Annotated in this window: 51 protein-coding genes and 1 pseudogene (1 of these 52 only partly in view); 16 read left to right on the top strand and 36 right to left on the bottom strand. The window is 38.6% G+C overall.

Going from position 1 to position 57,671, the window contains the following annotated elements; translation table 11 throughout:
• Window positions 1-43, bottom strand: the beginning of a protein-coding gene (locus J7E66_RS00550) for a ParM/StbA family protein (RefSeq protein ID WP_214997532.1). Its footprint begins 1,133 nt before the window's first position; the window shows 43 of its 1,176 coding nt (coding positions 1-43); it begins with the start codon at window positions 41-43; its stop codon lies off the left edge, out of view.
• Between the two features lie 1,213 nt (window positions 44-1,256).
• Between J7E66_RS00550 and J7E66_RS00545 the strand changes: the two genes are divergently transcribed.
• The gene (locus J7E66_RS00545) at window positions 1,257-3,671 is read left to right on the top strand and encodes an immune inhibitor A domain-containing protein (RefSeq protein WP_214997531.1); all 2,415 of its coding nucleotides are present in this window, start codon (window positions 1,257-1,259) and stop codon (window positions 3,669-3,671) included.
• Window positions 3,672-3,825: 154 nt separating this feature from the next.
• On the opposite strand, the gene J7E66_RS00540 is transcribed toward J7E66_RS00545, so the two are convergent.
• Window positions 3,826-5,013 (bottom strand): L,D-transpeptidase family protein, encoded by a 1,188-nt coding sequence (locus J7E66_RS00540; RefSeq protein WP_214997530.1) that lies wholly within the window; start codon window positions 5,011-5,013, stop codon window positions 3,826-3,828.
• Between the two features lie 264 nt (window positions 5,014-5,277).
• Between J7E66_RS00540 and rluF the strand changes: the two genes are divergently transcribed.
• Complete coding sequence (rluF, locus tag J7E66_RS00535) at window positions 5,278-5,985, top strand: 23S rRNA pseudouridine(2604) synthase RluF (RefSeq protein WP_214997529.1); 708 nt, start codon at window positions 5,278-5,280, stop codon at window positions 5,983-5,985.
• A gap of 44 nt (window positions 5,986-6,029) precedes the next feature.
• On the top strand, window positions 6,030-6,569 hold the full coding sequence (locus tag J7E66_RS00530) for a helix-turn-helix domain-containing protein (RefSeq protein WP_214997528.1): 540 nt from the start codon (window positions 6,030-6,032) through the stop codon (window positions 6,567-6,569).
• Window positions 6,570-6,660: 91 nt separating this feature from the next.
• Here J7E66_RS00530 and J7E66_RS00525 read toward each other — a convergent pair whose 3' ends face one another.
• Entirely contained in the window at window positions 6,661-8,208 is a 1,548-nt protein-coding gene (locus J7E66_RS00525; RefSeq protein ID WP_214997527.1) for a flavin monoamine oxidase family protein, read from the bottom strand.
• Between the two features lie 328 nt (window positions 8,209-8,536).
• On the opposite strand from J7E66_RS00525, the gene J7E66_RS00520 reads away from it, so the two are divergent.
• Complete coding sequence (locus tag J7E66_RS00520; protein WP_214997545.1) at window positions 8,537-9,454, top strand: aldo/keto reductase; 918 nt, start codon at window positions 8,537-8,539, stop codon at window positions 9,452-9,454.
• A gap of 365 nt (window positions 9,455-9,819) precedes the next feature.
• Window positions 9,820-10,599, top strand: a complete 780-nt coding sequence (locus J7E66_RS00515) for a LysM peptidoglycan-binding and 3D domain-containing protein (protein WP_214997526.1) — start codon at window positions 9,820-9,822, stop codon at window positions 10,597-10,599.
• 98 nt (window positions 10,600-10,697) lie between these two features.
• On the opposite strand, the gene J7E66_RS00510 is transcribed toward J7E66_RS00515, so the two are convergent.
• The 10 genes and pseudogenes from J7E66_RS00510 to citC form a co-directional block, all read right to left on the bottom strand.
• Window positions 10,698-11,471 carry an IclR family transcriptional regulator gene (locus J7E66_RS00510; protein WP_214997525.1) on the bottom strand — a complete coding sequence of 258 codons (774 nt, stop codon included), beginning with the start codon at window positions 11,469-11,471 and terminating at the stop codon, window positions 10,698-10,700.
• A 174-nt stretch (window positions 11,472-11,645) separates the two neighbouring features.
• Window positions 11,646-12,824 (bottom strand): amidohydrolase, encoded by a 1,179-nt coding sequence (locus J7E66_RS00505; RefSeq protein WP_214997544.1) that lies wholly within the window; start codon window positions 12,822-12,824, stop codon window positions 11,646-11,648.
• Window positions 12,825-13,103: 279 nt separating this feature from the next.
• Window positions 13,104-13,458 (bottom strand): annotated as a pseudogene (locus J7E66_RS00500) (MFS transporter); the annotation flags it as partial.
• Between the two features lie 188 nt (window positions 13,459-13,646).
• On the bottom strand, window positions 13,647-14,036 hold the full coding sequence (locus J7E66_RS00495) for a zinc-binding metallopeptidase family protein (RefSeq protein WP_214997524.1): 390 nt from the start codon (window positions 14,034-14,036) through the stop codon (window positions 13,647-13,649).
• A gap of 17 nt (window positions 14,037-14,053) precedes the next feature.
• Entirely contained in the window at window positions 14,054-14,917 is an 864-nt protein-coding gene (gene citG / locus J7E66_RS00490) for a triphosphoribosyl-dephospho-CoA synthase CitG (RefSeq protein WP_214997523.1), read from the bottom strand.
• Window positions 14,918-15,044: 127 nt separating this feature from the next.
• Window positions 15,045-15,563 carry a citrate lyase holo-[acyl-carrier protein] synthase gene (gene citX, locus J7E66_RS00485; protein ID WP_214997522.1) on the bottom strand — a complete coding sequence of 173 codons (519 nt, stop codon included), beginning with the start codon at window positions 15,561-15,563 and terminating at the stop codon, window positions 15,045-15,047.
• Window positions 15,560-17,116 carry a citrate lyase subunit alpha gene (gene citF / locus J7E66_RS00480; protein WP_214997521.1) on the bottom strand — a complete coding sequence of 519 codons (1,557 nt, stop codon included), beginning with the start codon at window positions 17,114-17,116 and terminating at the stop codon, window positions 15,560-15,562. Before citF ends, citX begins: the two co-directional genes overlap by 4 nt.
• Window positions 17,109-18,011 carry a citrate (pro-3S)-lyase subunit beta gene (gene citE / locus J7E66_RS00475; RefSeq protein WP_214997520.1) on the bottom strand — a complete coding sequence of 301 codons (903 nt, stop codon included), beginning with the start codon at window positions 18,009-18,011 and terminating at the stop codon, window positions 17,109-17,111. Before citE ends, citF begins: the two co-directional genes overlap by 8 nt.
• A complete protein-coding gene (citD, locus tag J7E66_RS00470) occupies window positions 18,012-18,326 on the bottom strand; it encodes a citrate lyase acyl carrier protein (RefSeq protein WP_214997519.1) in 315 nt (104 codons plus the stop codon).
• A 29-nt stretch (window positions 18,327-18,355) separates the two neighbouring features.
• Window positions 18,356-19,411: a [citrate (pro-3S)-lyase] ligase gene (citC, locus tag J7E66_RS00465; protein WP_251032675.1), complete on the bottom strand. Its 1,056-nt coding sequence runs from the start codon at window positions 19,409-19,411 to the stop codon at window positions 18,356-18,358.
• A gap of 294 nt (window positions 19,412-19,705) precedes the next feature.
• On the opposite strand from citC, the gene J7E66_RS00460 reads away from it, so the two are divergent.
• From J7E66_RS00460 to J7E66_RS00440, 5 genes are all read left to right on the top strand, one after another.
• The gene (locus tag J7E66_RS00460) at window positions 19,706-21,283 is read left to right on the top strand and encodes an ATP-binding protein (protein WP_214997517.1); all 1,578 of its coding nucleotides are present in this window, start codon (window positions 19,706-19,708) and stop codon (window positions 21,281-21,283) included.
• Window positions 21,284-21,303: 20 nt separating this feature from the next.
• On the top strand, window positions 21,304-22,008 hold the full coding sequence (locus tag J7E66_RS00455) for a response regulator (protein ID WP_214997516.1): 705 nt from the start codon (window positions 21,304-21,306) through the stop codon (window positions 22,006-22,008).
• A 387-nt stretch (window positions 22,009-22,395) separates the two neighbouring features.
• Complete coding sequence (locus tag J7E66_RS00450; RefSeq protein WP_214997515.1) at window positions 22,396-23,751, top strand: 2-hydroxycarboxylate transporter family protein; 1,356 nt, start codon at window positions 22,396-22,398, stop codon at window positions 23,749-23,751.
• A gap of 119 nt (window positions 23,752-23,870) precedes the next feature.
• Complete coding sequence (locus J7E66_RS00445) at window positions 23,871-24,029, top strand: RNA-binding protein (protein ID WP_214997514.1); 159 nt, start codon at window positions 23,871-23,873, stop codon at window positions 24,027-24,029.
• A gap of 43 nt (window positions 24,030-24,072) precedes the next feature.
• On the top strand, window positions 24,073-24,876 hold the full coding sequence (locus tag J7E66_RS00440) for a fumarylacetoacetate hydrolase family protein (RefSeq protein ID WP_214997513.1): 804 nt from the start codon (window positions 24,073-24,075) through the stop codon (window positions 24,874-24,876).
• A 167-nt stretch (window positions 24,877-25,043) separates the two neighbouring features.
• On the opposite strand, the gene J7E66_RS00435 is transcribed toward J7E66_RS00440, so the two are convergent.
• The 3 genes from J7E66_RS00435 to J7E66_RS00425 form a co-directional block, all read right to left on the bottom strand.
• Window positions 25,044-26,642 carry a glucose PTS transporter subunit IIA gene (locus J7E66_RS00435; protein WP_214997512.1) on the bottom strand — a complete coding sequence of 533 codons (1,599 nt, stop codon included), beginning with the start codon at window positions 26,640-26,642 and terminating at the stop codon, window positions 25,044-25,046.
• 248 nt (window positions 26,643-26,890) lie between these two features.
• Window positions 26,891-28,369 carry a tagaturonate reductase gene (locus tag J7E66_RS00430; RefSeq protein WP_214997511.1) on the bottom strand — a complete coding sequence of 493 codons (1,479 nt, stop codon included), beginning with the start codon at window positions 28,367-28,369 and terminating at the stop codon, window positions 26,891-26,893.
• A gap of 161 nt (window positions 28,370-28,530) precedes the next feature.
• Window positions 28,531-29,415 (bottom strand): AraC family transcriptional regulator, encoded by an 885-nt coding sequence (locus J7E66_RS00425; RefSeq protein ID WP_214997510.1) that lies wholly within the window; start codon window positions 29,413-29,415, stop codon window positions 28,531-28,533.
• A gap of 197 nt (window positions 29,416-29,612) precedes the next feature.
• On the opposite strand from J7E66_RS00425, the gene J7E66_RS00420 reads away from it, so the two are divergent.
• The 3 genes from J7E66_RS00420 to J7E66_RS00410 all read left to right on the top strand — a co-directional run bounded on the left by J7E66_RS00420 (window position 29,613) and on the right by J7E66_RS00410 (window position 33,624).
• The gene (locus tag J7E66_RS00420; RefSeq protein ID WP_214997509.1) at window positions 29,613-31,118 is read left to right on the top strand and encodes a UxaA family hydrolase; all 1,506 of its coding nucleotides are present in this window, start codon (window positions 29,613-29,615) and stop codon (window positions 31,116-31,118) included.
• A gap of 74 nt (window positions 31,119-31,192) precedes the next feature.
• Window positions 31,193-32,206, top strand: coding sequence for a zinc-binding alcohol dehydrogenase family protein (locus J7E66_RS00415; protein WP_214997508.1), 1,014 nt, complete (start codon window positions 31,193-31,195; stop codon window positions 32,204-32,206).
• 152 nt (window positions 32,207-32,358) lie between these two features.
• Window positions 32,359-33,624, top strand: coding sequence for an MFS transporter (locus J7E66_RS00410; RefSeq protein ID WP_214997543.1), 1,266 nt, complete (start codon window positions 32,359-32,361; stop codon window positions 33,622-33,624).
• 90 nt (window positions 33,625-33,714) lie between these two features.
• Here J7E66_RS00410 and J7E66_RS00405 read toward each other — a convergent pair whose 3' ends face one another.
• From J7E66_RS00405 to J7E66_RS00335, 15 genes are all read right to left on the bottom strand, one after another.
• Window positions 33,715-34,419 carry a GntR family transcriptional regulator gene (locus J7E66_RS00405; protein WP_214997507.1) on the bottom strand — a complete coding sequence of 235 codons (705 nt, stop codon included), beginning with the start codon at window positions 34,417-34,419 and terminating at the stop codon, window positions 33,715-33,717.
• A gap of 231 nt (window positions 34,420-34,650) precedes the next feature.
• Window positions 34,651-35,664, bottom strand: a complete 1,014-nt coding sequence (locus J7E66_RS00400) for a sugar kinase (protein ID WP_214997506.1) — start codon at window positions 35,662-35,664, stop codon at window positions 34,651-34,653.
• Complete coding sequence (locus J7E66_RS00395; protein WP_214997505.1) at window positions 35,664-36,314, bottom strand: bifunctional 4-hydroxy-2-oxoglutarate aldolase/2-dehydro-3-deoxy-phosphogluconate aldolase; 651 nt, start codon at window positions 36,312-36,314, stop codon at window positions 35,664-35,666. Before J7E66_RS00395 ends, J7E66_RS00400 begins: the two co-directional genes overlap by 1 nt.
• Window positions 36,315-36,432: 118 nt before the next feature.
• The gene (locus J7E66_RS00390; RefSeq protein ID WP_214997504.1) at window positions 36,433-38,043 is read right to left on the bottom strand and encodes a mannitol dehydrogenase family protein; all 1,611 of its coding nucleotides are present in this window, start codon (window positions 38,041-38,043) and stop codon (window positions 36,433-36,435) included.
• A complete protein-coding gene (uxuA, locus tag J7E66_RS00385) occupies window positions 38,009-39,121 on the bottom strand; it encodes a mannonate dehydratase (protein WP_214997503.1) in 1,113 nt (370 codons plus the stop codon). The genes J7E66_RS00390 and uxuA overlap by 35 nt, the downstream gene beginning before the upstream one ends.
• 21 nt (window positions 39,122-39,142) lie before the next feature.
• Window positions 39,143-40,165: a zinc-binding alcohol dehydrogenase family protein gene (locus J7E66_RS00380; protein ID WP_214997502.1), complete on the bottom strand. Its 1,023-nt coding sequence runs from the start codon at window positions 40,163-40,165 to the stop codon at window positions 39,143-39,145.
• A 166-nt stretch (window positions 40,166-40,331) separates the two neighbouring features.
• The gene (locus tag J7E66_RS00375) at window positions 40,332-41,594 is read right to left on the bottom strand and encodes an MFS transporter (protein ID WP_214997501.1); all 1,263 of its coding nucleotides are present in this window, start codon (window positions 41,592-41,594) and stop codon (window positions 40,332-40,334) included.
• Between the two features lie 463 nt (window positions 41,595-42,057).
• Window positions 42,058-42,375 carry a MaoC/PaaZ C-terminal domain-containing protein gene (locus J7E66_RS00370; RefSeq protein WP_214997500.1) on the bottom strand — a complete coding sequence of 106 codons (318 nt, stop codon included), beginning with the start codon at window positions 42,373-42,375 and terminating at the stop codon, window positions 42,058-42,060.
• 12 nt (window positions 42,376-42,387) lie between these two features.
• Complete coding sequence (locus J7E66_RS00365) at window positions 42,388-43,482, bottom strand: acetyl-CoA C-acyltransferase (RefSeq protein WP_214997542.1); 1,095 nt, start codon at window positions 43,480-43,482, stop codon at window positions 42,388-42,390.
• Window positions 43,478-44,944 carry an AMP-binding protein gene (locus J7E66_RS00360; protein ID WP_214997499.1) on the bottom strand — a complete coding sequence of 489 codons (1,467 nt, stop codon included), beginning with the start codon at window positions 44,942-44,944 and terminating at the stop codon, window positions 43,478-43,480. The genes J7E66_RS00365 and J7E66_RS00360 overlap by 5 nt, the downstream gene beginning before the upstream one ends.
• Window positions 44,945-44,993: 49 nt before the next feature.
• Window positions 44,994-45,572: a biotin transporter BioY gene (locus J7E66_RS00355; RefSeq protein WP_214997498.1), complete on the bottom strand. Its 579-nt coding sequence runs from the start codon at window positions 45,570-45,572 to the stop codon at window positions 44,994-44,996.
• 264 nt (window positions 45,573-45,836) lie between these two features.
• Window positions 45,837-46,970 (bottom strand): glycerate kinase, encoded by a 1,134-nt coding sequence (locus J7E66_RS00350; protein WP_214997497.1) that lies wholly within the window; start codon window positions 46,968-46,970, stop codon window positions 45,837-45,839.
• A 27-nt stretch (window positions 46,971-46,997) separates the two neighbouring features.
• Entirely contained in the window at window positions 46,998-48,272 is a 1,275-nt protein-coding gene (locus J7E66_RS00345; protein ID WP_214997496.1) for a GntP family permease, read from the bottom strand.
• Window positions 48,273-48,391: 119 nt separating this feature from the next.
• Window positions 48,392-49,513, bottom strand: a complete 1,122-nt coding sequence (locus tag J7E66_RS00340; RefSeq protein ID WP_214997495.1) for a sugar diacid recognition domain-containing protein — start codon at window positions 49,511-49,513, stop codon at window positions 48,392-48,394.
• 323 nt (window positions 49,514-49,836) lie between these two features.
• Window positions 49,837-50,805, bottom strand: coding sequence for an SIS domain-containing protein (locus J7E66_RS00335; protein WP_214997494.1), 969 nt, complete (start codon window positions 50,803-50,805; stop codon window positions 49,837-49,839).
• 225 nt (window positions 50,806-51,030) lie between these two features.
• Between J7E66_RS00335 and J7E66_RS00330 the strand changes: the two genes are divergently transcribed.
• Window positions 51,031-51,759, top strand: coding sequence for a UTRA domain-containing protein (locus J7E66_RS00330; RefSeq protein ID WP_214997493.1), 729 nt, complete (start codon window positions 51,031-51,033; stop codon window positions 51,757-51,759).
• Window positions 51,760-52,012: 253 nt separating this feature from the next.
• Here J7E66_RS00330 and J7E66_RS00325 read toward each other — a convergent pair whose 3' ends face one another.
• The 5 genes from J7E66_RS00325 to J7E66_RS00305 all read right to left on the bottom strand — a co-directional run bounded on the left by J7E66_RS00325 (window position 52,013) and on the right by J7E66_RS00305 (window position 56,480).
• Complete coding sequence (locus J7E66_RS00325) at window positions 52,013-52,855, bottom strand: fructoselysine 6-kinase (RefSeq protein WP_214997492.1); 843 nt, start codon at window positions 52,853-52,855, stop codon at window positions 52,013-52,015.
• Between the two features lie 13 nt (window positions 52,856-52,868).
• Window positions 52,869-53,591 (bottom strand): amino acid ABC transporter ATP-binding protein, encoded by a 723-nt coding sequence (locus tag J7E66_RS00320; RefSeq protein WP_214997491.1) that lies wholly within the window; start codon window positions 53,589-53,591, stop codon window positions 52,869-52,871.
• Window positions 53,578-54,240: an amino acid ABC transporter permease gene (locus tag J7E66_RS00315; protein WP_168241379.1), complete on the bottom strand. Its 663-nt coding sequence runs from the start codon at window positions 54,238-54,240 to the stop codon at window positions 53,578-53,580. The genes J7E66_RS00320 and J7E66_RS00315 overlap by 14 nt, the downstream gene beginning before the upstream one ends.
• A gap of 111 nt (window positions 54,241-54,351) precedes the next feature.
• A complete protein-coding gene (locus J7E66_RS00310) occupies window positions 54,352-55,161 on the bottom strand; it encodes a transporter substrate-binding domain-containing protein (RefSeq protein ID WP_214997490.1) in 810 nt (269 codons plus the stop codon).
• A gap of 356 nt (window positions 55,162-55,517) precedes the next feature.
• Window positions 55,518-56,480 (bottom strand): helix-turn-helix transcriptional regulator, encoded by a 963-nt coding sequence (locus J7E66_RS00305; protein WP_214997489.1) that lies wholly within the window; start codon window positions 56,478-56,480, stop codon window positions 55,518-55,520.
• Window positions 56,481-56,590: 110 nt separating this feature from the next.
• On the opposite strand from J7E66_RS00305, the gene J7E66_RS00300 reads away from it, so the two are divergent.
• Together J7E66_RS00300 and J7E66_RS00295 are read left to right on the top strand one after the other, a co-directional pair.
• Window positions 56,591-57,070, top strand: a complete 480-nt coding sequence (locus J7E66_RS00300) for a GyrI-like domain-containing protein (RefSeq protein ID WP_214997488.1) — start codon at window positions 56,591-56,593, stop codon at window positions 57,068-57,070.
• 24 nt (window positions 57,071-57,094) lie between these two features.
• Window positions 57,095-57,562, top strand: coding sequence for a phage tail protein (locus J7E66_RS00295; protein WP_214997487.1), 468 nt, complete (start codon window positions 57,095-57,097; stop codon window positions 57,560-57,562).
• Window positions 57,563-57,671: the final 109 nt, after the last annotated feature.

The raw sequence follows: 57,671 nt of genomic DNA, 5'->3' as shown, positions 1-57,671 counted from the left end.
AGTCATTCCCAACATCAATAGCTGCAACTCTGGATTTAGTCATAAACATCATTCCTCTTCAATTTATAGATTTATTTTTAAAAGTAATTATGTAATTCTAGTTACACCTTTAAGAGTATATAAGATTGATAGATTCTTCAATGATTTATAAGTAAAAAAAATATAACTGTAAAAATGTAAACAACATGTAAACTTCAGAAAGATGTAAACATTATTGTATACAACGATAACAAATTTGTATACATCCCGCAATTCCAAAATGTACACGATTTTGTATACATGTAAACACTTTCGTAAACACAAAGTATACAAATTGTAAACAAGTACGCATAAACTGTAAACATGTATACGAAAATGTGTACAATCATACAAATAACGTAAACATGTATGCAAAATTGTATACTTGCCAATGACACCCTGTCCGATCCACCCTATTTTAATCATTACTTTCCTTAGCAAAAAAAGCACACCATATAAGGAGCACTTTAACTATTAATTTATCATGAGGGAGAAGAAGGACACAGGTCCCCTACTCTTCAAACATCGAATTGGCAACCATATCTTTTCCTACATATAAAGAACTACCATTTCTCCTTGTAATTTTACCAAACCGTCACTACTTCATTTTTACTATTAAGTTTTTATTCCTCTAACAAATTGGAACTATTTGAATCAACAGCCTCATCTTTATCGAGATAATCCCACTGACTGTTGCTGACAAGATCTTGATGATTATTATTCATGTTATATCATCGAGAACGCATCATCTGCCTTCAGAGCTTATCTAGCCAGTCTTCATGAGACGAGGAGTATCCAGACAACAACATTCCCCACCGTCCGCTAGCCAGCCTGTTTTCAGGTATTCCTGTTATCAAGTTTTTGTAAACAACGATTACAAACATGTATACACTGCGCCATTACGCGATGTGTACGAAAATGTATACATGTTTACACCTTTGTAAACACGAAGTATACAAAACGTAAACATGTATACGAAAATGTAAACTTTTCGATTTACCCCCACAGTCCGCTCTCACATAAATTTTATGTTCCCCTCCCCTCTTCTAAAATCGTTAACTATTAAACTATTAAACCAGCCTTCTTGTAAATATTTAATCTATAAATTTGTTATTAATTAGCGAAGAATTGAAGATTATCACTATTTTTGTCGTAATGTAATTTTAATATTCACAACATTTAGTCACTATTGTATGATTAAAAATGCACTATAGACACATTAATTAGGGGGAATACGTTTGGTAAAGAAAAATCGAGCACTGAAGGTTTTTTCTAGTATTACCGCAAGTACGATTGTTGCTTCCAGCTTGTTTGTTGGAACGCTGGGAGGCTCTACCTTAGCACCAAAGTCCGCAGCAGCAGCCACAAAAGTACCCACATCATTTGACGCAGGGATTGCAAATGATGAAAAATTAATTGAAATGTTGAAGCGCGAAGGAAAACTAGCAAAGAATGCAAGTCCGGCAGAATCTGAAAAGGCGTTAAAAACCTACTTAAAAGGAAAGAGTAAACCTACTAAGACAAAGGACCAATTACCAAAAGGAATTGGAAATTTTAAAGAAAGTGAACCATTGGTATCAAATGGACTTAAGAACGGAAAGGGCAACAAATTAGGACAAGCAACGAAGAATACTGTCGATTCTGTTCAAAAAGAGCCGTATACCGATGGTGTTCGTAAGGACAAAGTCCTTGTTCTTAAAATTAAATTCCCTGATTTTGCAAATAACTCAATAAAAAAAGAAGAATCAGACATGTTCTATGAAGATTATACGGATCAACACTTCCAAAATATGATTTTCGGTGAAAATGGGTATATAGGGCCTGATGGAAAAAATTATATCTCAATGAAACAATACTACGAACAGCAATCTGGAGGCAGCTACTCTGTTGATGGTGCTGTTGCAGGTTGGTATACAGCAGATCATCCTGCTGCTTATTACGGCGGTAACGTACCTACCCCTGATGGTAGTGATGCTCGTGCTAGGACATTAGTATACGAGGCCCTAAAAAAAGCAGCAGCAGATCCTAACATTAATTTAGGCGATTACGATAAGTGGGATCGTGATGATTTAGATGGAGATGGTATCCACGCTGAGTCAGATGGAGTCATTGACCACTTAATGGTTATCCACTCAGGTGTTGGAGAAGAAGCAGGCGGTGGCAGTCTAGGCAGCGATGCGATTTGGTCACACCGTTGGGACCTTGGGGGATATACTATTGTCCCTGGAGAAAAGTCCGAAAGTGACAATTTTAGTCTAGAAGGTTTTGGAGACCATCTCTTAGTAGCATTAGATTACACCATCGAACCTGAAGACGGCGCGGCTGGTGTCTTCTCCCACGAATTTGGTCATGACTTAGGCCTTCCTGATGAATATGATACTCAATATACAGGTGCAGGAGAGCCAGTTGAGTACTGGTCACTTATGTCAAGCGGAAGCTGGGGAGGCGCTATTCCTGGTACAGAACCACCGGGAATTAGTCCATACTCAAGACAGATGCTGCAAAATTTACATGGAGGGAATTGGTTATTAGGAGACACTCTTAAGTCGAATGACGTCACAAAGGCAGGTACTACTGTACTTCTTGATGAAGCAGTTACAAAAGGTACGAATAATGATGCTGTAAGAGTTGAACTTCCTGATAAAGTAAATACCCTGAATAGTCCAAAAGACGGATCGTTCGAGTACTATGGTGGTAAGGGTGATGAAGCTGACCATCGTATGGCAGCAACAGTTGATTTAACTAATGCTACTGATGCAACTCTTGATTTCGATGCTTGGTTTAACATTGAAAAAAATTGGGATTACGCCATGGTTCAAGTGTCAACTGATAATGGGGATACTTGGAAGTCATTATCAAGTTCAAAAACTAGCTCTACCTTAGATCCTCAGGGTGACACTACAATAAAAGCAAATCTTCCTGGTTACACAGGTTCAAGTAATGGCTGGATACATGAAACCATTGATTTAAGTGAATATACTGGTCAAAAAATACAACTTCAATTCCGTTCAATGACTGATGCTGCTGTAAATTTAGATGGCTTCTTTACGGATAATGTCAAAGTTACCGCTGATGGAAATGAAGTATTCTTTGATGGTGCTGAAGGGGCTTCAAAATTTACATTGGACGGCTTTGAAAAGCATGATGGTAAATACACAACTAAACACTATTACCTACTAGAATGGAGAACCCATAACGGTGTTGACCAAGGCCTAGCTCATATCCGTCGTGGAGCAAGCTTAATGTCCTATGATCCAGGACTAGTTGTCTGGTATGTGGATGAGTCCTATGGGGAAGACAACTGGACTGGAATTCACCCTGGAAATGGCTTCCTAGGAGTCGTAGACGCCGACCAGCATACAACCTATTGGAGTGATAAAGCCGTTGCGGCTACTCGCTACCAAGTCCATGATGCGGCATTTGGGCTTAGCAAAACAGATAAAATGTTCTTAGACTATTCTAATATCCCAGGACTTGGTGTCACAATGAAAGATAACTTCTCTCAACGTAACCCATTATTTGATGACAGCGCAAACTACAGTAACGCTGGACTCGTTGATGCTGGCCGTAAGGTGCCAAATTACGGATTAAAATTCCGTGTGGTTGGGGAAAGTCCTGATGATACAGTAGGTAAAGTCTTAATCTTCAAATAAACTAATAAAAAACCTACCTTCAGAAGCTTCTAAGGGTAGGTTTTTGCTTGTCTATGTCCACTAAATATTCAGGCTTTACTTCAAAAAAAAGCACCTGCAAGAGGCACTTTAAGGTATCTATTAATCTATGAGGCATTATATCCTGCCAACCTATTTACCCTTCACTCATCGCGCTAGCAACCATGTCAGCACCTACATACAGGTAATACCATTTCTCCTTATAATTCAACCAGCCAGTCACTACCGATTCTTGACTGCTAAGTTTGTATTTTTCCTCTAATAAATTGGACCGATCTGCCGTTACTTCTTCATTTTTGCCGAGGTAATCCCACTGACTATTGTTGGCAAGAGCCTGAGTATTTTTCAAGACACCACTACCATTGAGATAGAACCAGCGGCCTTCCGAATTGACCCAGCCAGTTTTCATCAATCCTGAATTATCGAGATAGTACCATTCACCAGCATCTGCTAGCCAGCCAGTTTTCATAGCTCCACTGCTATCAAGATAGTACCGATTCTCAGCGATAGATAACCAACCGGTTTTCATTACACCTTTGTTATCAAGATAATATTCCTTCCCACCGTCTGCCACCCAGCCCGTTCTCATCGCACCTGTTTGATCGAGATAATACTTATTTCCATCATCGTCCAGCCATCCCGTTTTCATTTCACCTTTGTTATCAAGATAATATTTCTTATCACCCTGGGTTATCCAACCGGTTTTCATTACACCAGCTTCATCAAAGAAATACCTTTTTCCTTCTATCGACTGCCAGCCCGTTTTTACTTGGCCATCCACATAATAATACTTGTTGCCGCTAAGTTCCACCCAGCCACTGCCATAACCGTTGGCCTTTGCAATCGAATCAAAGCTGCTATTTGAATGGGTGATGACTACCAATGTGTACTTATTGACATGGCTATAAAGCCAACGTACTTCCGAATTGTGCATCCGTACACAACCTGAACTTGCATAAGTACCAATCGAATTTTCATTTGCATTCCCATGAATAGCATAGGTGGTACCATAGGTGCCCCGTGCTTCTAATCCCAGCCAACGATTACCTAGCGGGTTGCGAGAATCTCCACCCGGAATTTTCAATTTATAATAGGGGCGATTAACGATCTTAGTTACAATTCTAAAAGTTCCTTCCGGTGTAAGAGATCTTGATCTTCCAGTAGCAACGCTGAATGTTCTAACTAATTTACCACTATCATAGAATGCAAGGGTATTTGTCTTTTTGTTAATAATAATTAACTGTGACCCACTGCTTGCATCTGCTTGGCCTGTAAATAAGAATACACTGAACAGCAAAACAAAAATAATAGATAGTTTTTTCATCGTAATCTCCCCAATTATGTAGTTATTACTAAAAGTAACATATGTAATCAGAATATTTTGTCAAAAATTGGAGATAAAATGGTGATAATTTCCTGCCTATTTAGAAATTTAGTTTGTAAATTTTTACTTTTTCGACATATTTCTGCCTCACCAAAAGATTATGTTCTATAAAAAACATAAAACGGTGTCAGGCACCGAGGACTTGAAAAAAAGGCAGCAGTTGGGTATGGTAAACTTACAATTCTCCACTTAAGGGTGTGTATCATGCGTATTAATAAATTTATTAGCGAGTCTGGCAAGGCATCTAGAAGAGGAGCAGATAAGTTAATTAGTGAAGGAAGAGTTACGATTAATGGGAAAGTTGCGGTGATCGGGAGCCAGGTTGAGCCCGGCGATGATGTCCATATTAGCGGCAGCCCAATTAAAGTGGCTAAAAACTATGTCTATATCGCTTTAAATAAACCCGTTGGGATTACCAGCACTACAGAAAGGCATATAAAGGGTAACATCATTGATTTGGTCAATCATCCCTTACGGATTTTCCATATTGGCCGCTTAGATAAAGAATCAGATGGGTTAATTCTCTTAACGAACGATGGAGATATCGTTAACGAGATTTTGCGTGCCGAAAATAAGCACGAAAAAGAATATATCGTGACAGTCGACAAACCGATCACACCTGAATTTTTAAAGAGAATGGCAGCGGGTGTGGAGATTCTAGATACAAAGACATTACCTTGTAAAGTAACGCAATTGTCTAAATATGTATTTCAAATCATCTTAACACAGGGTTTAAATCGGCAAATCCGCCGAATGTGTTCTGCCCTTGGCTATGGAGTTGTCAGGTTGCAGCGGACGCGAATCATGAATATTCATTTAGGCAATCTACCGATCGGACAGTGGCGCGACCTATCTAAGAAAGAACGCAATCAATTGTTTGCAGACTTAAACTATCAGCCGAAAGAATGGTAAAATAGAATTATGTTTTTTATTTGGAAACCTTTGAGGTGGATCATTTGGATATTGGATCAAAAATCCGTGCAATACGAAATAGAAAAAAAATCACCATTGCGCAAATGTGTGAGGGGACTGGACTTTCAAAGGGATTTATCTCAAATGTCGAGAACAATAACACCTCACCATCGATTAGTACTTTGCAAACCATTGCAACCTTTCTTGGTATCCCTTTACCTTATTTATTATTAGAAAAGAAGCAGCATATGCGCGTCGTTCGAAAGGCTGAAAGGACTCACTCCACCTTTAACAATTTGAAGGTTGAGCATCTAACCTCCAAAGGCGGATTAAGAATGATGCTGGTCGAATTCCCTGCTGGTGCTTCCATGGGTGAATTAAATGCCCATGAAGGAGAAGAATGCCATTTGGTGTTGGAGGGAAAAGTCCTGGCCGAACAAGGCGAAGACTCGATGGTCATTGACGAAGGCGATTCCTTCAGTTGGAACGCTAGTGTCCCGCATTTCGTAAAAAATATTGGTGATGGTAAAGCAGTTGTGTTAATTTCCATCTATTCTGATAGCGAATTAAATGACATTTTCTAAACACGGTTAGCTTTCCCTTAGAAATTCACAATAAAAAAGGCTGACAAAGATGAACAACAGATTCCATATTTCTCAGCCTTTTTTATTTTCCCTAATCTACTTTCATATCATTGATTACTTCATGTGCTGCCCTCTCACCAGTCTCGACCGCCCCATTTAAATAACCAGGAAACTTAATCGAAGTGTGCTCACCGGCAAAGAGGATATTACCTTCCCGCTCTCCCAAAATACCAGCAAATTTCGTATATTGGCCAACTTTCCAATAGGAATAAGCCCCTTTACTCCATTGGTTACTTAGCCAATGGTCTACGGTTGCTATACCATTCCATTTATTATTACTTCCAGGCAATACAGGATCAAGCTTGTCCAAAAATTCTTTCGTCTTCTCTTCTAATTCTTGATCTGTGTAAGCAAGCAGTTGCGCCGCTGTTTCACCTCCTAGGAAGTTAACAAGAATTCCTGAATTACCTGGTTGAGATCGAGAGGATTCAAAGGTCTGTTGATAGCCTGTATCCGCAAATGTTTCACCATTATTTCCAAGCACAGTCCAGAACCGATTAACAAATTGTACATGAAGTTTTGTGTTTACCCCCATTCCGAGCTCTTCAATTGCTGTTTCTTTTAACGGACGAAATCTTGCATTCTGATAATCTATCGTTCTTAAAATACTAAAGGGGAGAGCAAGAATAACTTTATCGGCTATGACCTTCCATTCCTTTTCTTTATTTCGAAAAACGAGCGTTATTTCATTTTGATTGGACTGTTCAATCTTAATCAATTGGGCATTAAATACGATTTGACCATGAAGTTTTTTTGCTAATAAAGCAGGGAGCTGGTCATTCCCACCCCTTATATGAAAGCATTCATCTGAATCACCATACATTCGAAAGGGCTCTTTTTGTGCAAATCCTAACATATAAAGTAGATTTAAAGCACTTTGCTGGTGAGCATCAGCTCCATTTTCAATGGAATAGGCAAGGGCAAGTAATTTACCAAATCTTGAATGGATGCCTTCTTGTACGGTTTCATTGATATAATCGACTATAGACATATGATCGAGTTCAAATCCTCGCTCAGTATAACTATTATAAAGGGTCGTTTCACCCACTGCTTTCAGATCCTTTTGTAGTTTAGGGAGGATTTTTATAAAATCATTAGTTACTTCATCAAAGGAATAAGGGCGTTGATCAAAAAAATAAAATGGTTTGGTGTCAACCGGTTCTGCCATGATTAAATTATCTAATTCTAATCCCAACTCTTTGGCGAGTTCTTGAATTTCGATATGGCAGGTATCTATTAATTCCCCGCCACGCTCGACAATTTGCTTGTCGTTGAAGTACCCTCTTCTTGTCCAACAACGTCCCCCAACCCGATCGGTCGCTTCATAAATAGTTGATGTGATCCCAGCCTGTTTAAGTCGATAAGCACTCGTGAGACCTGCCAATCCCGCTCCAACAATGACGATCCTAGGAGCAGCCTTTCCACCCTCATTCGGAAACTTTTGTGGCGTGAGTAGTGCCTTTTGTAAATGATTATTATCTAGTGTAATAGCTTGTCCTGTACATAATGGTTTCTTCATTTCAGTACCTGCCAACAAAAAAGATTTCTGCAGGATACTTGCCAATGGCGTTCGTGCCAAGAAAAACCAGCCCCTTTATGCAAAAATAAAACCATGCTAAATGATCGATTAACTATCGTGTAATAGTAATTACAAATAAAATATGCATGGTCTGTTGATTTGCTTGAGGCAAGAAGCCTGTTTCCAGATTTATTTTTTATCGCTGCTTCGATATGGCTGTTGCCGCTGCTGTTTAAAAATTGCCTATTACTAAACGCATGTGTCAAAATAGGGAAGAATAGGTAAAAATAGTTTCACTCATTCTGGTAATGATGTTGGAAGAAATAGTCGAAGCCTAATTACATACCGACATCATTCGCCAAGTTCTACAAATTGGAGGAAACAAATGATGAGAACCATTAAATTAGGAAGCAGTTCACTAGAGGTGCCTGTCGTAGCTGTTGGCTGCATGCGTATTAACTCGTTAGAAAAGCCTGAGGCTGAGCGCTTTGTCCAAACCGCACTAGAAGAAGGGGCTAATTTCTTCGACCATGCGGACATCTATGGCAGCGGAACATGCGAAGAAATTTTTGCAGATGCCATCCACATGAACGCGGAAATTCGTGAAAAAATCATCCTGCAATCCAAATGCGGCATTCGCAAGGGAATGTTTGATTTTTCGAAGGAATATATTTTAGAATCAGTTGACGGAATATTGAAACGGCTGAACACCGAATTTCTTGACGTTCTCCTTCTGCATCGCCCGGATGCACTGGTCGAACCTGAAGAGGTGGCAGAGGCCTTTGATAGCCTTGATAAATCGGGGAAAGTGCGCCATTTTGGTGTCTCCAATCAGAATCCGATGCAGATCCAACTGCTCCAGAAATTTGTGAAGCAGCCACTTGTGGCTAACCAATTGCAATTAAGTATTACCAACGCCAATATGATTTCTAATGGAATCAATGTAAACATGGAAAATGATTCTGCAATTAACCGGGACGGCAGCATCCTCGATTTTTGCAGACTAAATGATATTACCATTCAACCTTGGTCTCCATTCCAATATGGATTCTTTGAAGGAGTATTCCTTGGAAACGACAAATTCCCAGAATTGAATCAGCAGATCGATGAAATTGCCGCCAAATATGAAGTGAGCAACACGACTATCGCTACCGCCTGGCTCTTACGTCATCCCGCCCACATGCAGCCTGTGATCGGAACGATGAATATCGACAGGTTAAAGGACTGCTGTAAGGCAAGCGAAGTTCAGTTAACACGTGAAGAATGGTACCGTATCTATCGTGCAGCAGGCAATATTCTCCCGTAAATAAACACTCCAAAAAACAAGGCACAGCGAATGCTGTGCCTTGTTTAGATGGGAAATTAGTTTTTAAGGTAAAAAATAAATGGTATTTAAGGAAAATAATAGGATGATATAAACTTCAAATTCATTTTATGTCACACTATTGTAAAAATAGAAGTAACGCGCCCAGATAGGACTACTACTGGGTCTTTTGCATTTTAGGAGCCTTGAAGGGTGGTATTTTCAAATTATTAGATGAATTTAGAAATATTATCGCAATAATATTGCCACGGATGTAAACGATTTAACATCTCCCTGTTCTTTGTGTCAGAAAATTCTATGTTACGATGATAAAAACTTAGCAACCAAAGAACATGGAGGGTAAAAGAATGCTTAAAAGAATTATATCAATAATAGCAGTTGCTGTACTCTCAGTAACTGTAAGTGCTAATGTACAAGCTGCAACAGTAACAGTACAAAAAGGGGATACCCTTTGGGATCTATCACGCGCTAATAATACATCTTTAGAAAATATACAAAAGTTGAATCATCTTACGACGGACCTTATTCACCCTGGAGATGTACTAACCATTGCACCAGAAAAACATTATGCTGTTAAACAAGGTGACACTTTATGGGACATTGCCATGGATTATCAGGTAACTGTTTCGCAACTTAAAGAATGGAACAAATTAACTACCGATCTCATCCATCCTGGATTAAATCTATTAATCTATGAAGGTTTAAATACGACTAATACTATTGTAACAGAAAAACAAACGAAGCCTGCTGCACCTACAGCATCAGCAAAGCCTGCAGCGCAAGCACCAAGGGAAAGTGAACCCGCGGTAGAAGCTGCATCAACTACTAATACAAGTTCAAGGGAAATTACAGTGAAAGCTACAGCCTATACAGCTTCGTGTGAGGGATGTTCTGGTACCACGGCAACTGGAATTAACCTTAAAGCAAATCCAAATGCAAAAGTCATCGCAGTTGACCCCTCGGTTATACCGCTTGGCAGTAAAGTTTATGTAGAAGGCTTTGGTGAAGCAACCGCTGCAGATACTGGCGGGGCTATTAAAGGCAATCGAATTGATGTCTTTATTCCTTCTGAACAAGATGCCATCAATTTTGGGGTAAAACAATTAAAGGTAACCATTTTAAACTAACATACCCGTATGTTAGCCAAAAGATTCAAAGGACCCGAAATATCATTTCGCGGTCCTTTTTCATTTTAACCATAACGAAGATCAATGATGTCCAACCTTCAATATTTGCTATTAAAGTGCTGGTTAATTGTTTGACATGTATGAAGGAGGGCAGCCGCGAGCTTCTCTTCATTGCCATAAAAACGAATGGAGGGGAGTGGAATCGAGATAGCGCTTAAATTTCCCATTCGATCAAAAATAACTGCGCCCACTGCACAAATTCCTTGAATGTGCTCTTCCCTGGCAAAAGCTACTCCCTCTTTACGAACCACTTCTAATTCCTTTAGCAGTTCATACCGGCTTGTAATTGTCTGATCATTGAACTGTTGCATATCCACCGGTAACAATTTCTCAACCTCAGCTATAGGTAAGGAGGCCAGTATCGCCTTTCCGTTTGCCGTGCAATGTAATGGAAAAGACGCACCAGGTTGTGAAGTTGCTTGCAATGGATGCGGTGCGATTATTTGATCCACAAAAAGCACCTTACTGATATCTAAAACGGACAGGTCTACCGTTTCATTAACTTGACGTGATAGTTCTATTAAAAATGGCCTGACTTCTTCTCTTAAATCACTCTGGACCGCAGCCGCTAGCAATGCAATCTCTGGCCCAAGACAGAAACCTTCATTAGCGGAAGCTGCTGCAACTAACCTCTCCTGTTCAAGAGCAGTCACAATTCTTTGAACCGTCGATCTGGCCAGACCTACTTCTTTAGCAATTTTCGATAAGCTTAATCCTTTTGGATGGTCTCTAAGAGCCCTTAGTATTTTAGCCGCACGAGAGATCACTTGAATATTGGATGTTTTCGTTTGATCCTGTTTATCGTTGTTCAAAAATATGAACTCCTTCCTCCAATCTATTCATTCTATTATAACTGAAATTGGTCAAATGGCATCCAGTTTCTACAAAGGTGGTACTAATATAGTGTCACTGTCCATGCAAAAAAACCTATCACATACTGAATCTAATGGCGGATGTCATAGGTTTTTTTAAATTTTTTAATCTAATTAATAATAACTGCAAACCACTTGTCCAACAGCTTTAGCAGCTACTAGGAGTGCATCTTCATCGATATCAAATTTTGGATGATGATTGAAATAAGGATTTTCTACTCCTTTTGGTGTACATGCGATGTAAAAGAAACAGGCAGGGAATTTTTCAGCATAATAAGCAAAGTCTTCGGATGGAGACATGGCTGGAAATTCTTTTACTTCTTTTATATCTTTATCATTCATGCTTCGTAAACTTTCTTCAACCATTGCCGTAAGCTCAGGGTTGTTGTATAAAGGTGGATAATCTGGAGCATAAGTAAGCTCGCATGTTACACCAAATTCTTCTTCAATTCCTTTTACAATCCGTTTAACTTCTTTCTCAATCGTTTCTTTTGTTTCTACAGTCATATACCGAATATCACCTTCAAGTTCGACGCTGTCCTTGATCACGTTGAATGTACCTTTTCCATCAAAAGATCCGATTGTGATCACACCGACATCGAATGGACTTAATCTGCGGCTAACAATGGTTTGAGCAGCTGTAACAAAATGTGCAGCAGCAACAATGGCATCGTTAGCTAAATGAGGAGAGGAACCATGTCCACCTCTTCCTTGAACTTTCAATTTCATGTAAGCTCGTCCATTGAAGGAATACCCCGCATGATATCCTACTGTTCCCGCAGGTCCCATCGGTAACAAATGAATGCCATAAATGGCATCTAAGTCGTCAATCAAGCCAGATTCGACAATACTTTTTGCCCCACCTGGCGGAACTTCTTCTGCATGTTGGTGAATAATTTTGATGGTACCTGGGATGGAGTCTTTTAATTGAATTAAGCAATCAGCTAAAACTAGCAGGTAAGCTGTATGTCCATCATGTCCACACGCATGCATAACGCCTTCATTCTTTGATTTAAACGGTACATCCGTTTCTTCTGCAATTGGAAGTGCATCAAAGTCAGCGCGAAGACCAATGGTGTTTCCAGGTTTTCCACCTTTAATCGTTACAATCATACCATAACCATTTCCAACATTCGTTTGGATGTCAACATCTTTCCCTTTATAAAAATCTGCAATATACTGAGCCGTTTTCTCCTCTTTAAAAGAGATCTCCGGATTTTCATGTAAGTGGCGGCGGATTTCGATTATTTCTTCCTTACGTGATTCTAACATGCTTATTAATTCACTTTTCATCATTTTCGTCTCCCCTTTTGATGGCAAAGAATGAAAGGAATCTCCATTCTATTTTTTCAATTAGTGACTTTCTGACGGTGCTGGTGCTGGTGTTGGTGTTGGTGTTGGTGTGCGTCTTGATTTTGTCGATGAAGCCTCTGAAGGTTTTCCTGCACTATTAGGAACCATAATCATAATAGAAAGAACAGAAAGTACCCCAAAAATCACGTTTACAATGATCCCAATGGATGCAGCTGTCGCTACACTTCCAGTTGCTGCAACTGAACTATAAACCGTTGCGGAAATGGCTACGTTTAATGCGATCATGGTGACGATAAAGATCGCTAAACCACTAAAATCGAATTTAAAAGCACCGGTTCCTTCTGCTTTACTTTCAGGTGTATCTTTAATCAGCCACATAGCGAGAAGAGCAAATACAAGAGAGAAGATAAAGATCCATCTCCATCCCATATAAGTTGCAATGGCACCCACCTGCAAACGAACATACCCCTGAACCTCCTCAAGATCCAATGGACCAGTAACTAAGGGCACGTTGTCTGTCTTTTCCATCAAAGTAAGCTTTCACTAAGGCAATCGTTGATGGCATAATACAAGCTGCGGAAAGTCCTTGAATGATACGTCCGATAAAGAGAATGCCCAAAAAAGGCCCAAGTTAACACTTTCATTGATAATTTTCATAAATCTTTTCTTAAGATTTAAAAAGAGGAATGATTAACGACCGACCTAACCATTCCATAACATGTTTAAAGCACGGAACGGAACAAAAACAGATAATTAAAAATCCAGATTATAATCCAAAAAAAAAAGAGAGCAGGCCTTATTTTAAGCCTGGTCTCTTTTTTGGGGCCTGAGGAGCTGCCCTTTTCCCCATGCGAATTTATTGTTCTGACAAGTGGTTGGAAGTAGCTCAACTGTCGCTTCCTTTTCCTTTGAATCAAATAAACCAACTGGTTTTAGTGTATTTACTAATTCTTTACCGAATGATTGCTCCTCAGCTGTAAATCCCTGATGTTCCACGTGTAACATATTCTCAAACATCAAATCATTTAACATTTGATTAGGCAGCGTTTCATATGGACTCGCTAATATCTCCCAATTCACCGTTGTTTCTGTCATCATTGCCGCACCTTGTGCGATTTTTTGTAATTGAATTTGCATTTCCTTGACAAGGTCTTTTGTTGCTCCCCGCAAATAGTTGGCCCCAACGTTCATTCGTTCTACTTTCCTTCCTACTTTGAGAGAAGATCAAACAGAATGGTTACTGCCAGAAGATCAGCTGATCCTCCAGGACTGATATTTTTTCGAATGAATTCCCTGTCCATTTCATAGACCATTTGCATGCCTTCTTGTGTGAGCACTCCACCTGAATCCAGTACCCGCCCTGCATAAAGATGAACAAAGCCCAGCATTTCTAAATCATGTCTTGCGACAATATTGGTATCTTCGTTTACAGCCATTAGATGCAGAAGAGTTTGAACCAAGATATCATTAAGATGTAAAGTCTTTAAAGAATTTAACTTACTTAACACAGGAAGAGAATAATTCCGTACCGTTTGAAAACCGCTTTCAACTTCTCCACGAATACCTTTAAGACCATATTTCTGATAAAGTTTTTCCCCATAGGTCAGGTTTTCAGTCTTGTTTACGTAAGTCAGTTCCCTCAAACATATCCCTTGTGTCATGAGAGAAACTTTTGTACAGATTGTTTCTGTATCCACATTTTTGCTTTCACTTTCCATCATGCAGCAAGATGCTGCGGCACAAATGATTCCTAAAGAAAAGATCAGACCTTTATGGGTATTGACGTTGTTTGTTGCCTTAAACATTGCCTTTTCAGCCTTCATCCCAAGACTTCTTAAGGCTTTAAACAGTTCCTGTGGATTTCTTCCTGCGTATTCTACTCCCGCAGAGACACAATCATTGAAGTAATTACTAAGTGCCGCACTGCTGGCCATAAACGTAAAGAAGTCCATATCCTTATGTGCTCCCTGGTTAAATCTGTCTACAAGCCCCGGTTTAGGACTAGCAGAAACCTCATAAAGCAAAGCAAGCAGCGCTTTTTGTGAAATAGTTTGAATCCACTGTTCTGCCATGTTCAACGTCTCTCTTTCTATTCATTCAAATTCACAAAAAAAAGAATGACCAAACTCGGATAAAATACCTTTAATTTACACAGAAAGCTAATCGTAGTTTGGCCTATGATTAACTTAAGATACAAGTTTATAAATAAGAATCTACCATACTTTGGATCTTTTGCGTTACCGCCTCTATTGTATGCTTTCTGCTCCGGCCGCAGCTATGAGCATCCTCGTCACAGAGCAGGCATTTCCGTTTTAAATGACCAAAGTCCTCCCTGGAAATGGGCACTCCATCCGATCCGATTACATCTAGATCAAACAACCGCCCCAGCGGATGCTCGTTCTCAATCTCAAGCATATAAACTTTTAACGTCCGTTCATCTGTTTTTACAACAAAATAGGCCTCATATCCCGTAATGGGCCTGTTGGTTTCAAAATATTCCAGATAGATGGCAGCCTTTTTTAATTTTTTAACTAATGCATTGCATCCCTCTAGAAATATAATGCTGCTCTCAGGTGTTTTCTTGACTGGACCTGGTATATTGACTGTGAGGGATACTAAAGGGAGCCTGTATTTCTCTATTAATTCCTTCTGATGGGCAGCTCTATATTCGCGAGCCTCTAATATTTGCTCAAGTGTAATTTCTTTGCCTCTAGTCATTTCCTAGAATCCTTCTTCACTTGATGAATGACATCTATGATAGAACCATCCCTATACTTAACCACACCGACAATTTTGTCTTCAACCTTGATAGGTTCAGGTCTTCCAACAATTTGATTGGCCTTTGCCTTGAGCTCTTCAATGGAAACAACAGGCAGGTTTGCTTTTTTAAGGTTATTATACAAATCCTGTCTGAGAGGATTAACTGCAATCCCTTGTTCTGTAACCAGCACATCGATCGAACATCCTGGGGTTACGACCGTGTGCACCCTGTCAAGAATGGATGGCATTCTGCCCCTGATCAGCGGCGCAACAATAATTGAGCAGGCTGCTCCTGCAGCTGAATCACAGTGCCCGCCTGATGCTCCGCGTATCACTCCGTCAGATCCTGTGATAACATTCACATTAAAATCAAGGTCGATTTCTAATGCACTTAAAACGGTTACATCTAGTTGGTTAACCGCACTTCCTTGGTTATCAGGACTCGCATAATACTCTGCATCAATTTGCTGGTGGAAGCGGTTATTTTTAAGCGAAGCAACGGCTTTCAAATCAAAGCCTTGTACATCCAATAGTTTTTTTATCAACCCTTCCTCATGAAGGTCAACCATTTGTCCGGTAATTCCGCCCAATGCAAAGCTTGCTTTGATATTTCTCTCAATCATCTTTTCTCTTAGAAATCTTGTAGCAGCCAGAGAAGCTCCACCAGATCCGGTTTGCAGCGAAAATCCATTCTCGAAATAGCCTGAAGCGACAATCACATCAGCAGCATTCTGAGCGATCAACAGATCCTTAGGGTTTTTGGTAAAGCGGGTTGCCCCCGACATAATTCCTTTCGGGTCACCGATGGAATCTACTACAACGATATAATCCACCTGTGATTCTGGAATACCAAATGGTGTATTTGGATATTCAACCAAATTATCAGTTATTAAAACTACTTGTTTAGCAAACTGGGCATCAACCTTTGCATATCCCAAAGAGCCGCATTCAGATACGGCTGAATTATCCCTAGAATATCCATTAGCATTACCAGCAGGATCGCATGATGGGACGCCTAAAAAGGCAACATCAATCGGTAATTCTCCTGAGGCAATCGCTCTTGCCCTGCCGCCATGGGAATTGATTACAACTGGAATGTTCATTAAGCCGTGCGAAATCGCCTCAGCCAACTCACCTCTTAGTCCACTGGTCTCAATCCTCCGGATCACTCCATTTTTAATATGGTTAATTAACGATGCATGGATATCTGTAAGAGAACTTGGTGCGATGGTAAGGTCCTTAATTCCCATTCTTGCAATAGTATGGAGCACCATATTTACGATATAATCTCCATTTCGGAAGTGGTGATGAAAGGAGATCGTCATTCCATCTTTTAAGCCCGTTTCTCTGATTGATGCTTCCAGGGAGTCAAGGATTTTATTGCGATCTGAATTTCTAAATCGTTCTTTGGATAGCTGAGTATTTTTTACCAATCCATTAGAATTGAACAGTGGTAGAATTCCGAGTCCAAAAATCTCTTCTGGTATATTACGACCAATTGAATTATACATATTCTAACATCTCCTCAACGCTGACTCTATTAACTGCCTTAGCTAGTTCAAGTACTCTGTACGCTCTTTCGACTATTGGCTTATCAATCATTTTACCGTTTAAGCTGATAACACCCGACCCCTTTGTCTCCGCTTCTTTCGCTGCCTCAATCACAGCAATGGATTTCCTAATTTCTGCTTCAGTTGGCGAATAGATATCATGCACCATATTAATTTGGCGCGGGTTAATAAGCGATTTTCCGTCAAATCCCAACTGTTTAACAAGTTTGACCTCTTGGATAAAACCTTCCTCATCATCCACATCAGAAAAAACAGTATCGAGGGCATCTATACCGGCAGCCCTTGCAGCAAAGAGGACTTGGCTTCGTGCAGCCAGCAATTCAATTCCCTCTTTCGATCTTGTCGTTTTTAAATCTGTTACAAAATCCTCCGCACCAATTGCGATCCCAATTAATCGCTTACTAGCTGTTGCAATTTGATAGGCGTTAATAACCCCTAGCGCACTTTCAATAGCTGCCATTAGCTTGATGGTTCCATATTCCATTCCAGCTTCTCTCTCGATTTGCGTAATTAATTGATCCGCTTCCACTAAATCTTCCGGTTTTTCAGTTTTAGGAAGACGGATGGCATCAGGTTTTGCTCTGACAATCGCTTCAAAGTCGTCTCTGCCATAAGGAGTGTCTAAGCCATTAACGCGTACAAGGATTTCCGTCCTTCCATAATCCATTGTTTTGAGTGCTTGATAGACTAATAATCTTGCTGAATCTTTTTCATTGACAGAAACAGAATCTTCTAGGTCAAACATGATGGAGTCTGCTCCATAGATATTTGCATCCCTGATCATACCTGGATTGTTACCCGGCACATATAACATACTTCTTCTTAGTCTGCCCATTTATTTCACCCCCCATGGAAAACAATCATGATGGGTAGCCCTGCTTACTGCCGTCCTTACTCTGGCACGAATCGTACAATCTAAAGCCCCTTTATCTTTCGCAACGACAACCGCATCCTCCACCCCAAGTTCTTGCAGTGTTTCTAAAATAACTTTTTTGATTTGCTTGCCAAATTGGTTTTCGACAGTGCTTTTCAGTTCCAGTATAATTCCCTTGTCTTCGTTTTTCTCAATGTGGATAGTGATATCGCTTGACTCAAGTGTTCCTGCCATGGCTACTTCCTTAATCTCTACTCTTTCTATTAAACTCAACATTTTTATCAACCTCCTATTAATATCTTTTTTCAAACTGCCTGGTGCTTTTGGAAAATCCCTGCAGCCTCAGGCGCTAATAGAAATCTATACGTTGTTTCAGGTACCAGATGTTTCACTTCAGAAAGTCTTCCTTCACAGATTAACTTCCGCACTCTAGAGGCACTGATTGGATGTCCATCGTTTTGAAGCCTCGGGAGCACCTGAACCTCTATGCCGTGTGCAGGGAGAATCTCTTGCATGAGGTCGTTATAGACTGCTGTAACTTTGCAGCATGGTTCCTGACCAACAAATCGTTTTTCAATTCCAAGTGATGGAGCAATATAACGTGTAAATAGTTCCAAGTCTAGCTTTGCATGGGTTTCCACTATATCCTGAAATTCTTTCATAAAGTATGATGGGAAAGTGGCATCGGATATTATATAGTCCTTTCCTTGATGAAGAACGACATTATGCAAATGTTGGACTCCTTCTTTAACGAGCCTGTATCGGATGGCAGCAGGAAAAACTGATTTGTCCTCCTCGAGAACAAAGACATGGAGCAGTTGACATTTGGATGCTGCGTACTCGATTAGATATTGATGGCCCAATGTAAAAGGATTACAATTAACGACAACAGCCCCGATACCTTTTTTATCCCCATTTTTAGGTATAAAATCTCTTTTTTCCTTGATTATTTGATTCAGATAGTTTTTAACCCCATACGGCCTATTTTCCATAAGGATCACCTTTGATGAAACCTCGGCAATTGGGTAAAAGCCCAAGTCTATAAATATATTCTTGTTTTCTGGCTTGGTATAGATAAAGAGGTGTGTCCTTCCCCTCGAGCAGGCTTCCTCGATAAGATGCGTGACAATAGCAGAAGAAAGGCCCATGCTCTGATATTGTTCATCAACGGCAATGCATTTTAAGACCCTTCCACCCAGTGATCCTGTCGCTGCGATTTTCCCTCTATCAATTAAGGCAATTGAATATTCAACCTCACGATCGAGGGCTAAATTCTGCCTATTTAAGAACTCCTCTAGTTGAAGCCTTTCTGTATGTAGTTGAAGATTTATGGTTTGTTTACTAAAATTGTCATACCACATTTTCCAATTCTCCATTATTATTATTATTAATATTGCTCAATTCCAGAGTACTCGACAAATATTACTCAGTACCGACGAATTGCAAGCCTTTTCTTTCATATTTATTTACGATTGAAATGATATGTTCAATACATACCTCCTTCAACAAATGTTCAAATCTTCCTCTATGCTTTTCGTTAATACTAACTCATAATATTTAAGAGATATAGATTTGATAAATAAGCGCCAATAAGATTATTTAGGTGAATTAAGAACATTTTGTTCATAACAAAAAAACATCAGAAGGGGATAAGAATGCGGTTACAAACGAAGTTATCTTTATTAATTTTATCTTTACTATTACCAATTATCCTTGTGTTTAGCTTTTATTTTCATTCGTTAATTTCCAAGTCATTAACCAAACAACTGGGAGATCGAGTCTTGTCAATTGCTGAAACGGTGGCTTCTTTTCCTGAAGTTAGGGAAGCGTTTTCCGAAAAAAATCCTTCGGATATTATTCAACCGATAGCAGAAAAAGTCCGAAAGCAAACGGGTGCCGATTTTGTGGTTGTTGGTAACCGTGATAAAATCCGCTATTCACATCCGGTTCCTGAAAGGATTGGGCAAAACATGGTGGGAAGGGATAATGACAATGCACTAAAAGGGAAGTATGTAATTTCACAGGAAAAAGGTTCATTAGGTCCATCTTTGAGAGGAATCGTCCCTATCTACAGCCAACAGGGGGAAATTCTCGGGATAGTCGCAGTGGGCTTTTCAATGAAAGATATTGAAGATATTACAAATAATTACCGTAATAAAATTATTTTGATCTCTGTCGGTGTTATTTTGGTTGGTATTATTGGTGCACTACTTATTGCACGCGGCATGAAGCGATCGATTCTTGGACTCGAACCGGACGAAATCACCCATTTATACCAAGAAAATAAAGCTGTTTTGGAATCAGTCAAAGAAGGGATTGTCGCAGTAAATTTAGATGGAACCATTACAATGGTTAATCAGAAGGCCATCCACATGCTCCAATGGCCAAATGAAAAAAAGGTTTTGGGAGAAAACATCCTAGAAATTTCACCTTACTCTCCTTTATTAGAAATCATCGAAAATGGAAAAGCCGTGTTTGATAAGGAATTTTTTCTAAATGATGAATTCTTCATCGCAAATTATCTTCCAATAAGGGATGAAAAAGGGAATATAACTGGCTGGGTGTCAAGTTTCCGCAGTAAATCAGAGCTATATCGTCTTACTCAAGAACTGTCGCAAATTAAACAATATTCCGAAGCCTTACGCGCCCAAACACATGAGTATTCAAACAAACTTTATATGATTTCAGGTCTAATACAACTTCAATCCTACCAAGAAGCCATTGATTTCATTGCCCGTGAATTTGATGTTCATCAAAACTTAGTAAACTTTATTAGACAAGAAATTCCTGATGTCATGATTGGCGGGTTGCTTATTGGCAAGTTAAATCAAGCGAATGAATTAAAAATACATCTCGATATTGATCGGGAAAGTAGTTTCAAAGAAATTCCGGAATCGATTGAACGTGAGAGCTTGACAACCATTATAGGGAATCTCATTGATAATGCAATGGAGGCAGTAATGAAACCTGAAGTGAAAGCAAAAAACATTAAAATTTACTTTTCTGATTTTGGAAAGGATTTACTATTGGAAGTGGAAGATTCGGGGGTTGGTATTGCACCGGAAATTCAAGATAAAATCTTCGAAAGAGGTTTTTCAACTAAAAAGGTGAAAAATCACGGGGTTGGTCTCTTTTTAGTTCAAAAAATCATTCAGAAATTAAATGGATATATTTCCTATATACCTGACCCTGAGGGTGGGTCTGTTTTTACCGTTATTATTCCAAAATCTTAGTATATTTAGGAGGATCCCAGATGGCTTACCAATATCCAAGTGAGGAAATTTCCGTATTAATAATAGAAGATGACGTGCGAATTGCAGAAATTAACCGCCGGCTGGTGGAAAAAGCACCTGGCTATCAAGTCATTGGTATAGCTACAGACGGACAGGAGGCAAAAGAGCAGTTAGCCATTCTCCGTCCCGACTTAGTGCTGTTAGATATTTATTTCCCCGATATGAACGGATTGGAGTTTCTGGAAGTTATACGCCAGCAATTTCAAGAAACAGATGTTATTATGATCACTGCCTCCCGAGAAATTAGTTCTGTCAAAGAAGCTCTTCGCAGTGGAGTTTTTGATTTTATTGTTAAGCCTTTAGTCTTTGAACGGTTGAAAAATTCCCTTGAGAAATATCAAGAGTTTCGCAATAAATTAAAAAAGATTCAAAGCGAAAATCAAAATGTAAACCAAGAAGAAATTGACGAATTAATGAATAGACAAAATGAACAGCTCCATTCGTATCTCCCAAAAGGAATTGATAAAATTACATTACAAAAAGTAACAGAAGTTTTAAATCAATCTGAAGAAGGTCTGAATGCAGAAAGGCTTGCCAAGAAAATTGGGATTAGCCGGCCTACCGCCCGTCGATATTTAGAATACCTGGTGGCAAAGGATCAAATCGGAGCGGATTTATCTTACGGGGATGTTGGACGTCCTGAAAGAATTTATACAAAAAAATAGAATGCGTGATTAAAAGAATGGTTGATGAACCATTCTTTTATTTTTTTTACGCACTTGTTCTCTCTGTTATTCATCATGAACAAAAGGTACAAAATACACCATAATAATCTTTTTAACTCTTATTTTTATAATATTCACTTTTTAAACTTAAATTGCTATTTTATACCTAGCTTAATAATTTTATAAAAAGAAAGGAGAATAAAAAGTGAGATTTTTTAAAACACTCAATGTAAACGATTTCAAATTATTCGGTCCTAAAAAGTCGTTTATTCATTTGTTTGTGCTGATTATTGCATCATCTCACTCTCTTTTTATCAGTCGTGTCTATTAACTAGGATCAACTATTTTACTATTTTTATTCTTAATCAATTCTTGGGAGGAACATCTATGGGACTTAGAAAAGAAGTACCAGTATATGAAGAGGTAATGCCACAGGTCTCTTCAAAATTAGGATTTATAAATTATAACGTTTATGGTTTGCCTTTATGGGGTTGGCTCGCGGGTGCAGTAATCTTAGCATTTAGTTTAATGACTAAATCCCTTCCTGTAAACTTTGCAACGGATATCCTTGTTCTATTTGTTGTTGGGTTCTTCTTTGGAAAGGTTGGCGACACCTTACCAATTTGGAAGGACTATCTTGGCGGCGGCTCTTTGCTTGCTTTCTTGGGCGCTTCCTATTTGGTCTCTATAGGAGTCATTACGACAGATGTATCTGATGGGGTAAAGTCTCTTTTCGATGAAATGGGTATGCTGGACTTCTTTATTTCTGTTATTATTACAAGCTCCATTCTTTCTATTAAGAGAAACTTTTTAGGTAAAGCAATCGGTGGATTTATCCCAATGGTTCTCATTGGTACATTTTCTGCCTTTATCTTGGCCATTGTTGGTGGATTAATTGTTGGTGTAGATTATAAGGAAGTCATCATGAACTATGCTTTACCAATTATGGGCGGAGGAAATGGTGCTGGTGCCATTCCCATGAGCCAAATTTGGGGAGAAGTTACTGGAAAGGATCCTAAAATCTGGTACTCTTCTGCTATTACAATCTTAACGATTAGTAACATTTTCGCGATTATGGTAGGAGCTCTACTAAATGGCATTGGAAAGAAAGTACCAAAGTGGACAGGAAATGGTGAATTAATTAAAGGCCAAGTTACGAAACAGGAAGCAAAAGAAAAAAATACTGCTACAATGGAGGACGCTGCTTTTGGGCTATTTATTGCCGTTGCCTTCTATGCACTTTCAAATTTCGTGGGAGTAGGATTACTTCCAAAAATCGGTGCTTTCTCGATTCACCCCTATGCATACATGGTCATTCTATTAATCATTGCTAACGCATTAAATATCATTCCAGAACGTGCAAAAAATGGGTTGAAAAAGGTGAATGAATTTATGATGGGTAAACTATTATTCGTCTTTTTAGCAGGTGTTGGGATCACTTATACCGATTTTAGCGCACTAGTCCATGCACTATCCCTTCAAACGGCTGTTATCTCTTTATTTACAGTTTCTGGAGCTGTAGCTGGATGTTGGTTGTTTGCGAAAGTGGTTGGATTCTATGAAATTGAGTCAGCAATCGCCGGAGGTCTATGTCACGTTAACCGCGGGGGATCAGGTGACCTTGAAATATTAGGCGCATCTAATAGAATGATCTTAATGTCCTATGCTCAGTTAGCTACCCGTCTGGGCGGAGCGATCATCCTTGTGCTTGCAAGCTTTTTCTTTGGCTTGTGGGCTAAATAAACAGGACTAAATAGCGGACAAGGCTGGGAATTTACACCCTTCACGGCCTTGTTTTTTATCATTAAAGCTAGATTTCTCGGTATAATACCAAAAGCTGATAAAAAGGAGAGGTACTTTATATGTGGGTTATCACTGTCTTTTCAGATGGAATATACTCGAAAATATATGAATATGATACGGAAAAAGAAGCTATAGAGGCTTTTAATGCTATTCATGGCTATAAGATCCTAACTGAGATGGTTTACCTTGAACCTTGTTCATCATTAGTAGCGATTTAAAACTTTATTGAAAGAACTACAATTTATAGATGAGGTGTAAGAAATGGCATTGCAATTGCTGCAACGAACACAAACAATCGTTCGTTATCAGAATCGTAACGGTAGAATATATTACGGAATTGTTGAGGATGACGAAATTTTACAATTGTCAAGTACTTTTACTGAGATTGTAGATAATGAACTAAAATTTGATGGTGTAAGAGTTAACTATGATGATGTGAAAATACTAGAGCCTGTAAAACCTTCAAAAGTGGTTAATTTCGGCTGGACATATGCTGCACACGCAAAAGAGACAGGTGGACAGGCCAATCTCAAAGAACCCTTTTTATTTTTAAAACCTAGAACTTCCTTGATTCCAGACCGGGGAGAAATCATTCTTCCGCCAAGTCATTTAACCCAGCAGGTGGAGATGGAGGGAGAAGTGGCACTAGTTATTGGGAAACGAGGAAAAAACATTAAAGAAGAAGAAGCTTTGGATTATGTATTTGGCTGTACGATATTTAACGATGTAACAGCAAGAGATCTTACTAAAAAAGATCCACAGTTTACACGCGGCAAAGGCTTTGACACTTTTGGTCCGTTGGGTCCGTGTCTTGTGACAGGTATAGATCCAACCAATTTACGTATAGTTACAACTTTAAACGGCAAGGTCGTACAAGATGGTAATACGAACCAGATGTCATTGTCCATTCCTTTCCTTATCAGCTGGGTTTCACAAATTATGACACTTGAGCCAGGTGATATTTTGGCTACTGGTTCACCTGCTGGCAGTTGTCCCATGAAGTCAGGAGACATCGTATCTGTGGAAGTAGAGAAAATTGGCAAGTTATGTAATTATGTAATATAGCAGATATTCATTTTTTTAAACATTTGTTAAATACCTGCTATGAAAAGAAATAGGCTGGCCCTTACCCGGGTCCCTGCTTCTTCTTTTTATTATCAACAATCCTACTTAATATGTCTCAATAAAAATGTGAACTGTCTTAGCGGACACTCCAATCAGCGGGTTTTCATTTATACAACCAGCTTGATTAATTCATCTTTTGCCTGGACTTTCCCATCTATAGCTGGGACAACATCAACATATTGATTGGTATTAGTGATGACTACAGGAGTTTTTACATCAAAGCCTTCAGCTTTAATTTTTTCAATGTCAAATTGAATTAGCAAGTCGCCCTTTCTCACTGTATCCCATTGTTTTACTTGAGAAGTGAAAAATTGTCCTTTTAAATTAATGGTATCAACCCCAATACAAATTAAGATTTCAGCCCCATCTTCTGATGTAATCCCAATGGCATGCTCGGTTGGAAATAGAGTGGTAACCGTTCCATCAACGGGTGAGATCACTTCACCGTTTGTGGGTTCAATCGCAATTCCTTTACCTACCGTCTCAGTTGAAAAAAGCGGATCGCTAATTTCACTTAATGGAACAATTTCCCCGCTTAATGGACTTAAAATGGTTTCCCTCTTTACATTCGCTAGTCCAAATTCTTTCGCCGTTTTGGCAGGGACTGCATCGCTTTTCCCTTCATATCCAAATACAAGTGTCAGAACCAAAGCGATAACTAAAGCCGTTAAAGTCCCCATTAAATATAGTCCGATTGGTGTAAATACAGGAATCGACAAGAAACTTGGGAGAGCGAATGCCGTCCCTTTTACTTCAAATGCCCCATTTATTGCTCCGCCAATTGCTCCGGCTACTGCAACAAAAAGCATCGTTCGTTTGTAACGTACTAGGATACCGTATGTAATGATTTCTGTTGTACCTGCCAAGGCACTAGGGATAAGCCCTGATCCAGCTAGCGTTTTCAAATTTTTATCTCTCGTTTTAAAGAACACCCCAAGACCCATCCCGATTTGAGCAAAAGGAGCTGCTGATATCATCGCACTAAGCGGATCACCGCCAGTCGCAAGATTTGCAATAAATATTGGAATTATCGCCCAGTGGAGGCCTAATATAGTCAGGAATGACCACGCAGCTCCCATCACCGCTCCAGTTAACATTCCACTTTTTGAACTTAAAAATTTGATAACCACTGCTAAGGCCCCGCCCACATATGTACCAAAAGGACCAAATACGAGTACGGTTAAAGGAACAATCACCATTAATGAGATAAGTGGATTTAGAAACATTTGTAAGTCTTTATAAATTACTCTTTTCAAAAACTTATCTAATACGGAATGTATGGAAACAGCCATTAATATAGGAAAAACGGTTGAAGAATAATTTGCTAATATAACCGGAATCCCTAAGAAATCTACGTTTTGAGCATTTGCTGCAACTAAACCCGTATAATGCGGTTCCAAAAGTGCTGCACCGATCGCACCACCAACATAGCCGTTGGCTCCCAGTTTTAAGGCTAATGTAATCCCTAGAAAAACGGGGAAGAAATAAAAAACAGCATGTCCAGCTGCAGAAAGTATGGCAAAGGTTCCGCTTTTAGGAGACAACCATCCTAATGTCGATAAAATGGATAATAAGGCTGAAATTAATCCAGATCCAGCAAGTACCCCTAAAATAGGCGCGAAACTTCCACTGATTGCTCCTAAAATTTTATTCATGACCGTTTCTTTTTTTTCTATAGAGGCATCATTCGTATTAATCGCATTCATTTTTTTGATCTCCTTGTTTGAAATTTTACCTTAGATAAAACGATTTTTTTATAAGCAGAAACCTTATCTTATGATTTCCGAAAAGGTAGAATTCAAACGAAGATAATCCTTTTTTAAAAATTTTTTAAATATATAAAAGAACCTCTCTTTACCAAACGAGAGGCTCAAATTTTCGCAGCTATTTATCGCTTGGTGTGCATCTTACGAAGAAAATTCTAAGCACATTATTGTTCCATTATGGGAAAGGATCAGTCAAATTCAATTGTGGCATTCAATTTAGTAACCTCTTTAATAGCTTCTTTCATCCCATCATTTTCAATTTTAATGAGATAATTCGTCACAGCCTCTGTTAACATTGGCACATTATTTAGGTCCATACCCCAAACTTTTTCATATGCAAGTACAGACGTAACAATTTGTTTTAGACCACTCTCTGTATTTCCATAGTTTTCCCATAAGGCTTTATATAAATCTAAAATATCTTGATCATCCTGCAGTTGTATTTCTTCTTCCCCTCTTTTTCCCTTGTAGTAACTGATTAAGGCGCTAAGGGAGAAGGTTAATTTTTTGGGAAGTTCCTTCTTCTTGTCCAGATATTCAAGCAAGGACGGTAAATCCCTTGTTTTAAACTTAGACATTGAGTTTAAGGCAATACTAGTTAAATAGTGATTTACAAATGGATTCATAAACCTTTCAAGCACAGCTTCTGCAAAAAGCTTCAATTCTTGTTCCGGCAAATCTAAAACTGGAATAATTTCTTCATAAATTAACTCTTCCACAAACTTCTTGGTTATTTTATTTGTAACGGCTTCACCCACTGTTTCTAATCCGTATAAATAAGCGACAGGAGTCATGGCAGAATGGGCACCATTTAGAATTCTAACTTTACTTGTCCGATATGGAGTCATATCGCTGACAAATTTAACATCAAGACCTGCTTTATCAGTTGGAAATTCCTCTTTAATCCAATCAGGACCTTCAATGACCCATGAGTGGAATTGTTCTCCTACGACAACAAGATCATCTTGATATCCTAATTCTTCCGTGATTTCATTAATGGTATCTCTTGGATAACCAGGAACAATTCGATCGACAAGGCTGCAGCAGAATGTATTGGCTTCATGGACCCAATGAACAAATTCTTCTCCCAAATTCCAAGTGTGCGCATGTTGAAGGACGATTTTCTTCAGTTTTTCGCCATTTCGATCAATTAACTCACAAGGAATAATGATAAATCCTTTGTTTGTATCGCCTTCGAATGCTTTAAATCGGTGGTATAAAAGAGCTGTTAATCTCCCCGGATAACTTTTCTGCGGTTGATCGTCCAATTTATCATTTTCCTCAAAATAAATTCCGGCCTCGGTTGTGTTTGAAATGATAAATCTTAATTCAGGGTTTTCTGCCAACTCTAAATACTGGGAGTAATCTGTATACGTGTTAATTCCCCTGCTGATACAATTGATCACGCTATGCTCCCTAACAGCTTGCTTGTTCTTGATTCCTTGCAGGTAAAGTGTGTATAACCCGTCTTGTTCATTTAATTTATGAACCGTTCCATGTTCTCTTGGCTGAACGACTACTACACTTCCATTAAAATTTGCTTCTTTATTCATTTTGTCGATTTTCCAATCAACAAAGGCCCTTAAAAAATTCCCCTCACCAAACTGTATGACCTTTTCCGGATATTCTCTGTAATCAGCCCATGTTTCCTTCGTTAATTTTTGCATGTTATAAAGCCTCCTCTTAAATCCCCATGAAAACGTTAACATGTTTACAAAAATATTGTATCATCAATAAACGGAATAAAAATCACAGTTTTTGCTATATTTATACCTTATTTTGATACTAAAACACCACAGGATATTTTGATCCTGTGGTGTTTTGATTTTTATATGTTAGGAGTGTGGAACATTTTATTTTCTTTTCGATAATTAGCTGGAGTCATATCCATATATTTTTTAAAGATTCTATGAAAATGGGTCATGCTTTCAAATCCACACTCTTCGGCAATAAAGGAAACTGTATGATTCGTTTCCAATAAAAGTTCTTTGGCTTTAATGACTCTTTTATTATTTATATACACGGTCAAGCCCATTCCGGTTATTTGTTTAAATACTCTACTAAAATGAGAGGTACTGACAAGGGCCTCTTTAGCAAGTTCGGTCAGGGCTAATTGATGACTTAAATTTTGATTAATATAGACTAAAATTTCTTTGACCCAATCTGGTCCATAGGTATTCGCTTCGATTAAGTGCTGTTTTTTATCCATTTGTGCACGATATAAGTCAAGTATGATCTGATGAACGAATAGCAATGAGGCATGTCTAGATCCCAGTTCATTTTTTACCGTTTCTTGAAAAATATTTAAGAGTTTTTCTTCCGTCTTCTGTTGATTCTCCAGTTCCAGGGATATTTTATAAGTTTTCTTTTTTTTTGCCATATCAAACAAATTTAAATAAGAGAAAGAATCATCAAGTAAGACATTATAAATTAATGTTGGGCTGAAAAAAATAATGGTCGATGTTATAGGTTCAGCCTTGTCAGGCATGGCACGATGAATGATATTGTTCGGGATAAGGAATACATCACCTTGTTTCATGTCATAAAAAATATCATCGATGAAAAAAGTCCCTTTTCCACTATATACATAAACAATTTCATAATAATCGTGAATATGGTCAGCCAGTTCTTTTTGTGGACTTTTAGTATCTTGATAAATAAAAGAAAAAGGAAACAGTAAGTTACTGTTTGAAATTTTTGTTATCGTTTTCATATAGCTCATCACCCAATTGTATCTTATATCAAAAAAAGGTATAAATGAAGCAAAAAATGTAATTTTCATTTCAAATATTGATGGTAAGATGAAGGGGAATTGAAATTGAAAGGGTTTTCTTTTGTTATATGTTCGTTAATATGACGAACGATTGTTAATACATTGTACTAACAATTAAAAAGGTTGGAGGAAATGAAATGAATAATGTAGTTCAATTGAATGCAAAAGATGACGTTGTTATTTCATTGCAAGAAATCGGTAAAGGGGAAAACATTCAGATTCAAACGGAAGAAAATGAAATACTAAATATCAATGTTTTAGAGGATATTCCAAAAGGACATAAAATTTTAGTTCGGCCTGTAAAAGAGAAAGAGGATGTTCTTAAGTTCGGATATTCGATTGGAAAGGCAAAAAGGGATATTTCCGTAGGGGAATGGATCCATGCACATAATTTAGAAACTGGTTTACAAGGTATTTTGGAATATTCGTATCAACCATTAAGTCAACAGAATGGAATGAAAGAATCGGAGCATACATTCCAGGGATATCTTCGTGAAAACGGGGATGCTGGAATCCGAAATGAAATCTGGATTATCAATACGGTAGGCTGCATCAATAAAACATGTGAAGTACTTGCTAAAATGGCGAGTGAAAAGTTTAAGGATCGCGGAATTGATGGAATCTATCATTTCTCCCATCCATTTGGATGTTCCCAATTAGGGGATGATTTGTCTAATACACAAAAGCTATTAGCTGCTTTGGCCCAACATCCAAATGCAGCAAGTGTCTTGATTGTTGGGTTGGGATGCGAAAATAACCAAATTGAATCTTTTAAAGAGGTTATTGGTGAATATCCTCCAAATCGCATGAAGTTCATGAAGTCCCAGGAAGTGGAAGATGAATTAGAGACTGGTTTAAGTTTAATTGAAGAATTAGTAGCTTATGCAGAACAATTTAAACGCCAGCCGGTACCTGTTTCAAAGCTGAAAGTAGGATTGAAATGCGGCGGCTCTGATGGGTTTTCTGGTATTACAGCAAATCCCTTAGTTGGAGCGGTATCTGACTTAATTGTTGCAGATGGTGGAACAACGATTTTGACAGAAGTTCCTGAGATGTTTGGAGCAGAAACAATCCTGATGAATCGAGCGGAAAATGAAGAGATCTTTAATAAGATTGTTCACTTAGTTAATGATTTTAAACAATATTTTATTCGTCATGATCAGGTAATTTATGAAAACCCTTCACCTGGAAATAAAGCAGGTGGAATTAGTACACTTGAGGAAAAATCCCTTGGCTGCACACAAAAAGGGGGACACGCTGTCGTTGTTGATGTAAGTTCATATGGTGAACGCGTAGTAAAACCTGGATTGAATTTAATCAACGCACCAGGAAATGATCTTGTCTCTGTTACCGCATTAGCAGCAGCTGGGGCTCATATTGTATTATTCACGACGGGAAGGGGAACACCATTTGGCGGACCGGTACCAACTGTGAAGATAGCTACAAATTCTGATTTAGCCAACCGCAAAAAGAATTGGATTGACTATAATGCTGGACAGTTGATTGAGAGAAAAACCATGGATGAACTGAAAGTTGATTTATTCCAATATATTCTTGACCTCGCATCAGGAGAAAAGGAAACCAATAATGAGAGGTTTGGTTTTAAAGAAATTAGTATTTTTAAAGACGGTGTAATTCTATAAGATAAATAAATTTCTAAAAATAGGAAGTATTATAGATTTAAATTATCTATTAAATTAAAGGAGTGTAATTCCCAATGAAAAGTATTGTATGTGAACAACCGAATCAATTCAAAATGGTTGAAGTTGAACGGCCTGAGCTTAAAACGGGAGAAGCTTTAGTCCGCATCCGCCGCATTGGTATTTGCGGAACTGATTACCATGCGTACAGAGGAAACCAGCCTTTTTTCAGCTATCCCCGTACACTCGGTCATGAACTTTCTGGTGAAATTGAATCGATCGGTGAGAACCCTGCTGGCTTAAAGGCAGGGGATCAAGTATCAGTCATTCCGTACATGGAATGTGGTGAATGTATTGCCTGCAGAAATGGAAAAACGAATTGCTGTACAGATATGAAAGTGTTGGGTGTCCACATTGAAGGCGGAATGAGTGAATGGATCACAGTCCCTTACAATCATTTAGTCAAAACAGAAGGGCTGACACTGGACCAGTCTGCGATGATAGAACCTTTAAGTATTGGGGCACATGCCATTAGACGTTCTGAACTCAAGCAGGGAGAGTTCGTTTTAGTAATCGGTGCAGGTCCTATTGGTTTGGGTGTCATGGCTTTTGCTAAGCATGAAGGGGCAAAAGTGATCGCAATGGATGTAAACGAAGAACGTTTAGCGTTTTGCAGTGAATGGGCCCGTGTGGATTATACTGTGAACGCCTTGGAAAACCCAATTGAGAATTTGAAGGAAATTACTAATGGAGAAATGCCAACAGTTGTATTTGATGCAACAGGAAATGCTAAATCTATGTCTGATGCGTTTAACTATCCAGCTCATGGCGGAAAATTAATCTTTGTTGGTTTAACCAAGGGTAATATTTTGTTCGATGACCCTGATTTCCATAAAAAAGAACTTACATTAATGGGAAGCCGCAATGCTACACGGGAAGATTTTGAATATGTAGTGAAGACAATACAAAATGGCGGAGTGGACATCGAATCGTATATTACACATCGTGCAAGCTTCGATGAGCTGATCAATCAATTTGAAGGCTGGTTAACTCCAGAGGCAAAGGTAATTAAGGCTATTGTTGAAGTGTAAAAGGTGATCTGGGGATGCGAATGATTCCCATAAGGAATCAGTTGCACATGATCAAGTAAATTAGAAAATCATTTAAAAGAATAAGTGGAATGATTTAGATATTACGAGAAAGCGTTAACAAAATTTTAGGGGGTAAATGAATGTTATCAAAAATGTTCACAAAAGATAAATTACCTGTAATGATTTTATTATTCATAGCTGGCGTAATCAATTATTTAGACCGTTCTGCATTATCCATTGGTGCTCCATTTATTAAGGAAGATTTATCATTATCAGCAACACAAATGGGAATCATTTTTAGTAGTTTTTCTGTTGGATATGCCATTTTCAACTTTATTGGGGGAATGGCTTCTGATAAATACGGTGCGAAACTTACTTTGTTTGTTGCCATGATCGTTTGGTCATTATTTAGTGGTGCGATTGCATTAGCCGTTGGATTTACAAGTTTAATTGTCATTCGTGTTTTATTTGGAATGGGTGAGGGCCCGCTTTCGGCAACAATCAGTAAAATGGTCAATAACTGGTTCCCAGCTGACCAACGTGCGTCTGCTGTTGGTTTGACGAATAGTGGAACACCTCTTGGTGGAGCCATTTCCGGACCAATTGTAGGTTTTATCGCCATTACATTCAGCTGGAAGATATCCTTCCTTTTTATTATGGTTTTAGGTCTTGTTTGGGCAATATTCTGGTGGAAATTTGTTAAAGAAAAACCTGCTGCATCTGCGGAAAAGTCAACTGTTGTAAAAAACAACAAGGTTCCACAACAAAAACGTCCATTAACCTTTTATTTGAAACAGAAAACAGTATTATTCACAGCATTTGCATTCTTTTCCTATAACTACATTTTATTCTTCTTCTTAACTTGGTTTCCAAGTTATTTGGTAGATGCTCGTCACATGGATGTTAAGGAAATGAGTGTTATAACCATGATTCCATGGATTGTCGGATTTATCGGACTAGCCTCTGGCGGATTTGTTTCAGATTTTGTTTTCAAAAAATTCACAAATAAAGGTGTATTGTTCTCAAGAAAAGTTGTGCTTGTAACTTGTCTATTTATTTCAGCTGTTTGTATCGGAGGGGCTGGTCTTGTAACAACAACAGTCAGTGCGGTAACATTGGTTGCGTTTTCAGTATTTTTCCTATATTTGACAGGGGCAATATACTGGGCAATCGTCCAGGATGTTGTTGAGCGCAGCAGTGTTGGATCTGTAGGTGGATTTATGCACTTTTTAGCGAACACAGCTGGAATTATAGGACCGGCTTTAACTGGATACCTTGTTGATAGATCCGGTTCATTTACATCTGCGTTTTTACTTGCAGGCGGATTGGCAATCTTTGCTTCCTTATCTGTAATCCGTTTTGTTCGTCCCATTAAGTATCCCAGCACTAACACGAAATCCGTAAAAATAACAGTATAACATTTAAAGAGACATTAAGTTCCAAAAAAAATCGACAGGTGCAGCCTGTCGATTTTTTCGTTAAATGATTAGGTACCCTATGAGGTCTAGTTAAGAAGTAAAATAGTCAGAATGCATTTCTATTACTACTGGTAATTCGTCTTTTTTATGGCTAAAATGGTACTGCAATAATTTCTCTGTTTCCTCCTCGTTATTGGAAAAAACGGCTTTAAGAATACTTTGATGTTGACTTACCACATTTTCCATATGGTTTGGTGTCTTTAACTCTAAGTATCGCATCCGATTCAAATGACCTCTCATTTGTGACACAACAGAAATTAATGTTTGGTTTTCAACTAGTTCCAAAAAAAGTTGATGAAATATCTCATCCAACTGCAAGAATTCTATACTTTCTCCCCTTAAAGCGGCTTTTTGTTGTTTTTTAATTAATTCAATCGCTTTTGCTTCAATATCTTTTTGACGTAAATCATCAGAATTCCAGTTTCTGGCTGCTGATTTGAAAGCACTTATTTCCAAACTTTCTCTTACAAACCTGGCTTCTTCCACTTTCTTTACTGATATTAAAGCAACTCGTGCACCTCGCTGTGGAATTATTTCAAGTAATTCTTCTTGCAGAAGCATTAAAAAAGCTTCGCGAACAGGCGTACGACTTACTCCTAAAGTAGCAGCCAGTTCACTTTCCGATAACATTTGCCCAGGCCTAAAGTTTAACGTAATAATTTCTTCCCGGATTTTAGTATAGGCTTTTTTTCCAAGTGTTTTTCTGTCATTTGTGGTGATACTTTTAAGACTCAATATGAAACCCCTTTATTCTTTTGTTATTTAGTATTCTTATATACAAAATTTTACTTCTGCAAGTTACTGAAGTCAACAGAGCAACAGAACTCTTACCCAATAAATGATTTTTCATTTAATGCGATAGTAAACTATTTAATTATCGATTGGATAACATAAATAAATAACCTACTCCACCAAAAGCGGTGAAATAGGCATTTCGATAGTCCCTCGATCAATTGATTTCAACTTTTAGCGGGCTATTTTCCCTGGGCCATTATTTGCAAAAGCAGCTACCTCATCTACTGAAAACACATTACAATCACCATGTATTGTATGTTTTAAGACAGATGCTGCTGTCGCAAATGTGATTAGTTCCTGGGAAGGCTTATTTTCTAAGATTCCATGTAAAATACCTGCCGCAAATGCATCACCGCCGCCTACGCGATCAACGATGTGATCAATCTGGAAAATCTCTGATTGGTATAACTTCCCGCCAGTGAAATAGTTTCCTTGAAGAGTATTAGTTGAAGCAGAAATAATAGTTCGGAACGTTGAACTGATCGACTGAATGTTTGGATACAATTCAATCATTTTTGAGTAGTAATACCTCAATCTATCCTCTTTGAACAAGGAAGGGTCGGCTTGATCTAGGCCGAGAATATAAACGGCATCCAATTCGCCGAAGGAGCATATATCAACAAATGGAAGTAATGTTTTAAACGTATCTGCTGCTTCTTGCTGGCTCCAAAGTTTTGCCCGGTAATTAAAATCAAAGCTGGTAAGAACCCCTTTTTCCTTCGCTTTTTTTAGCGCTTGCAATGTAAGTTCCTTTAAGCCTGGGGATAGTGCCGGGGTGATTCCGGTAACATGAAAGAGTTCCGCCCCTGAAAAAACTTCATCAAAATCAATTTCATCTGGTCTAAGCATCGAAAAACTGGAGTACTTCCTGTCATACGTCACTTGGGAATTTCTTTGTCCTACTCCAGTTTCCAAATAGTAGGAACCTAACCGTTCCCCGCCTTTAATCAGATAGTCAGTATGGACATCGTAAGATTTCAAATGTCTCTCAACAGCTATTCCCAATGGATTTTCCGGTACTTTACTAACAAAATAGACGTCATGTCCAAGGTTTGAAAGTGAAATGGCTACATTCGCTTCTGCACCGCCATAATGCATCCTTAGCTGATCAGCTTGAAAAAGCCGTTCACCATTTTCTACGGAAAAGCGAAGCATAATTTCACCAAGTGTAACTATTTTTTTCATCAGTAGTTCCCTCTTGCTTCTTGTACTTTTTGGACATATTGCTTTGCATATTCAGTAATTTTGTCATAATTCCCTTGTTTGGCTGGTGCCACTAAATTTCCACCCACACCGACAGCGACACAGCCATTTTTTATCCATTTATCCACATTATCAAGGTTGACTCCGCCAGTTGGCATAATGTTCACATGTGGAAGAGGAGCTTTTACAGCTGTGACAAAGTCAGGACCGAATGCATTTCCAGGAAATAGCTTAACAATATCGACCCCGGCTTCTAACGCATGCTTCATTTCAGTGATAGTCATGCATCCCGGCATATATGGTATTTGATAGAGATTACATAGTTTTGCTGTATCTGCATCAAATGCCGGACTAACGACAAACTGTGCACCGGCAAGAATCGCGATCCTTGCTGTCGTTGCATCAAGAACCGTTCCGGCTCCAATGACGACATCATGATTTTCACCATAAATAGAAACTAATTCTTCGATTACTTCATCAGCACCTTGTACAGTAAAGGTAACCTCAATCCCTTGAATGCCGCCTTCTACACATGCTTCTGATATTTTAATGGCTTCTTCCTTGGAATCTGCTCTTACAACAGCTACTACCCCACATTCGGATATTCTCGATAATACGTTTAGTTTTTTCATTATTTTCCCCACCTTTAATTTATTCCTTTTCCAACGACAGATATTAATAATAGGAAATGGGCATGAGAAACTTCTCATAGCCCATCCGCTCCTAACCAACCGTGATTTTTTTCTTATCTTAAAGACAATACCTCTCCAAAGTACGGCGGACGGCACCGGTACCTGCAAGCATGTCATAAAACATGGACTCAATCTTTTCGCCCAACCCTATCTCATACAAATTGACTCCAAAGATAGCTTCATTGGACAGGATTAAATTTATGTTAGATGTTCGGTCACCCAAAGCAACACCCCGAAGAGCCGCTTTCAGGGTCTCAAGCTGCGGGTCAGGACTTAGAGTAAAGGGCTTTCCTTCATCATCAATGCCGAGGAGATAGCGGCACCACGTTGCAATTACAAGCGGGATAGCTTTCAAATCGGCCGGATTCAGGTCCTCACTTTTTACATAGGACTTCAAAGTTTCACCGAAGCGGATTCCTACTTTTAGGGATGTGTCGCACGCGATGCGCTGCGGCGTATCCGGGATATAAGGGTTGGAAAAGCGTTCGTTCAAAACTTCATCCAGGAAGGCTTTCGGGCTGATAATTTCAGGGTTGACCACTACCTTCAATCCTTCTTGATAACCGATCAATTCTACAAATTTTCTCAGTGTTTCGTCTTTCATTTCATCTGCAATCAAAGTATAGCCAAGCAGGCAGCCGGAAACAGCCAATGCTGTATGAAGCGGATTCAGGCAAGTGGTTACCTTCATCGTTTCAATTTTGTTCACCGTTTCCCTGTCCGTAAAAATAATTCCCGCCTGCTCCATGGCTGGACGACCATTCGTGAATTTGTCTTCTATGACAAGATATTCACTTACTTCTGCATTGACGAAAGGCGCCGTATACGTATTTTTCGGTGTGACTATGATGTCCATGCCGATAATCCCTTGGTCAAGAAGAGCTTCTTTCACCTTTTCAGATGGCCTTGGCGTAATTTTATCAATCATGGTGAAAGGGAAGGTGATCTTGCCTTCATCCTCGAGATAAGCAATAAAGCCTTCCTCCACATATCCCCTTTTGAACCATTCCTTTGCGATCGTTAAGACGGCAGCTTTGAGCTTGTCGCCATTATGTGAACAGTTATCCATACTGACGAAAGTCATCGGATATTGGCCTTTCAAATATCTGCGGTAGGCAAGCGATGTTACAATGCTCATGGCATGGACCGGGTTATCCAATCCAGTTTCAAAATCTTTCTTAATAATGCCTATGAACTCTCCGGATGGATTCGTCAAGGTATAGCCTTTTTCCGTAATCGTAAAGCTGGCCATCTGCAGACTTGGATTTTCAAAAATCCCGACAAGTCGCTTAAATTCATCTTTCCTGTTAAAATCAGCTGCAATAGTGTCGACAATGCTGTTAATGACGGTCTTCTCAAAAGAGCCGTTTGCTTTCATGGTCACAAGCAGGGTCAGGTTATCATAGGGCTTATTTAATCGGTCGATCATTTCAAAATCATACGTTTTCACTGCGATAATTCCGGTCTCGGCTTGTCCTTGGTTTAACAGTTTTTGATGAGCATTGGCAACAAAGCCCCTAAAAATATTTCCGGCACCAAAGTGGACCCACTGCGGCTTTTCTATCGTATTTTTGGCAACCTGGTTAAAATCAAATTGCGGAAGTTCGACTCCAATTTTTTTCCATGCTTCAGCTTCATTTACTATACTGCTTCTCTTTAACTGTAGCACTTAGCTCTCTTCCTTTCTCTTTTTCCAGGCTGTCCCAAACACCCAGCATGTACATGATTCCAAGCGCTCTATCATACAGCCCATAACCAGGTCTGCAGTGTTTCTCTTCGCCCCAAAGGTGACGACCGTGATCCGGACGAACATAACCTGTATATCCATTTTCATGGTACGCTTTGATGACTTCGGCTACATCGACGCTTCCATCCTGCCCGCGATGAGAGACTTCAATAAAATCGCCATTTTCAAACACTTTCACATTTCGGATATGTGCAAAGTGAATTCGATCATGGAATTCGTGAATCATGGCAGGTAAATCGTTCTCTGTATTAGATCCCAATGAGCCTGTGCAGAAGGTTAACCCATTGTATGGACTATCTACAAGATTAAGGAATCTTCTGATATAATCTCGATTACGAATAATACGCGGCAATCCGAAAATCGGCCAAGCTGGATCATCCGGGTGGATCGCCATTTTCACATCATATTCTTCACATACAGGTATCACTCGTTCTAGGAAGTATTTCAAGTTGTCGAAAAGAATGTCTTCTGTCACACTCTCATAGGCTTTAAACAAGTCATCCAGCTTGGCTAAACGCTCCGGTTCCCAGCCAGGCAAGGTAAAATTACCGGCACCCTCGAGGATTTTTTTAACCATATCTTTTGGATCATCGGTAATCGCAGCTTTTTCATAAAACAGGGCATTGGAACCGTCAGGTAACTCCTTATATAGATCCGTTCTTGTCCAGTCAAAAACCGGCATAAAATTATAGCAAATCACTTTAACTCCGACTTTAGAAAGCTTTTTAATGGTATCGATATAAATATCGATATACTTATCCCTGGTAGGCAATCCGATTTTGATATCATCATGAATGTTTACGCTTTCTACAACAGCCGGGCTGAATCCTTTACTCCGAATTTGGTCCGCAACTTCTTGAATTCTTTCCATTTCCCATTCTTCCCCTGCAACCTTATCATGCAGAGACCAAACGGCTCCCATTACACCCGGAATTTGCCGTATATGGTCAAGTGTAATAGAGTCGTTCCCTTCACCATACCATCTCCATGTCATTTGCATCGATATCCACTCCTTCTATTTTTATCGTGAAAAATCTAAATGAACTTTTCTTACTGCATCTGGATTTGTTTCGATTAAATGGATCGCTTCTTTCACTTGCTCGAAAGGAAACGTATGCGTTACAAAGCTATTTATATCTATTTTTCTACTATTAAAAAGATCGATTACTTCTGGAAACTGGTTCGTTTGCAATCTGGATCCACTGACTGTCAGTTCTTTTTTCGTAATCTCTAGCTGCGGAATCCCTGACTTTTCTTCACTAAATCCTAATACAACAATTCTTCCAGCAACCGATGCAAGTTGGACAGCTTGTTCGAATGTTTTTGTTGTACATACGGCATCGATGACAACATTCGCTCCCATTCCCTCGGTTAATTCATTTACTTTTTGAAAAATATCTTCTTTCAACGGGTTGATCGTAAAATCGGCACCAAGGCTTTGGGCATAGGACAGCTTTTCTTCACTTAAATCTGAAATAATACATGTTGCCCCTCTGTACTTTGCAACCTGCAAGGAACAAATCCCAATCGGGCCGGCGCCCATGATAAACACAACATCTCCCTGCCTGACATCCCCCCGCCAATTGGCTTGTGCCCCAATTGTGAAGGGTTCCACTAAAACCGATTCTTTCCAATCTAATGTTGGGTCAACTTTGTGAGCCATTTTTTCAGGGACAACTACATACTCCTGATAACCACCATCAATGTGGACTCCAAAAACCTTTAAATTTTGACAGACATTTTGCCGTCCAGATCGGCACGCATAGCATTCTCCACAAGTGAGAATCGGTTCGATGACAACATGATCATCTACCTTAAGGGAGGTAACGTCTTCACCAGTCTTTACTACTTGGCCAGTGACTTCATGTCCGATTACTCGCGGATAGGTAGCGACTGGTGAGGTTCCATGATAGATATGGACATCTGAACCACAGATACCAGCCATCTTCACTTGAATCAGAACTTCATTTTCATGCTGAATCTGTGGCATTTCTTTTTCAATTATTTCAAGCTGCCCTGGTTTAACCACTTGTATCGCTTTCATTAATTCATACTCCTCAATACCCTTTTTCTCTTAAATACTAGTATACAAGGATAGAGATAAAAACTGAATATACTAGTATACAAGATAGGGCATAAAATTTGATTCATTTGGAATAGCTTGATAATACTATATTTGTATACTAGCATACAAGTTATCTAACATGCTATTACATCGCTTTCTCTGTCAACTCAGCCTTATATTTTTTAGTAATAGGTTTAACAAACTTAATTACTGACAATGAAGCAAAAACCGCTAACCCTCCGGCTAATAAAAATGCGGCGGTGTAGGTGCCGGATTTCTCCACAAGGAAACCAGTTAATGTAGGACCAATGATTCCAGCGGTATTAGCCAAAAAGTGCATGAATCCTCCAACAGATCCCACGTTCTTTTGGTCGACAACGTCTTGGACGATCGCCCAGTAAATCGCACCTGTCAAATATAAGAAGAAAACTGATAATGCTACTAAACTTACAGCAGCCACTGTGGTAGTAACAAGACCGGCAATCCCAATACAAACTGCAGATGTAAACAGACAAGATACCAATACTACTTTACGAGCAAATAATGCTTTTCCTACTTTTTTATACACAAAATCAGAAACCATACCGCCTGAAGCTAAACCAATGAAACCCAACACCCAAGGAATAACGGTTACGACACTCATTTCTTTAATACTTAGGCCGCGTGCATCGGTTAAGTAACTTGGGAACCAAGTTAAGAAGAAAAATAGAATATAGTTATACGCGAAGAACGCAAAAGCAGTAAATAACACCGTTTTTTGTTTTAAATAGTAAGTCAAAGGTATTTTTTCACCTGACTGATTTTGACCTGGCTTTGAAGAGCCATTATTTTGGTTACTTTCCCCAGCAGGTTTATCTTTAATAAAAATCCACCAGCATGCTGCCCAAACTATTCCAATAATCATAATGAGGACGAAAGAGATTTTCCAGCCATAATTCAAGGCAATTATCCCAACGATAGGACCGGCAATCGCTCCCCCTAGTGGTGTACCGCTATTAGCAAGCCCAATCGCAGTGGCCCGTTTATCTGAAGGGAACCAGTTGTTTATCATTTTATTGATAGTTGCCGATAATGGACCTTCGCCCATTCCAAAAAGTACCCGAATAACAATCAAGCTGGCAAGGCTGAATACTAGCGCAATCGCACCGCTGAATAGAGACCAAACAACCATGGCTACGAACAAAGTAAGTTTTGCCCCGTATTTATCAGACGCCATTCCGCCAATAAAGTTGAAAATGGCATACCCAACAGAGAAGCTACTAAAGACGATTCCCAATTGTGTCGGTGATAAATGCAAATCTTCGGTAATAAAAGGTGCCGCTATAGAGAGAGCAGATCTGTCTAGGTAGTTCACCACGCCTGCCAAGAAAAGCATTACTAATACAACAGTTTTTCCTTTTGAAAACATATTTCTACCTCCTTATAATGTTTTTAGTTTAAGTGAAACCGTTTTCTTTTAAATGTAAAAAATAATAAGTTCATATTGTTTCTTAATATTAATAATTTATCACTTCCTTAAGTTACTAAATGTAAGCCCCTTCATTTTCTAATATAGGATGTCTACATAGAGATATTAACACATACATATACTAGTATACTAGTATTTTTTATATTATTTTTTATCCTTTTTATGACATACGAAATTTTAACCGAAATTACAATAAAATGCTAACCTCAATAAATATAAGAAGCTTTTTATTCCATACATGTTTGAAAAAATGGATGTGAATAATTGTAAAAGAGGGGGGTTACATCCACTGAAATAAAGAGGCCGACAAATCTGAAAGGTTCAGAAATTGTCAGCCTCTTTAAAATTTAATTCGAATCTATTAGTAGAAAAACCATTACCAGCAACTAAAAACTGCCCCTATTCAGGGATTTCCTCTAACTACTATCAAACATCCTTTTACGACTATCTTTTCTCCACATTTTCCTTCTACTCTTATTTCATTCTCCGCTTGTTTGATAGTCAGTGTTACTAGATTTCCCATATAAACAGGGGAGATAAAGGTAAATTCATACTGACTCAACAACTCTTGAGGAATGGGAGGTTCATTCGAAAGTACACTTAACACTTTGGCCACTGTTAACATTCCATGGGTAATTTTATTAGTGGATCCTTGTTGTTTCGCTGCCTCCATATCTAAATGAAATGGATTGTAATCACCAGAAATGAAAAATAATCTCATGTTCCTTCGTTTTCATGTTACCACCTCGAATAGGACTGCTACTCCAACTCCTCCACCACTCCCAATCGCGGCCAGTACATATTTGATATCCTTTCGTCTTTGTACTTCGTAGAAAAGCCTCGTGATCATGATACTTCCCGAAGCTCCATAAGGATGTCCTAGCGTTAAAGCTCCTCCGCCGACATTTAACTTGTCATAAGAAATGGAAAGTTCTTTTGTACAGGCAACAATCTTAGAGGCGAAAGCTTCGTTTATTTCAATTAGGTCAATGTCCTCAATGGATAACTGGTTTCTTTTTATTAAGGCTTGAATAGCCGGAATAGGGGCTTCTCCTGGATAATTTGGAAGTACACCTGAGACTTCACTATCCAAAAATCGTAAAATAGGCTCGAATCCATTATTTAATGCCATGTTTTCTTCCATGACAAGTACAGCTGAAGCCCCGTCATGTATCCCACAACTGTTCGCTGCAGTAACCGTACCGTTCTTTTTAAAAATAGGCTTTGCCCTATTTAAAAGTACTTCCATCTTTCTTTTCTTAAAAAGTTCTTCATCTTGGTGGAGATCCCCAATTTGAATGATCTCTTGATTAAAATATCCTTTATCGTAAGCTTCCCAGCTACGTTTATAACTTAATAGCGCAAATTCATCCTGCATTTCCTTTGAAATAGCATATTTTCCAGCTACATATTCTGCTGCAACGCCCATATCTGGATCGCCAATTTTTTCAGGAGAAAATCTTGCTCTAGAAGGAAACGGTGAGGTACTCGTACTTTCTACACCACCAGCAATATAACAAAGGCCAGCTTCACCTTGGACAAAGTAACATGCCATTCGAATCGCTTCTAACCCTGCACTACATTGACGGTCAATGGTGATTCCCGTTACTGAAAGAGGAAGTCCTGCTTCTAACGCAGCAACTCGAGCTACGTTTCCACCTGGTCCAACTACATTTCCCAAAATGATGTCATCTATCCTATCTTCCAATCCTTTCGCTAAATGTTGGAGGAGTGGAGCTGCAAGCTCATGTGGCAGAATGTCTCGTAGCATTCCACCTGTTTTTCCAATTGGTGTTCGTTTCGCTTTGACAATTACTGCCCTTTTAATCACTGCTCACCTTGCTTTCCAATCGTTTTATAAGCTCAGCACGAGCTATCTTGCCACTCGTTGTATATGGCATTTCAGATAGAAAAAACCACTTACGTGGAATTTTATAAGAAGATAAATGCGTCTTACAAAATCTTTTTAACTCTAATTGGCTACCCTTTCCTTTCACCACCGCAGCAACAACCTGACCCCAATACAAATCTGAAAGGCCTATTACAGCAACTTCCTCGACATCTGGATGCAAGGAAATAACTTTTTCAATTTCTTCAGGAAAAATATTAATTCCCCCATATAAAATCATACTTTGTTCACGGCCTACAATATATAAAAAGCCATCCTCGTCAAAATAGCCCATATCATGGACCGTGGCCCATCCCTCTTCATCATGTATTGAATGAATGGTACTTCCCTCATAATCAAAGTACCCATTTATCATAAATTTGCTTCTTACATATATTTTTCCGGTCTCAGTTGGCATTGCTAATCTCTGATCTGGACGCCGTATTTGTACCTCTACACCATAACAAGGCTTTCCGACAGATGTTGCTTTCTGAATACCTTCTCTATCAGAAAGTACAGTAATGAAGCTCAATTCACTAGCTCCATAAAACTCGTACATGGTCATGTTAGGAAACATATGACGGATTTCTAATTTCGATCTATCCGACCATTTTGCACCAGATGAAATAATTTTTATAGAATTATCGACTTGGATTCCTTCTTTCAAGAATGCTTCTACCATTGTCGGAACTACATATATCGTTGTAATTGGAAAGGAATGTATCCATGATAGTCCCTCAATAGGAGAAAACTTTTCTAATAGAAAAACGGTTCCACCTAAATACAAGGTGCTAATAGCTCCATACAGAAAATGAGAATGAATTAAGGCACCAGGAATAAGAACTTGATCGGATTCATCTAATCCGAAATCAAAACGATTGCAATCAAAGCTAGCCACCCACGAATCTTGAGAGCGAACAAATGCTTTTGGGTTACCTGTCGTACCAGAAGTAAATCCAATGTAAAAAGGCAGATTTTCTTCCGTTTTTCTTACAGTTGTATGATCAAATTGAGAGATTTCCTGTAAACAATCATCTAAAATCGTTACATTAGGAATGATTTGTTTGATTTGAGAGTAAATTTCTCTAGTTGTGACAATGATAGAAGGATGCGAAAGTATCACCCTTTTTTCCAATTCGGTTATCTTCCATTTCAAATCATATGGAACAGCAATCCAACCTGCCTTGGAAGCTCCTGCAAAGAGCTGTAGGAAAGGGATACCGTTTGGCAAAAGGATTCCTATTGTTTTATTTTCTGAATGAAGAGAATGAAGCCAGTTCGCTGTTTGATTAATTAATTCATACCATTCTTGATAACTGATTTGTTGATGATTCGTATGGATCGCGATTTTGTTTGGGGATATTTTTTCGAAAGTTTTATATGATTCTGTAATATTTCCCATGATATATCTCCTCTATAAAAAAGAGACACATTCTAGTGCCTCTTAAGATTTAGATATTTTTAGATAAATGATTGGAATAACTTGTTGCTAATGAGCGTGAAAAAAATGGGTGTTTTCTTAGTCTGTAAACTAAAATGGAAGCTAGTATGGCTTTTAAGACATCCCCTGGGATATAAATTAAACTTAACTGAACAGCTTTTAAAAGAGGAATGTTCATCATAAATGCCTGGACAGGAATTCCAATTAAATAGATTAATAGAATTCCAACTGTCAGATTAATAAATAAAATATGTTGTATTTTTAAAGTTTGAAAACGTGATAGTAGATAACCAATACAGAAAGCCGTAATAGGCCATGAAATTATATAACCAACACTTGGTCCGACAAATACACTTAGTCCACCTCTTCCTCCAGATAGAAGAGGCACTCCAGCAGCGAGAAGTAATAAAAAGATCGTTTGGCTCATCGCCCCTAATCTTGCTCCCAATACGCCTCCCGCAAGAAGGACACCTAGTGTTTGTAATGTAATGGGAACGGGTGTAAAAGAAAGCATAATAGGCGGAACTACTCCTAGAGCGCCCATGACAGCGGCAAACACTGCTACAAAGGTAATTTCCTTAATTTTCATTCTTATATCTCCTTAAAATCAATATGTACTATTTACAACTATGATACTAATGAATCTCAAATTAAATGTCAACCGGATTTTTAATCTAGTTAACATTCAAAACATTATTATTCAAAATAGTATGGATTTTTTATTGAAAGTAAATTGACAGGCAAGGAAATTCAGTATTTATGTAAAAAATCACGGCATCATATTAAATACGGTTTACCCAATTAAAAAAGCAGCTATACTCAGCTGCTTTTTACTACTTATTTAAAATTCCATTTATTTTTTCATTTTAAAAACAGCAGCTATATTCGACGCGGTTGTCTCGACGTATTCTTCTGCATGTTTAAAGGCATCTTCTAATAATATCACCCCAGGGACAATGCTGAATATCGCATCAATACCATATTCATGAACAACATAACTATCCTTCGAAACGTTTCCGGCGATTCCGACAACAGGGACTCCATATTTTTTAGCTGTTTTAGCAACCCCAATTGGAGTTTTGCCAAAGATGGTTTGTCCGTCAATCTTCCCTTCTCCAGTGATAACCAAATCTGCGTCCTTGACGATGTGGGATAAACCAGTGGCTTCGATAACAATTTCGACGCCCCGCTTCAATTCTGAAGGTAGAAAGGCCAATAGTCCTCCGCCAAGGCCGCCAGCAGCACCCGCACCAGGTACGTCGTTAATTTTTTTACCAAGATCTCGTTCGACAACAGCAGCAAAATGACCAAGATTTTTATCCAGTTCTGCTATCATTTCTAGAGTAGCTCCTTTTTGTGGCCCGAAGATAGCAGAAGCCCCCTTTTCGCCCGTTAACGGATTATCTACATCACATGCTACCTCGATTTTAATCGGTGCTAAGCGCGGGTCAAATTCTGACAGATTAATAGAGGCTAAGTGGTAAAGAGCGCCGCCTCCTTCTCCAATTTCCATTCCATTCTTATCAAGCAGACGTGCTCCAAGGGCTTTTGCCATTCCGGCACCACCGTCGTTTGTCGCACTCCCGCCGATCCCAATAATGATATGGTTAACACCATGATCAAGAGCAGCAGCAATTAATTCACCTGTCCCCTTAGTCGTTGTTACAAGGGGATTTCGTTTCTCAGCTGGTACTAGGTGTAAACCAGAAGCGGCAGCCATCTCAATTACAGCCGTCGTTTTATTGCCAAGGATTCCAAAGAAGGCATCTACTGGATCTCCCAGTGGTCCCGTTACAGTTTTAGAAATAATTTCACCGCGAGTTGCATCTACTAAAGACTGGACCGTGCCTTCTCCTCCGTCGGCCATTGGTACTTTTACATATTCAGCATTAGGAATAACCCGTTTAAAACCTTTTTCAATCGATTCCGCTGCCTCAAGTGCGGATAAACTTTCTTTAAATGAATCCGGCGCAATGACAATCTTCATCTTTTTCCCTCTCCTGTCTATTTGATGTTATCCAAACAAATGAAATACACCATAAATTAAGGTAGAAATAATAGCTAACGTTAAACCAACTAGTGTTTCATATGGAATTACTTTTAGGCGTTCTTTAATTTCCATGTTGACACTTCCGCCTGTAGCATGGAAGAAGCTGCCGTGTGGTAAGTGGTCTAAAACGGTTGCACCTGCATGAATCATAGCAGCACCGGCAATAGCGGAAACACCCATTCCTAAGATCGTCGAACTAAATACTTGGCTGGCTACAGCTGTACCAGCAGTTGTAGAAGCAGTTGCAGCTGACATAAAGATACCGGATACCGGTGCAAGAACATAACCTGGGAGGCCAAGTGCATTTAATCCTTCGATTAAAACATCTTTTAATCCAGAATTAGCGATAATACCTGCAAGAGTACCTGTTCCAAGGAGCATGATTGCCACACCGGTCATTTTCCCCAAGCCTGAAATAGCATACTCGTTTACTTTTCTTCCTCTGCCCATCACGATTGCACCAACAATACCTCCAACAGGTAAAGCAATCATCGGGTCAATACTAATATCGAACAGTGGTCTTAAGGCTAATAAAATAATCGTCACAATTGGCGCAATTAGGGCCGGTAAAAAAGAAGGCAGCTGCCCGCCGTTATGAGATTGAATTTCTTGTGCTTGAACGGTCGAACCCTTTTTCACCAGTTTTTTAGCAAGGAAATACGTGACAACAAGCCCGAAAATTGCAGGAATGATTCCAGCAGCCATAATGGATGTTAATGGAACTTTAAAAGCATCCGAGGCAGCAATAGCATTTGGGTTTGGTGACATAATGTTTCCGGCTTTTCCTCCACCAATCATTGCTAATAAAATAGCAGTTTTCGAAATGCCAGCCCTCTTGGCAATCGCAAGAGCAATGGGAGAAACTGTAATAACAGCAACATCAATGAAAACACCTACTGTCGTTAAAATCATCGTTGCTATAGCTAAAGCAAGTAACGCTCTCGTTTCACCTAGTTTTTTAACAATTGTTTCCGCAATAACAGCGGCAGACCCAGACTCGATGAGAACGCCAGCTAAAACACCCGCTGCCAAAATTCTTAAAACGGCTGGAATAATACCTTTAGCCCCTTCCATCATTAAGGTTACGGTATCGGTAATATCTACTCCGCCAACAAGACCACCAACAAACGCACCGGCAATCATCCCATAGACAGGAGAAACTTTCTTTAAAATTAAAATGATGGCAATAACTAATGCTACAACTGCACCTAAAGCGCTTACTTGAATATGTCCATCCACTTATTTATACCCCCTTGTTGTTTGTATCACCATTGTAAGCGTTTTCCAAGTCATTTACATTGTTCCTCCAATCAAAAAAAGACCTAGTTCTGCTAGGCCTTTTTGTGCGTTTGCACAATTTATTTCACTTGATTTTGTAAAAAAGATAGATAAAGCTCAAGTAAATCCTTTACTTTACGCGGATCCTTGTTTGTCAGTTCTGTAATACGGTCCAAACGGTATCTGAGCGTGTTACGATGTATAAATAACCGTCCAACCACTTTATGGTTGTCTCCATTCTCCTCAACATAAACCTTTAACGTATCAAGTAGTTCTCCTTTTTTATCATGCTGTTTCAATTGTTCAATATAAGGACCAATCTCGTCGCTAATACCATATTGATTGACCCGTGCTAGGAAAACAGGCAGTTTATAATCCTCGTAAAAATAAATTTTTTTATTTGGGTCCAGTTTTCCACCAACACTCGAAGTATATATTGCCTTCCGATAAGACTTAGCTATTCCATCAATGGTTGGATGATAACTGCCAACCGAAATGTTACAGTCTAATTTTTGATATTTTTCTAAGCCCTCAGACCATTTTTCCATTTGTTGTAAAGTTTTGGCTGATTCCCACTCTGATTCTTTTATGCTTACTTTTTTTAATAAAACCATATAATCCGGTTGCATTACATATAAGTCAGCTTTATCCAGTTTATCTCGGATCCATTTGTATCCTTTTGAATTATTTCCAAATGTTAGAAGAATTGCAACGCGTGGAATGTCTAAGTCTATTCCAAGCCGCTTTATCCTTTCAAAATAAAGGGAATTTAACTGATCCACTCCGTGCAGCAGCTGACCAGTAAGTTCTTCTTTTAATCGTTCATCCCACTGCATTTCATCGATTAATACTGCTTGTTCAAGGATCATTTCTGCTGCCATTTTTACTAATTCCCCGTAGCTACGGATTTCATCAGGTGCTCCCGTAATTCCAATGACACCCACCACCTTGCCACGGAACTTAATAGGAAGGTTAATTCCTGCCCTGACACCGTGAAGTTGTTCCGTTTCGTCTTCACTGATTTCAAATTCTGTTTGGGTTTCTATAACTCTTACAGCACCTTCATGAATAGTATCTATCCTTCTCTTATCACCTGATCCAATAATAACCCCTTTCTCATTCATGACATTAATATTTCGGTTGATGATTTTCATCGTTCGATTTACAATTTCCTGAGCCAAGGATTGATCTAAAAATCTCATATAAAACCCTCTTTTAAAGGGGGGCAAGTACCCCACACTGCATTAAAGTATTAAGGAACAAAAAAATACGGTTGGTAAAATCATAAAATGTTTGATAACTATCAAGTAATATTTAACCAATCCTCTGTGGGGATAGCAAGGATTCATTTGATATTTTAATCATTTATAGCTTCAGGAGTTTTTCTTATTCGATTTAGGAATCTAAGTGATAAATCAAGTCTCTCTCTTTAGTTTATAAAGAAGAGATCCATTCATAAAAAATATAAAAACTGGTATTAAATATTAATACCAGTCTCTTGAAAAATTATAACAAATATATCAGGTTAGTATTCTAACTTCCACATGTATCTTCTTTTTGTAAGTGGATGATTTCTAACTATAGCTAATTGTTCTGCATACACACGTAATACACCTGAGATTAACATTGGGTTAAAGTAATCAACGACTTCTTTTGCAATCGCAGATCCTAGCCCAAAGTCTTTTGCATCTACGACAGTTGTTTTAGCATCGAATCTATTTAGGAACTCAAGTGCGCGTGAATCCATATCCCTTGTTCTGCCATCATTCATCAATAGTAGGAATGGTACATCTTTGTATACGATTTCGAATGGACCGTGGAAGAATTCCCCATCGTGGAATGTTCCTGAGTTGATCCATTGCATTTCCATTAGTAAGCAGATCGAGAAAGAGTACGCTACTTCATGAGTTGCACCGCTGCTCATTACATAAATGGTTTGATCATCTTTGTAAGCATCTGCAAATGCCTTTGCTTGTGGAAGCACAGAGGACACAGAGTTTTCGATTAAGTCATAGATTTTAGAAAATCCATCTTGCATTTTGCTGTAGTGCTCATAGCCTTCAAATTGATTTAGGATTTCAGCTGCTAGACCTAATACCTTAGTCATCTTCTCCATTTTCGCACCATAATTAGCAGCCCAGCCATGGTAAACTACATAATCCGCATCTTTTGTAATCGCAGAACCTTCTTCATATGTAACAGCAATTACATGTGCGCCTAATTCTTTTGCTTTTGTCGTAGCAGCAACAGTTTCTGGAGTAGATCCACCTAGAGAACAAGTAATAACAATGCTGGTGTCATCCACAGATACTGGAGTCGCATAATTGAATTCATTTGCTGTGAATAAGCTGACACGAAGCTGTTTGGAATTAGCCTCCAGGAAATACTTTGCAGGATATAATTCTGCTTTAGAAGCACCGCAGCCTACAAAATGAACACTCTTTATTTCCGGTTGTTTTTCCTTAATTTCTGAGATGATATAATTTAATTCCATTTTTTCTCCTCCAATTAAGTTCTATTATATATTATAACGTTATATAACATCATAATAATACTCAAGTGTAAAAATGTCAACTATAATTCTGAAAATTAGTAATATAAAATTCAAACGGTCATAAAAGTTAATATATTTTAAGAATATTAAAACAATATATACATTAAATACATTTTTGTTATATAATATTATATAACGACTTATTGTTTGAAAGGAACATATACAATGAAATTAAACAATTCTATTTCAACACCTTTATATGACCAATTAAAACAAATCATTAAGGATTCGATTCTGCAAGGAATTTATAAACAAGGTGAGAGGCTCCCTAACGAAGCAGAATTATGTGAGATCTATGGTGTCAGCCGAATAACAGTTAGAAGAGCCATTCAGGAGTTGACCGAGGAAGGTCTTCTAGAACGCAAACAAGGAAAAGGTACATTTGTCATGCGGACTAAACTCGCAAGGGAATTAGTTTCAGTTGATGGTTTTACTGACTTTAACAAACAGTTAAGAAAAAGTCCTTCAAAGCGGATTCTTGTTTGCGAGGAAATTAAAGCTTCTCCTGAAATAGCGGAATCTCTTCGAATTGCCATTAACGCACCTGTATTAAGGCTCGTCCGACTAATGTTTATGGATGACTACCCTTTTACCCTTGATGAAACTCATTACTCCTTAGAGCGCTTCCCTGATTTAGCCAGTCACTTCCTTGAAAATATATCAACCTATGATGTTTTAAAAAACATTTATAACGTTAACATTAATTCCAGTTCTGCCCATAAAATCATTACGGTTGTCCCGGCTACAAGTCTAGAAGCTGAATATTTAGATTGTGATATTGGTGATACAGTATTTAATATCGATAAAATCATATACGATGAAAGCAAAATCCCGATTCATACTTCTAACTTTAAAACACGAACTGAATTAATTGCTTTAACGATCACAACTTAAATGGATCTGGACACTTCTCTGTCAATGGCAGTGAAGTTTCCTTATTCCCATAGAAAAAATTATCCTTTGTTCCCTTATCCCATTAATAAAACAGGTATCGTTCATAACGATACCTGTTTTGTTAAATATTTATAGATTAATATTCTAGTTTCCATATATATTTCTCCTTAATTTGTACCACGATATAATTTAGTTCCACTTGTTTCTCCTCCAATAATCTTTATTTTTATAAAACCTTTACATTAATGGGGCCTTACTCATACACCTTTCCGTAACCAAAGGAGCCGTCAACCAGGCATTGCTGGGATGAGAAATCGGCTGCTTTCTCCAGGCTCTTTGTAATGATTTGGTCTTGATCAAAAATGCCTTCTTTGATTTGGCCTATGTAGTTCACCATAAAGCAAGTAATGAAAGAATCGCCTGCTCCCATTGTGTCGGTTGCTTTAACAAGCTTTGGTACCTGCACGTAGAATTTGGCACCGTCGAATAATAGAGCCCCTTTTTCCCCCATGGTGCATAGCACCAATTTACAGCCCATTTTTGTCACCTTTAACATCAGATTAAGCATCTCATCTATCCTTAAATGACTGCAGGAAAAATAAGCATAATCTACAAATGGAACAATTTCATTCACTTGATTTTCTGTAAAATCGGATGAAAAGTCGAAGCCGATGGGGACACCCAATTCTTTAAGCTTCTGCAATTCCGGTTCTGTAAATCCATAAAGGCCTGTGTGGACTAAATCAAATTCTTTGATATAGTTCAAATCAGCAGCGGTTAAATTTAATCCATGTTCCCGTAATACACCGCAGCGGTTGCTTCCTAAAAACACCCGGTCTCCTTCTTTTAAGGTAACTCTGGCACAGCCGTTCTCTCCTTCATAAACCCTACAATGACTGATATCCAATCCAATTTGCTGGATACTTTCCTGTACGTGTACTGCTTCTCGGTCTGTTCCAAATGCACCTAGAAAGGCCGCATCCACTCCAAGCCTTTTGGCATAGACGGCAAAGTTCAGTGCATTTCCTCCTGGATACATGGTACGAATATGTTCATATTTATCTACGACATTGTCACCTAAACCAATTACTTTCATAATCAAACCTCACTTATAACACCTTTGATAGGAAATCAATAGTCCTTGGGTGCTTTGGATTTTCGAAAAATTCCTTCGGATTATTTTCTTCCATAATCTTCCCTTGATCAATGAACAGAATTCGATCGCCCACTTCTTTTGCAAATCCCATTTCATGTGTGACAACGACCATGGTCATTCCTTCTTTAGCAAGGTCTTTCATTACAGCCAAAACCTCTCCAACCATTTCAGGATCCAGAGCAGATGTAGGTTCATCGAATAACATGACCTCAGGCTTCATCGCAAGCGCTCTTGCGATGGCAATTCGCTGCTGCTGGCCGCCGGACAAGGAAGATGGATAAGCGTCTATCTTTTCCAATAAACCTACCTTTTTTAGTAGTTCTTCCGCTAATTCCTTTGCTTCGGCTGACTTCATCTTTTTTACTTTAATGGGAGCGTGGCAGATATTTTGACAAACGGTTTTGTGAGGAAATAAATTAAACTGCTGGAATACCATTCCCATTTTTTCCCTCACCTTGTCAATACTGACATTCTTAGCTGTAATATCTTGTCCATTCACCAGAATGCTACCGCCTGTTGGAGTCTCCAATAGGTTGAGACATCTTAGGAACGTACTTTTACCTGAGCCTGAAGGACCAATGACAACCACTACTTCACCCTTATTGATCGTGACATCGATTCCTCTTAAAACTTCATTTTTTCCAAAACTCTTATGTAAATCCTTAACGGTTATCACTAGTCTTCAACCTCCTTTCAACAATCCCCAGTAATCTCGACAAAGTAAATGTCAGTACTAGGTAGCCAAGAGAGGCTACAAGGATTGGTTCCAATCCTAATGCCGTATTTCCTCTAACGATTGTTGTTTTATACATCAGCTCAGCCACACCGATAACAGAGACGATAGAAGAATCCTTGATACTTCCGATAAACTGATTACCCAGGGCTGGTAAAATGTTTTTAAATGCTTGAGGCATAATAATATCGAACATCGCTTGTCTTTGATTCATCCCTAAACTTCTTGCCGCTTCCATTTGACCCTTGCTAACCGCTTCAATACCGGAGCGAATTGTTTCAGAAATATAGGCAGCAGCATTAAGCGATAAGGCGATTGCACCTACCGCCAAATCCGGAATATCACTTCCATTAAAAAGAGCAGGTACTCCAACATAAATAATATAAATTTGAGCAAGAAGCGGTGTACCTCTTACAAATTCAACATAAATGTCCCCAATTAACTTAACGATTTTATATCTGGAACGTCTTAAAAGGGTTAAGGCAACACCAAGAATACTTCCTAATACCACCGCAATTACAGCTAGGATGATGGTTATATAGATCCCTGTTAAAAAAAATTGATAATAGGTTCCAAGAAATGAAAAATTCAATTGACTCCCCCCTTTTAAAATGGTTTTTACCAGCTCACCAAACCGATATGATACAATGGTAAGAAATAAACTTTATTTTGTATTATATCGGGGCAATTATTTGGAATACCGTTAATTTTGTTTTACTTTTGACATTGCGTCTATTAACCACTTTTCATAATCAGGTTTTGTTCTTTCAATCGTTTTATTAATCGTATCCATAACTTCTTTATCTGTATCATTAGGCAATGCAATAGCCGCCCCTGCTGTATCGTCATCAAATAGTAGTTCAGTTAACGCTAAGCTAGGGTTGCTTTTAATAAGAAGTTTAGCAGTTGGGCGATCCACTAGGACTGCGTCTACTTTGTTAGCTGCCAAATCCATAGCTAATTCAGTAGATTTCCCTAATAATTTTAACCCCGCATTTGGAAATTCTTTTTCTACTATTTGTTCTTGTACAGAAGATTTAATAGCAGCAATTCTTGCTTTCTTCAAATCGTCATTTGATGTAAACTTGTCCAATTCTTTTTTACGGACTACCATTACATGTCTATCTTTATAGTACACATTCGTGAAGTCTGCATTTTTTTCTCTTTCCTCTGTTGGACTGATAGCCGAAACAATCATGTCAATTTTTCCGGCTTGAAGAGCTACTAATAAACCATCGAAATCCATATCTTTAATTTCATATTTAACACCTAAATCTTTTGTTACTTCATCGATTAACTTAATATCAGAACCAATTATTTTATCTTTTCCACCGTCAACGGCGTGGAACTCATATGGAGGTGTAGCGGCCATCATACCAACAACAATTTTCCCTTTTCCCTTTATTCCTTCCTTTGCTTCTGCCTTTTCGGATGATCCACAACCTGCTAATGAAATAGTGAGAAGAGCACTTAATGCGACCCCAGTTACTGATTTTAAAATTCGCTTTTTCATAATTTTCCATTCTCCTTAGTATTTCACTTCAATTTTTTTACTATTATAGAATATTATTATAGTTCACAACAATTAATAACGTTATATAACATCATATTAATGACTAAGGCGGATATTGTCAATAATAATTCTGAAAATTATCAATTAAAAGTCTTGTAAGCGTTTTGTTTTTATGCGTCATCTCCTAAAAAATACCATAATAGGTAAATAAAACTTTCAATTTTGTGGGATCATCTTATATTTTTCCGATATAGAGAATATATTAGTAAATATATTAACAAACGAATTAAAGCAGAATTAAAAGGCATGAGGCCGGTTCAATACCGTACTCATGCCCTAGGTTTAACTGGCTCTGCTTATGAGCAGAATAAACATAATCTCTCTTGTAAACCTTCTAAGACTTCTTCTGGCACTTCCCTGACCTTGATATCCCTACCTAGGAAAAGCAGCCAACTTGTCATTTCGGTCAATTCTTCGGGATTATTAACATTGATAAAAGTCTTTAGAATGGCTGTGGCTTGGTAAGGATTCGTATAGGAAAGTGATACTTTTAAAGGGTGGTATTTTTTAAACTGAGCAATCGCTTTTGGACCAAGTTCAAGAACAAGGTTGATTACTTCTTCCTGCTTACTTAGTTTTTCTACAATCTTTTTCTTACTTAATCTTTTTTTCGTTGGGTGGGGTTTGACATTGGTGAGATTGTCGACATTAAAAATCTGCTTCTTTTCTTCCTTTAAGTCAAAACCTTCAATCAGCCACAGGCTTTTTTCACGATAAAGGTGCAAAAGATAAATGGGATAAGATTTTATTACCTTCTCTTCTTTAATAGTGATCAATAAATATCTATCCAAAAGAAGGATTTGGATGAGTTTTTCTAACATTGGATGAGGGAGGTCTGACAAATCAAGCAGGTCGGGATTATTCGGGTTGGTCCCTTCAAATAGCAAGATTTGATTTAAAAGAACAAGGTCATCTTGCTGGTTTTCTGAGATGAGGCCTAGTAACTTTTCAGCTAAAGACTGACGACTCTTTAGATAGGGGAGTTGTTGATTTCTTGTAGCAATAAAGGCAATAAAAAGAGCTTTAATTTCATTATCAGTAAAGCGAACAGTGGGCAGGACAGAGTTGTTCATGACAAAATAACCCCCATCCCTACCAACTTCAGCGACAAGTGGCATCCCCATAGCTTCAATTTCTCTGATATCTCTAATAGCTGTCGAACGAGAGATGTTAAATTCCCGCATGATTTCAGAAATTGTAAAGTGGGCGCGATTGTTGATATACCGCATGATGATATTAATCCGTTCAACTTTTTTCATCGGGACCTCCTAAACAGTGTCATTTTTTGACATGATTTAAGGCTATTATAAACTCATCAAGTGGAAAGACAAATCATTTGATTAATTTTAAAAAAAGGAAGGTTTTAATTATGGCAGATTATACCCTAGAAGAAAAAGACAGCTTTACCGTTTTAGGTTTTGGAACTGAGCTTAAGAGCGATTACACAGACTATACTGGCATAAGTAAGGAAAAGTCAGATTTTTGGCGGTCCGTCAAACTAGATGGAAGGCTTGACACTTTAAAGACACTAGCCACTAATGACTACATTTTTGCCGTGAACGAAGCGGTGAATAACAAGATGATGCATTATGCTGGCGTCATGACAGAGACATCGTTACCAGAAGCATCCAGGGTTATCCAATTTCCTAAAGGGGAATACCTTGTTGTTAATGGAGAAGCGAAAACGGCTGATGAGTTGAGTAATAAGCTTACCGGCATTGCCTTTGGTCAAGTCTTGCCAGAAGCAAAGAATTTTGCCTATGTTGGCGGGCCAAATGCAACGGTTGAGATGGGGCAGCGAAATGGCTTAGTATTTGGTGAAATTTGGATTCCTGTTGTTAGGAAATAAAGAGCTAAAAGGAGGAGTATGGAATTGTCCTATATCGTTGATTTTAAAAATGTGTCTACTGTTGGTTTAGAGTCTTCACCTGTAGTAGAAGCACTTGCTGGTTTACGTGCCAATGAAGCCCGTTATTTTATGAACAAATACAAACATGAATTTACGGTTGTACCAGCTAGCGAAAGCCAGGAGACACTTGATTATGTGAATCGAATTTTGAAGGAAGAACGTGATATTGAGTTTGCGGCCAAACCTTTAGAAACGTCACGTTTTCAAGTGGAAAATATCAAAATGGCCTACGTCTTTTATGAGGATGGTCTTGGGGTCAACGTCATGTATACGGTTGATGACCCTAAGCCGAAGCGAGCTGTTGGTTTTAAGCTTTCTGAGGGGATGGAGGTACCAAAGGAGTTAGAAGGGAAGTTTAAGTTTGCTAGGCAGAAGTCTAAACTAGCTGGAACAATTCGGGGCTCGTATTTTGTTATTAAAGGAGAATATTAAAGTAAGCAAAAGCGAAAGTGAAGGAATCCAGCCATTTTTTATATTCCATGCCGCGCATAGATAAAGTATAAAAACAAACAGCACCTTCCTCTATTAATTGAAGAAGATG

This window comes from Bacillus sp. ISL-7, assembly GCF_018613065.1.
Note: the sequence above shows the minus strand (reverse complement) of the source record. Positions and strands in the feature narration are given on the sequence as shown.

Coding starts and splice junctions, on each gene's coding strand:
- J7E66_RS00370 (WP_214997500.1), bottom strand. CDS start 42,375: ATGAGATTATTTTTCATTTCTGGTGATTACAATCCATTTCATTTAGAT.
- J7E66_RS00310 (WP_214997490.1), bottom strand. CDS start 55,161: ATGAAAAAGCGAATTTTAAAATCAGTAACTGGGGTCGCATTAAGTGCT.
- J7E66_RS00300 (WP_214997488.1), top strand. CDS start 56,591: ATGGCAGATTATACCCTAGAAGAAAAAGACAGCTTTACCGTTTTAGGT.
- J7E66_RS00425 (WP_214997510.1), bottom strand. CDS start 29,415: ATGAAAACGATAACAAAAATTTCAAACAGTAACTTACTGTTTCCTTTT.
- J7E66_RS00305 (WP_214997489.1), bottom strand. CDS start 56,480: ATGAAAAAAGTTGAACGGATTAATATCATCATGCGGTATATCAACAAT.
- J7E66_RS00435 (WP_214997512.1), bottom strand. CDS start 26,642: ATGAATGCGATTAATACGAATGATGCCTCTATAGAAAAAAAAGAAACG.
- J7E66_RS00505 (WP_214997544.1), bottom strand. CDS start 12,824: ATGAAAAGTGAATTAATAAGCATGTTAGAATCACGTAAGGAAGAAATA.
- citF (WP_214997521.1), bottom strand. CDS start 17,116: ATGTATAATTCAATTGGTCGTAATATACCAGAAGAGATTTTTGGACTC.
- J7E66_RS00440 (WP_214997513.1), top strand. CDS start 24,073: ATGGCATTGCAATTGCTGCAACGAACACAAACAATCGTTCGTTATCAG.
- rluF (WP_214997529.1), top strand. CDS start 5,278: ATGCGTATTAATAAATTTATTAGCGAGTCTGGCAAGGCATCTAGAAGA.
- citX (WP_214997522.1), bottom strand. CDS start 15,563: ATGACTAGAGGCAAAGAAATTACACTTGAGCAAATATTAGAGGCTCGC.
- J7E66_RS00460 (WP_214997517.1), top strand. CDS start 19,706: ATGCGGTTACAAACGAAGTTATCTTTATTAATTTTATCTTTACTATTA.
- J7E66_RS00350 (WP_214997497.1), bottom strand. CDS start 46,970: ATGAAGATTGTCATTGCGCCGGATTCATTTAAAGAAAGTTTATCCGCA.
- J7E66_RS00330 (WP_214997493.1), top strand. CDS start 51,031: ATGAAATTAAACAATTCTATTTCAACACCTTTATATGACCAATTAAAA.
- J7E66_RS00325 (WP_214997492.1), bottom strand. CDS start 52,855: ATGAAAGTAATTGGTTTAGGTGACAATGTCGTAGATAAATATGAACAT.
- J7E66_RS00495 (WP_214997524.1), bottom strand. CDS start 14,036: ATGAACGTTGGGGCCAACTATTTGCGGGGAGCAACAAAAGACCTTGTC.
- citD (WP_214997519.1), bottom strand. CDS start 18,326: ATGTTGAGTTTAATAGAAAGAGTAGAGATTAAGGAAGTAGCCATGGCA.
- J7E66_RS00445 (WP_214997514.1), top strand. CDS start 23,871: ATGTGGGTTATCACTGTCTTTTCAGATGGAATATACTCGAAAATATAT.
- J7E66_RS00520 (WP_214997545.1), top strand. CDS start 8,537: ATGAGAACCATTAAATTAGGAAGCAGTTCACTAGAGGTGCCTGTCGTA.
- citE (WP_214997520.1), bottom strand. CDS start 18,011: ATGGGCAGACTAAGAAGAAGTATGTTATATGTGCCGGGTAACAATCCA.
- J7E66_RS00515 (WP_214997526.1), top strand. CDS start 9,820: ATGCTTAAAAGAATTATATCAATAATAGCAGTTGCTGTACTCTCAGTA.
- J7E66_RS00400 (WP_214997506.1), bottom strand. CDS start 35,664: ATGAAAAAAATAGTTACACTTGGTGAAATTATGCTTCGCTTTTCCGTA.
- J7E66_RS00335 (WP_214997494.1), bottom strand. CDS start 50,805: ATGGAATTAAATTATATCATCTCAGAAATTAAGGAAAAACAACCGGAA.
- J7E66_RS00430 (WP_214997511.1), bottom strand. CDS start 28,369: ATGCAAAAATTAACGAAGGAAACATGGGCTGATTACAGAGAATATCCG.
- citC (WP_251032675.1), bottom strand. CDS start 19,411: ATGTGGTATGACAATTTTAGTAAACAAACCATAAATCTTCAACTACAT.
- J7E66_RS00415 (WP_214997508.1), top strand. CDS start 31,193: ATGAAAAGTATTGTATGTGAACAACCGAATCAATTCAAAATGGTTGAA.
- J7E66_RS00540 (WP_214997530.1), bottom strand. CDS start 5,013: ATGAAAAAACTATCTATTATTTTTGTTTTGCTGTTCAGTGTATTCTTA.
- J7E66_RS00355 (WP_214997498.1), bottom strand. CDS start 45,572: ATGAAAATTAAGGAAATTACCTTTGTAGCAGTGTTTGCCGCTGTCATG.
- J7E66_RS00340 (WP_214997495.1), bottom strand. CDS start 49,513: ATGAGATTTTTAGATCAATCCTTGGCTCAGGAAATTGTAAATCGAACG.
- uxuA (WP_214997503.1), bottom strand. CDS start 39,121: ATGCAAATGACATGGAGATGGTATGGTGAAGGGAACGACTCTATTACA.
- J7E66_RS00450 (WP_214997515.1), top strand. CDS start 22,396: ATGGGACTTAGAAAAGAAGTACCAGTATATGAAGAGGTAATGCCACAG.
- J7E66_RS00395 (WP_214997505.1), bottom strand. CDS start 36,314: ATGAAAAAACTAAACGTATTATCGAGAATATCCGAATGTGGGGTAGTA.
- J7E66_RS00375 (WP_214997501.1), bottom strand. CDS start 41,594: ATGTTTTCAAAAGGAAAAACTGTTGTATTAGTAATGCTTTTCTTGGCA.
- J7E66_RS00410 (WP_214997543.1), top strand. CDS start 32,359: ATGTTCACAAAAGATAAATTACCTGTAATGATTTTATTATTCATAGCT.
- J7E66_RS00455 (WP_214997516.1), top strand. CDS start 21,304: ATGGCTTACCAATATCCAAGTGAGGAAATTTCCGTATTAATAATAGAA.
- J7E66_RS00420 (WP_214997509.1), top strand. CDS start 29,613: ATGAATAATGTAGTTCAATTGAATGCAAAAGATGACGTTGTTATTTCA.
- citG (WP_214997523.1), bottom strand. CDS start 14,917: ATGGCAGAACAGTGGATTCAAACTATTTCACAAAAAGCGCTGCTTGCT.
- J7E66_RS00380 (WP_214997502.1), bottom strand. CDS start 40,165: ATGAAAGCGATACAAGTGGTTAAACCAGGGCAGCTTGAAATAATTGAA.
- J7E66_RS00360 (WP_214997499.1), bottom strand. CDS start 44,944: ATGGGAAATATTACAGAATCATATAAAACTTTCGAAAAAATATCCCCA.